The organism is Sulfitobacter sp. S190 (assembly GCF_025141935.1).
In the GTDB taxonomy this organism is placed as follows: domain Bacteria; phylum Pseudomonadota; class Alphaproteobacteria; order Rhodobacterales; family Rhodobacteraceae; genus Sulfitobacter.
On record NZ_CP081120.1, the window covers coordinates 1,568,430 to 1,626,100 of the forward strand.

Annotated in this window: 37 protein-coding genes and 1 tRNA gene (2 of these 38 cut by a window edge); 26 read left to right on the forward strand and 12 right to left on the reverse strand. The window is 59.3% G+C overall.

Annotated features, from left to right (window positions below):
• From K3756_RS08070 to K3756_RS08130, 13 genes are all read left to right on the forward strand, one after another.
• A protein-coding gene (locus tag K3756_RS08070; RefSeq protein ID WP_259992976.1) for a dimethylsulfoniopropionate demethylase crosses the window boundary here: on the forward strand, positions 1 to 682 show its 3' portion. 422 nt of this gene lie to the left of the window's left edge; only the last 682 of its 1,104 coding nucleotides appear in the window; the start codon falls outside the window, past its left edge; the stop codon is at positions 680 to 682.
• A gap of 90 nt (positions 683 to 772) precedes the next feature.
• The gene (acuI, locus tag K3756_RS08075) at positions 773 to 1,756 is read left to right on the forward strand and encodes an acryloyl-CoA reductase (protein ID WP_259992988.1); all 984 of its coding nucleotides are present in this window, start codon (positions 773 to 775) and stop codon (positions 1,754 to 1,756) included.
• A 220-nt stretch (positions 1,757 to 1,976) separates the two neighbouring features.
• Positions 1,977 to 3,650, forward strand: a complete 1,674-nt coding sequence (locus K3756_RS08080; protein WP_259992990.1) for a BCCT family transporter — start codon at positions 1,977 to 1,979, stop codon at positions 3,648 to 3,650.
• Positions 3,651 to 3,821: 171 nt separating this feature from the next.
• Positions 3,822 to 5,246, forward strand: a complete 1,425-nt coding sequence (locus tag K3756_RS08085) for a deoxyribodipyrimidine photo-lyase (RefSeq protein WP_259993000.1) — start codon at positions 3,822 to 3,824, stop codon at positions 5,244 to 5,246.
• Between the two features lie 69 nt (positions 5,247 to 5,315).
• Positions 5,316 to 6,524, forward strand: a complete 1,209-nt coding sequence (locus K3756_RS08090; RefSeq protein WP_259993002.1) for a cyclopropane-fatty-acyl-phospholipid synthase family protein — start codon at positions 5,316 to 5,318, stop codon at positions 6,522 to 6,524.
• A 30-nt stretch (positions 6,525 to 6,554) separates the two neighbouring features.
• Entirely contained in the window at positions 6,555 to 6,995 is a 441-nt protein-coding gene (locus K3756_RS08095; protein WP_259993012.1) for a TrgA family protein, read from the forward strand.
• Positions 6,995 to 8,101 carry an NUDIX domain-containing protein gene (locus K3756_RS08100; RefSeq protein WP_259993024.1) on the forward strand — a complete coding sequence of 369 codons (1,107 nt, stop codon included), beginning with the start codon at positions 6,995 to 6,997 and terminating at the stop codon, positions 8,099 to 8,101. Before K3756_RS08095 ends, K3756_RS08100 begins: the two co-directional genes overlap by 1 nt.
• 44 nt (positions 8,102 to 8,145) lie before the next feature.
• Positions 8,146 to 9,180 (forward strand): cysteine synthase A, encoded by a 1,035-nt coding sequence (locus tag K3756_RS08105; RefSeq protein WP_259993029.1) that lies wholly within the window; start codon positions 8,146 to 8,148, stop codon positions 9,178 to 9,180.
• Entirely contained in the window at positions 9,177 to 11,684 is a 2,508-nt protein-coding gene (locus K3756_RS08110) for a DUF3772 domain-containing protein (RefSeq protein WP_259993031.1), read from the forward strand. The genes K3756_RS08105 and K3756_RS08110 overlap by 4 nt, the downstream gene beginning before the upstream one ends.
• The gene (locus tag K3756_RS08115; RefSeq protein WP_259993033.1) at positions 11,681 to 12,400 is read left to right on the forward strand and encodes an alanyl-tRNA editing protein; all 720 of its coding nucleotides are present in this window, start codon (positions 11,681 to 11,683) and stop codon (positions 12,398 to 12,400) included. Before K3756_RS08110 ends, K3756_RS08115 begins: the two co-directional genes overlap by 4 nt.
• A 46-nt stretch (positions 12,401 to 12,446) precedes the next feature.
• Positions 12,447 to 12,536: transfer RNA gene (locus K3756_RS08120), tRNA-Ser, on the forward strand.
• A 279-nt stretch (positions 12,537 to 12,815) separates the two neighbouring features.
• Positions 12,816 to 16,109, forward strand: coding sequence for an adenylate/guanylate cyclase domain-containing protein (locus K3756_RS08125; RefSeq protein ID WP_259993035.1), 3,294 nt, complete (start codon positions 12,816 to 12,818; stop codon positions 16,107 to 16,109).
• A 74-nt stretch (positions 16,110 to 16,183) separates the two neighbouring features.
• Complete coding sequence (locus tag K3756_RS08130; RefSeq protein WP_259993037.1) at positions 16,184 to 17,410, forward strand: NAD(P)/FAD-dependent oxidoreductase; 1,227 nt, start codon at positions 16,184 to 16,186, stop codon at positions 17,408 to 17,410.
• 34 nt (positions 17,411 to 17,444) lie between these two features.
• On the opposite strand, the gene K3756_RS08135 is transcribed toward K3756_RS08130, so the two are convergent.
• The 4 genes from K3756_RS08135 to K3756_RS08150 form a co-directional block, all read right to left on the reverse strand.
• Entirely contained in the window at positions 17,445 to 17,912 is a 468-nt protein-coding gene (locus K3756_RS08135; protein WP_259993047.1) for a VOC family protein, read from the reverse strand.
• A 36-nt stretch (positions 17,913 to 17,948) separates the two neighbouring features.
• Entirely contained in the window at positions 17,949 to 19,595 is a 1,647-nt protein-coding gene (locus K3756_RS08140) for an FAD-dependent oxidoreductase (RefSeq protein WP_259993055.1), read from the reverse strand.
• A gap of 49 nt (positions 19,596 to 19,644) precedes the next feature.
• Positions 19,645 to 21,498 carry a thiamine pyrophosphate-binding protein gene (locus K3756_RS08145; RefSeq protein ID WP_259993063.1) on the reverse strand — a complete coding sequence of 618 codons (1,854 nt, stop codon included), beginning with the start codon at positions 21,496 to 21,498 and terminating at the stop codon, positions 19,645 to 19,647.
• Positions 21,499 to 21,784: 286 nt separating this feature from the next.
• Entirely contained in the window at positions 21,785 to 24,721 is a 2,937-nt protein-coding gene (locus K3756_RS08150) for an ABC transporter transmembrane domain-containing protein (RefSeq protein WP_311201708.1), read from the reverse strand.
• A 355-nt stretch (positions 24,722 to 25,076) separates the two neighbouring features.
• Here K3756_RS08150 and glgB point away from each other — a divergent pair, with 355 nt between their 5' ends.
• From glgB to K3756_RS08175, 5 genes are read left to right on the forward strand one after another with little or no spacing between them, the layout of a single operon-like run.
• Complete coding sequence (gene glgB, locus K3756_RS08155) at positions 25,077 to 27,266, forward strand: 1,4-alpha-glucan branching protein GlgB (RefSeq protein ID WP_409202428.1); 2,190 nt, start codon at positions 25,077 to 25,079, stop codon at positions 27,264 to 27,266.
• 31 nt (positions 27,267 to 27,297) lie between these two features.
• Positions 27,298 to 28,554, forward strand: a complete 1,257-nt coding sequence (glgC, locus tag K3756_RS08160) for a glucose-1-phosphate adenylyltransferase (protein ID WP_259993073.1) — start codon at positions 27,298 to 27,300, stop codon at positions 28,552 to 28,554.
• Positions 28,551 to 29,981, forward strand: coding sequence for a glycogen synthase GlgA (gene glgA, locus K3756_RS08165; protein WP_259993081.1), 1,431 nt, complete (start codon positions 28,551 to 28,553; stop codon positions 29,979 to 29,981). Before glgC ends, glgA begins: the two co-directional genes overlap by 4 nt.
• On the forward strand, positions 29,978 to 32,062 hold the full coding sequence (gene glgX / locus K3756_RS08170; protein ID WP_259993092.1) for a glycogen debranching protein GlgX: 2,085 nt from the start codon (positions 29,978 to 29,980) through the stop codon (positions 32,060 to 32,062). The genes glgA and glgX overlap by 4 nt, the downstream gene beginning before the upstream one ends.
• Before the next feature lie 29 nt (positions 32,063 to 32,091).
• The gene (locus tag K3756_RS08175; protein ID WP_259993101.1) at positions 32,092 to 33,723 is read left to right on the forward strand and encodes an alpha-D-glucose phosphate-specific phosphoglucomutase; all 1,632 of its coding nucleotides are present in this window, start codon (positions 32,092 to 32,094) and stop codon (positions 33,721 to 33,723) included.
• A 7-nt stretch (positions 33,724 to 33,730) separates the two neighbouring features.
• On the opposite strand, the gene K3756_RS08180 is transcribed toward K3756_RS08175, so the two are convergent.
• Complete coding sequence (locus K3756_RS08180) at positions 33,731 to 35,350, reverse strand: alpha-amylase family glycosyl hydrolase (protein WP_259993110.1); 1,620 nt, start codon at positions 35,348 to 35,350, stop codon at positions 33,731 to 33,733.
• Between the two features lie 292 nt (positions 35,351 to 35,642).
• On the opposite strand from K3756_RS08180, the gene K3756_RS08185 reads away from it, so the two are divergent.
• The 5 genes from K3756_RS08185 to K3756_RS08205 all read left to right on the forward strand — a co-directional run bounded on the left by K3756_RS08185 (position 35,643) and on the right by K3756_RS08205 (position 44,181).
• The gene (locus K3756_RS08185) at positions 35,643 to 36,164 is read left to right on the forward strand and encodes a GNAT family N-acetyltransferase (RefSeq protein ID WP_259993112.1); all 522 of its coding nucleotides are present in this window, start codon (positions 35,643 to 35,645) and stop codon (positions 36,162 to 36,164) included.
• A 539-nt stretch (positions 36,165 to 36,703) separates the two neighbouring features.
• Complete coding sequence (locus K3756_RS08190) at positions 36,704 to 41,116, forward strand: DUF4214 domain-containing protein (protein ID WP_259993114.1); 4,413 nt, start codon at positions 36,704 to 36,706, stop codon at positions 41,114 to 41,116.
• A gap of 204 nt (positions 41,117 to 41,320) precedes the next feature.
• Positions 41,321 to 41,803, forward strand: a complete 483-nt coding sequence (locus K3756_RS08195) for a twin-arginine translocation pathway signal (RefSeq protein ID WP_259993116.1) — start codon at positions 41,321 to 41,323, stop codon at positions 41,801 to 41,803.
• 12 nt (positions 41,804 to 41,815) lie between these two features.
• The gene (locus K3756_RS08200) at positions 41,816 to 42,430 is read left to right on the forward strand and encodes a ferric reductase-like transmembrane domain-containing protein (RefSeq protein WP_259993127.1); all 615 of its coding nucleotides are present in this window, start codon (positions 41,816 to 41,818) and stop codon (positions 42,428 to 42,430) included.
• 65 nt (positions 42,431 to 42,495) lie between these two features.
• On the forward strand, positions 42,496 to 44,181 hold the full coding sequence (locus K3756_RS08205) for an FAD-dependent oxidoreductase (RefSeq protein ID WP_259993139.1): 1,686 nt from the start codon (positions 42,496 to 42,498) through the stop codon (positions 44,179 to 44,181).
• Between the two features lie 60 nt (positions 44,182 to 44,241).
• Here the strand turns inward: K3756_RS08205 and K3756_RS08210 are convergent, their stop codons facing one another.
• The 6 genes from K3756_RS08210 to K3756_RS08235 all read right to left on the reverse strand — a co-directional run bounded on the left by K3756_RS08210 (position 44,242) and on the right by K3756_RS08235 (position 52,733).
• Positions 44,242 to 46,041: an NAD(P)/FAD-dependent oxidoreductase gene (locus K3756_RS08210; RefSeq protein WP_259993141.1), complete on the reverse strand. Its 1,800-nt coding sequence runs from the start codon at positions 46,039 to 46,041 to the stop codon at positions 44,242 to 44,244.
• 205 nt (positions 46,042 to 46,246) lie between these two features.
• The gene (locus tag K3756_RS08215) at positions 46,247 to 47,260 is read right to left on the reverse strand and encodes an ABC transporter ATP-binding protein (RefSeq protein WP_311201707.1); all 1,014 of its coding nucleotides are present in this window, start codon (positions 47,258 to 47,260) and stop codon (positions 46,247 to 46,249) included.
• Positions 47,253 to 48,896: an alpha-amylase family glycosyl hydrolase gene (locus tag K3756_RS08220; RefSeq protein WP_259993151.1), complete on the reverse strand. Its 1,644-nt coding sequence runs from the start codon at positions 48,894 to 48,896 to the stop codon at positions 47,253 to 47,255. The genes K3756_RS08215 and K3756_RS08220 overlap by 8 nt, the downstream gene beginning before the upstream one ends.
• Position 48,897: 1 nt before the next feature.
• Positions 48,898 to 50,115 carry a carbohydrate ABC transporter permease gene (locus K3756_RS08225; protein WP_259993153.1) on the reverse strand — a complete coding sequence of 406 codons (1,218 nt, stop codon included), beginning with the start codon at positions 50,113 to 50,115 and terminating at the stop codon, positions 48,898 to 48,900.
• A 1-nt stretch (position 50,116) separates the two neighbouring features.
• Positions 50,117 to 51,313, reverse strand: coding sequence for a carbohydrate ABC transporter permease (locus K3756_RS08230; RefSeq protein WP_259993155.1), 1,197 nt, complete (start codon positions 51,311 to 51,313; stop codon positions 50,117 to 50,119).
• 73 nt (positions 51,314 to 51,386) lie between these two features.
• Positions 51,387 to 52,733: an ABC transporter substrate-binding protein gene (locus K3756_RS08235; protein ID WP_259993157.1), complete on the reverse strand. Its 1,347-nt coding sequence runs from the start codon at positions 52,731 to 52,733 to the stop codon at positions 51,387 to 51,389.
• Between the two features lie 166 nt (positions 52,734 to 52,899).
• On the opposite strand from K3756_RS08235, the gene K3756_RS08240 reads away from it, so the two are divergent.
• A complete protein-coding gene (locus tag K3756_RS08240; RefSeq protein ID WP_259993167.1) occupies positions 52,900 to 53,931 on the forward strand; it encodes a substrate-binding domain-containing protein in 1,032 nt (343 codons plus the stop codon).
• Entirely contained in the window at positions 53,928 to 55,229 is a 1,302-nt protein-coding gene (locus K3756_RS08245; RefSeq protein ID WP_259993179.1) for a GH1 family beta-glucosidase, read from the forward strand. The genes K3756_RS08240 and K3756_RS08245 overlap by 4 nt, the downstream gene beginning before the upstream one ends.
• A 60-nt stretch (positions 55,230 to 55,289) precedes the next feature.
• Here the strand turns inward: K3756_RS08245 and K3756_RS08250 are convergent, their stop codons facing one another.
• Complete coding sequence (locus tag K3756_RS08250; protein WP_259993181.1) at positions 55,290 to 55,859, reverse strand: DUF882 domain-containing protein; 570 nt, start codon at positions 55,857 to 55,859, stop codon at positions 55,290 to 55,292.
• Positions 55,860 to 56,201: 342 nt separating this feature from the next.
• On the opposite strand from K3756_RS08250, the gene K3756_RS08255 reads away from it, so the two are divergent.
• Positions 56,202 to 57,671, forward strand: the 5' portion of a protein-coding gene (locus tag K3756_RS08255) for a murein L,D-transpeptidase (protein WP_259993190.1). 144 nt of this gene lie beyond the right edge of the window; the window shows 1,470 of its 1,614 coding nt (coding positions 1-1,470); the start codon lies at positions 56,202 to 56,204; its stop codon lies off the right edge, out of view.

Genomic DNA, 57,671 nt, shown 5'->3' on the forward strand with positions numbered 1-57,671 from the left:
GCTGGTGGATGAGCCCGACGTGAGCCCGCTGGCCGTTCAAGGGCCCAAAGCCGATGACCTGATGGCGCGTGTCTTTGGCGATATGGTGCGCGAGACGCGGTTCTTCCGGTTCGGCCTGTTCGATTTTCGGGGCAGGGACATGGTTGTCGCGCGGTCGGGGTATTCCAAGCAGGGCGGTTTCGAGATCTACGTTGACGGTGCGGATCTCGCGATGCCTTTGTGGAATGAATTGATGGAGGCGGGCGAGGATCTGGACGTGCGCGCGGGCTGTCCCAACGGTATCGAGCGGATCGAGAGCGGTTTGTTGAGCTACGGCAACGACATGACCGACGACAACACGCCACATGAATGCGGGTTGGGCCGCTTTTGCGACACCCAGACGGCCATCGGCTGTATCGGCCGGGATGCGCTGTTGCGGGTGGCCAAGGAAGGACCTGTCCAGCAGATCCGCGCCATCGATATCGGTGGCGACCGCGTACCGACGTGCGACCGCGTCTGGCCGGTCATGGCCGGGGACAAGCGGGTCGGGCAGGTGACCTCGGCGGCCTGGTCGCCCGAGCACGAAACGAATGTTGCGATCGGCATGGTGCGGATGACCCATTGGGACGCGGGAACATCGGTGCGTGTCGAGGCCCCCGATGGTCCGCGCGACGCGATCGTGCGCGAGACTTTCTGGGCCTGAAATCACGGAAGTTTCGGGACCGGGGCCAGCCCCGGACCCCGGAGTATTTAAGGCCAAATGAGAAGGCCGGAAATTCAAAAGGAGAATGCGATGTTCAATGCGTTGGTGGTGAATAAGGACGAGGACGGGAAGACGTCGGCGGCGGTGGAGCAGATGTCGGAAGACCGGCTGCCCTCGGGCGACGTGACTGTCGCTGTCGAGTATTCAACCGTGAACTACAAGGACGGGCTTTGTATCGGGCCGGGCGGCGGTCTGGTGCGCAGCTATCCCCATATTCCGGGCATCGATTTCGCCGGAACGGTCGAGCAGTCGGATGACGATCGCTATGCACCCGGTGACAAGGTTGTTCTGACCGGTTGGCGTGTGGGCGAGGCCCATTGGGGCGGATATTCGCAAAAGGCTCGTGTGAAGGCCGATTGGCTGGTGCCGCTTCCCGAAGGGTTGGACACGCGCCAGGCCATGGCGGTTGGCACGGCCGGGTTCACCGCGATGCTGTCCGTGATGGCGCTTGAAGATCACGGGATCAAGTCGGGACCGGTGCTTGTTTGTGGCGCTGCCGGTGGGGTTGGATCGGTCGCGACGGCCATTCTCGCCAATCTGGGACATAAAGTTGCCGCTGTGACAGGCCGGCCCGAAACGGAATCCTATCTCAGATCACTTGGTGCCACGCAGATCGTTGCGCGTGAGGAGATCAACGAGACCACCAAGCGCCCGCTTGAAGGCGAAACCTGGGGGGGATGCGTCGACGCTGTGGGCGGCCCGATGCTGGCACGCGTGCTGGGCCAAATGGAATACGGTGCTTCCGTCGCCGCCGTTGGTCTGGCGGGGGGGGCCCAGTTGCCCGCAACCGTCATCCCGTTCCTGCTGCGCGGCGTAAATCTGCTGGGCATCGACAGCGTGATGCAACCCTACGACAACCGGTTGCGGGCGTGGAAGCGCATTGCGCAGGATCTTCCGATGGAAAAACTGGAAGACATGATCCAGCCAGCGACCCTGTCCGATCTTCCGGGGCTGGGGGCAAATATCTTGCAAGGCAAGGTAAAGGGACGGGTTGTCGTAGACGTCAACGCCTGACGCAAAACCTGCTTTGCACGCACCGGGCGCCCCTGTACAGGAGGCGCCCTTTGCAGTTTGAAGCCCCCTTTTTATGCCATGCCGTCGATCATTGTGATCGGTCGCTTCGCGTCTGTGTTCTCCTGTGTCGTTTTGTGTTCATGGGGTTGCCGCAAGAAAGCGTTTGCTGGTGCGACAAAATGCAGCGTAGCATTGCCGGCATCAACTAGGGAGAAAAACGATGGCACCTAAGCCTCCACTAACGGAATTGCCGATCAAAACGGCGAATACCGGTTTCTACCGTGGGTTCAGCGTGAACGTCACGGTGGTCAGCAAGATTATCATCAGCGTGTTGGTCGTCTGGGCCATCGTCTGGCCTGAATGGGCGGGCGCCGTTCTGGGCGCGTGGAATTCCGCAATCCTGGCGAATTTTGCCGCCTGGTATATCTGGACAGTCGCCTTTTTCATCATTGTCTGCCTGGGACTTGCGCTATGGCCAACGGCAGGGAAGCTCAATCTCGGGCTGGAAGGTGAAAAGCCCGAATTTACGAATTTTTCCTGGTTTTCTATGATGTTCGGGGCCGGTATCGGGGTTGGCATGCTGACCTGGGCGGTTGCCGAGCCTGTCGCGCACTTTCAAAACAACCCATCGGTTATCCAAGGCGTCACAACTGCGCTGGAGAGTGACAACGTGCGTACGGCTTACGTGTGGTCGTTTCTGCATTGGGGTCTTGGCGCCTGGGCGTGTTACGCGGTTGCGGGGCTCTCGCTGGCGTTCTTCAGCTACCGTCGCGGTTTGCCGCTGACCATCCGGTCGTCGCTGACACCGCTTTTCGGCAAGAGCCTGTCGGGAACGCTGGGCCATGTCATCGATATCGTTGCTGTTGTGGCAACCATCCTTGGTGTTGCACAGACGCTCGGATTCGGGGTGGAACAGTTTGTAGCGGGGCTGACGCGGATCGGCATCGGCGGTTTGGCCGACGTTGACGGGTCGGCAACAACGACCGGCATCATCGTGGCTTTGCTTGTCATCATGGGGGCCTCGACGCTTTCGGCACTTTCGGGTGTCGGCAAGGGGATCAAATGGCTGTCGAACATCAACATGGTCCTGTCGATCGTACTTCTGGGCTTTTTCATCATCTTCGGTGCGACGTTCTTTGGGGCGACGGCATTCTTCGTCGGGATCTGGGACTACCTGATCGCATTGCCGCAGCTGAGCTTCCAGGTGTTCCGCTCTGACGGCGTGGACGGGTCCGAGTCTTTCCTTCTGGCACAGTGGCAGGGCTGGTGGCCTGTTTTCTACTGGGCTTGGTGGATCGCCTTTGCTCCGTTCGTGGGTCTGTTCCTCGCGCGTATTTCACGTGGTCGGACAATCCGCGAATTTGTCCTGGGCGCGATGATTGTTCCGTCGCTGATGTGCTTTGTCTGGTTTGCATGGGCCGGTGGCACCGCAATCGATCTGGAGCTGAACGGCGGGGCAGATGGCGTCATTCTGAATGCGGCCAATGGTGACAAGATCTTCGCCATGACCGAGTTTATGTTGGCACCCATCGCACAGGCGCTGGCATGGGGCATGGCGCTGTTGATCGTTGTCTTGCTGATGACGTTCCTGGTGACATCGGCAGACTCCGCCGTGCTCATCGTCAATACGATCAATGCCGCGGGTGATGAAGGGCCCAAGGCGCGCCCGCATATCCTGTTCTGGGGGGCGGCGCTGGCACTGGTTGTCGGTGGATTGCTCATTTCCGGCGGGACGAGCGCGATCCAGACTGCGATGGTCATCGGCGCGTTGCCGTTCTCGATCGTGATGGTCATGATGTGCTTCGCGCTTATCAAGGCGATCTGGAACGATGGACGTCGTGAAGCGGCAGGCGTCCCGACGCTTGCCGATCCCGATCAGGTGCCGGCAGAGTAACGCAGGCCTGCATAATACGAGCGACGAAACCCCGGCCCTTGTGGCCGGGGTTTTGCGTTTGCGTGCGGGGCCGACGGCGCTGTCGCCCAAGGACTACAGATTTGCCGGACGGCAGGCTTGACCGGGCGGCGCACGCTCTATCTTGGCAGGTAACGTCAAACAGGGTTTTCTATGTCCGACACGTCCCCGATCATTGTCTGGTTTCGCCGTGATTTCCGGCTCAGTGACCATCCCGCGCTTCATGCGGCGGCCCAAACCGGACGGCCGGTAATTCCGGTTTTCATTCTGGATGAGCTATATGCCTCTCTAGGGGCCGCACCAAAGTTCCGCATGGGGCTGGCGATCGAACATTTCGCGAAAACGCTCGATGACAAGGGCAGCAAGCTGATCCTTCGACGGTCCGATAAGGCACTGGACGCACTTCAGCAGCTCGTACGCGAGACGGGAGCGGGATCCGTGTTCTGGACACGCCAGTATGACCCCGCGGCGGTGACACGCGATACCGAGGTCAAGGATGTGCTGAAGGAAGAAGGCGTCGATGCGCGTTCGTTCGGCGGTCATTTGATGTTCGAGCCATGGACGGTCGAGACGAAAACGGGTGGGTATTACAAGGTCTACACGCCCTTCTGGAACACGGTCAAAGGGCGCGGCGTCGATGCGCCCTTGTCCGCGCCGTCAAAGCTGGAGCAACCAGCGGAGTGGCCCGAGAGTGACGATCTGGAAAGCTGGGGAATGGCCGCGGCCATGGCGCGCGGTGCCGATGTGGTGCGACCTTTCGTGCAGTTGGGCGAGGGAGCCGCGCAATCCCGCCTTGGCGCGTTTCTTGCCCATAAGGTTGCGGATTACGGCAAGACGAGGGATTTGCCCGGCGTTGATGGCACGTCGAACCTGAGCGAGAACCTCGCGTTGGGAGAAATCAGCCCGCATCAATGCTGGCACGCCGGTCAACGCGCTCTGGAAGAGGGTAAGGCAGGGGCCGAAACCTTCCTCAAAGAGCTTGTCTGGCGCGAATTTGCCTACCACCTGATGCACCACACGCCCCGCATACTGGACGCAAACTGGCGCGAGGACTGGGCGCAGTTCCCTTGGAACGAGGATGAGCGGCGAGCCGAGGTGAAGGCCTGGAAACAGGGGCGTACGGGGATCCGGTTTGTCGATGCCGCCCTGCGCGAGATGTATGTCTCCGGGCGGATGCACAACCGGGGGCGCATGATCGTCGCCAGCTATCTGACCAAGCATCTGATGTGTCACTGGCGGATCGGCCAGAAGTGGTTCGAAGAGTGCCTGATCGACTGGGATCCGGCATCAAACGCGATGGGCTGGCAATGGTCTGCGGGATCCGGCCCCGACGCGACGCCTTACTTCCGCGTCTTCAATCCTGTGACACAGCTCGACAAATTCGACAAAGACCGCGATTATGTTAGCCGATGGATTGCGGAAGAATATGCCAATCCGCACAAGGACGCGCTGGCTTATTTTGATGCAATACCTCAGCGATGGAACATGGCGGCAGATGACGACTATCCCGAACCGATTGTAACGGCCGAGGACGGGCGCAAGGCCGCGCTTGCAGCGTATGAAAACCGGGATTTTTAGGTTTTCTTGATCCGCGAAGCGTTGCATAACGTAATATAACAAAAAGAAAAATGCGAACGGGGAGTGCGCATGACCTTAACTTCGACCGACGGGCAGACCGGCTTGCCACGCTATTTTGCGCGTGTGTTCGGCATGGCCCGAGACCTGCGCCACGGGCGTATCGATTTTGTATTGCCGGATGGCCGCAGGTTTCGCGCCGAAGGGGCATCGCCCGGACCCGTTGCCGAGCTGGACATCCACAACGATGATCTGTTTGCCCGACTGATCCGCGAAGGCGATCTTGGCTTCTGCGACGCCTATCTCGATGGGTGGTGGAGCACACCGGATCTTCAGGCCTTCATGGATTTTATACATCACGATAACGAAGAGCTCTATGATGGGTTTCCGGGCCTCGGGCTGGTGCGCAAGTTCGAACAGGTCCGTTTCTGGCTGCAGCGCAATTCAAAGGCGCAGGCGCGCAAGAACATCTCTTATCACTATGATCTTGGGAATGATTTTTACGGCATGTGGCTGGACGACACGATGACGTATTCGAGCGCCATCTTCAACGACCCGCAGCAGAGCATGGAAGCGGCGCAAACCGAAAAATACAAATCCATGGTCGACCAGATGGGGGTCGGACCGGGCGACCACGTGCTGGAAATCGGCTGCGGATGGGGGGGCTTTGCCGAATATGCCGCCAAAGAACGCGGCTTGCAGGTCACCTGCCTTACCATCAGCGAAGAGCAGTTCAAGTACGCGGTGGACCGCATTGAAAAAGCAGGACTTTCCGACAAGGTAACATTCAAGCTTCAGGACTACCGCGACGAAACCGGCATATACGATGGCATCGCAAGCATCGAAATGTTCGAAGCTGTGGGTGAAAAATACTGGCCTGCCTATTTTGAAACGGTCCGCGAACGGCTCAAGCCCGGCAAGTCGGCCACCCTGCAGATCATCACCGTCGCGGATCGGCGCTGGAAGGTCTACAAGCGCGGCGTTGATTTCATTCAGAAATACATCTTTCCCGGGGGCATGCTGCCCAGCCCGTCGGCCTTGCGCCAACAGGTCGAAAAAGCGGGACTTGCCGTGGAAAAGTCCATCGAATTTGGCAAAAGCTACGATATCACGCTGCGCCGGTGGCACGAGACGTTCAACGCAAAATGGGACCAGATCAGCGCGCTCGGCTTTGACGAACGGTTCCGGCGTATGTGGAATTTTTACCTCACGTCGTGCGCGTCGACTTTTGAGAGTGGAAATTGCGACGTGACACAGATTACGGTGCGCAAGCCGGGCTAGACGCGCCCGACCATTCGCAGGAGCCCGATCATGCCCACAGCTGCAAAACTGGTGGCTGCCGTCTTATTGGCAGTGCTGGCCTATATCCTGTCCGAACTGGTGCGCCCCCTGATGCCCGAAGGGACGGCCTTCGGGAATTTCAACTACGTCAACATGGCCATCGGCGCCCTGACAGGATGGTTCATCATGGGACGTCGCAGTGGCCGGGGGCTGGTCCATGGGATAAATAACGGCCTTACGGGAACCGCGGTGATGATGCTTTGGGCCCTTGGATGGCACGCCGCTTACGAAATGTTCCGCCAGGCGATGCGCAACCGGTTCGATGGGCCCATGGAAGCACTTACCGAGATTTTTCTGATCGCGTCTGACAACGCAGTCACGATTGCGACGGTTTCGGTTCTGGGCACCGCGGTGATCGGTGCCGTGATCGCGGGCGTTCTGACTGACTTCGCGGCAAAGACCTGGCGCTGATGAGCGATCTGTTTTTCTACGGCACGCTGCGGCATGTTCCTTTGCTCGAAACGGTATTGGGGCGCGACGCTTCCGATCTGTCACTCGCCCACGCGGATTTGCCGGGTTACGCCGTTTGCGCAGTAAAGGAAGGCCCGTTCCCGACCATCGTCCCGCGGCACGGAGAGACCGCCCAAGGCGTGCTTGTGAAGGGGTTGCAGGCGCAGGATATCGCGCGGCTGAATTATTACGAGGGTGGTTTCGACTATGATCTCGTGAAAGTTACGCTCGCCGATGGACACGAAGCGCAAGTCTACATGCCACCGCCGGATGTTTGGACGGCGATGGAGCCTTGGGATTTGGCGGAATGGGAGAGCCATTGGGCCGCCCTGAGCGTCGAGGCGGCGCAAGAGGTGATGGGGCATCTTGGCACGCTCTCGCGCGCACAGGTCGCCGAGAAATTTGGCATGATCCGGACGCGGGCATGGGGCCGCGTTCTGGCCCGGTCGCCAAGGACCTCTCAAGGTGTCTTTGACGGGCGGATCGAACTCGCCGAGGCGCGCCGCGCCTATACCGGTTACTTCGCGGTCGATGAACTTGTGATGCGGCACGAGTTGTTTGGCGGCGGCATGTCGGACGCGTTGGACCGGTCCGTTTTTCTTGCCTCCGATGTCGCGATCGTTCTGCCCTACGACCCCAATCGTGACGCGGTCTTGCTGGTAGAGCAGGTGCGTCTTGGCCCGATTGGCCGTAAGGATCCTACGGTGTGGCAACTCGAACCCATCGCGGGGCGCATTGATCCCGGAGAGCAGCCCGAGGCCGCCGCACGCCGGGAAGCGTCCGAGGAGGCCGGGCTGGATCTGCACCGCCTCGAACTGGTAAGCGAGAGCTATCCGACCCCGGGAACGTCGACGGAATTCTACCACATTTTCGTCGGTCTCACCGACCTGCCGGACAGCGCCGCGGGTTTGGGAGGTCTGGAAACAGAAGCCGAAGATATTCGCGCACGTATCGTCGGGTTCGACACTTTTTTGCAGATGGCCGAGACACGCGCCCTGGCCAATACGCCGCTTCATATGCTGGCCTATTGGTTGGCCCACCATCGGAAGCGGTTGAGGTCTGGATAACGCACGGTTAGACGTGGAGATGACCAAACTTTGGAGGCTCCGCCATGCATGTCGCGCGCGATCTGGAAACTGCCGTTGGAAACACCCCGCTGATCCGCTTGCGCGGCGCGAGCGAGGCGACGGGATGCGAGATTTACGGCAAAGCGGAATTCATGAACCCCGGCCAATCCGTCAAGGACCGCGCGGCCCTGTTCATCATCCGTGACGCCATCGCACGGGGCGAGTTAAAGCCCGGCGGAACGATTGTCGAAGGGACAGCCGGCAATACAGGCATCGGACTTGCGCTCGTCGGCGCTTCCATGGGGTTCAAGACCGTGATCGTGATCCCCGAAACGCAATCCGAAGAAAAGAAAGACATGCTGCGTCTGGCCGGTGCCGAACTGGTGCAGGTGCCCGCCGCGCCCTATCGCAACCCCAACAATTTCGTACGCTACTCTGAAAGGTTGGCACATGAGCTGGCGAAGACGTCGGACAAGGGTGTGATCTGGGCCAATCAGTTTGACAACGTCGCAAATCGTCAGGCTCACATCGAAACCACCGGACCCGAGGTTTGGGACCAGACCGATGGCAAGGTAGACGGTTTTGTCTGTGCAGTCGGCTCCGGCGGCACGCTGGCCGGAATGGCCATGGCGCTGCAGGATAAGGGGGTGAAAATCGGTCTGGCCGATCCCGATGGTGCCGCGCTTCACAGCTATTACACCACCGGAGAGCTGGCCAGCGAGGGATCGTCGATTGCCGAGGGCATCGGTCAGGTCCGCATCACCAAGAACCTTGAAGGGCTTAAACCGGACTTCAGCTATAACGTGCCGGATGCGGAGGCTCTGCCGCTGGTGTTTGACATGCTTGAACACGAAGGTTTGTGTCTTGGGGCGTCATCGGGCGTGAATGTGGCAGGCGCCATGCGCATGGCCCGCGATATGGGGCCGGGTAAGACAATCGTTACGATCCTGTGCGATTACGGCACGCGCTATCAGTCGAAACTGTTCAATCCTGCCTTCCTGCGGGAAAAGGGGCTGCCAACGCCCGCTTGGCTCGAGCAGGAGCCCCACGACATTCCGACCGTATTCGAGGAGGTATGACACCAACAGCCATCCGCCGCATTCTGCAAGGTGTTGCGTTTGTCGTCTGGTATGTTTGTTGGACCACCGCCGCGCTTGCACAGCAATTGCCGGGTGTCGACATGCCCGAATGGCGCGATGTGGCCGCCGTGGCCGAAGCTGCGCTGGACGAAGATACCGCCACGGACGCCGAGCTTGAGCGCCTGCGCAGCCAGATTGTCGAATTTCGCGAGGAGTTTGCCGAAGCCCGCGGGATGAACGCGGAGCGGATCAGGTCCCTGCGGGAACAGCTCGAGCTGCTTGGCGCACCTGTCGACGGCCCGGCTGCCGATGCCAGCGCTGCCTTGGACGCGGTGACGGGAACAAGCCCGCCCGCTGAAGAAAATCCGCAGGCCGACGCGGCCCCCGAAGCCCCCGAACTGGCGGAGAAACGCAATGAGCTTGAGGCCCAGCTGACGATGCTGACCGCGCCTGTGCAGGTCGCAGAAGCGGCCTATACCCGTGCTGACGGCTTGATTGGTGAAATCGACACGACCTTGCGCAACCGTCAGGCCGAAGCGTTGCTCGAAGTGGTCGAAACACCTGTGAACCCTGTGCTTTGGGCGCCCGCAATTGAAGAATTGCGTGGCGCTTTTGACAAGCTTTGGCGCAGCGGTAGCGAGATGGATGCAGAGCAGCGTCTGATCGAATTGCGCCGCAACGCGCCCCTCATCCTGCTGGTCACCCTTGCCGGTCTCATCCTGATTTTTCGGGGCCGTAGGTGGGCCACCTCCATTGTGCAGCGGCTGCGCCGCAAGGGCACGCGCGGGCTGGGCATCTGGCGGTTTCTGGTTTCGCTGTTGCGCATTGTGCTGCCGCTCCTCGGGTTGTCGTTGCTGAGCTATGCTGCCCTGCGAACCGGCTATTTCGGGCGGCGTGGTGATGAATTGCTGCAGGTTCTTCCGATCATCGGTGGGGTCATGCTCGGCTTTCGCTGGGTCGGCGAAAGACTGTTTTCGCGGGATGATGACGAGGCCCTGCTTGACCTGAGCCAAGCCGATCGCGCGCAGGCGCGTTTCCTTGTCAGCATGTTGACCGTGCTTCTGATCATCGAGGCCGTGCTGTTGATCGTCCTCGAACTCGACGATGCGAGCACCGCCACGAAAACGGTCGTCAGCTTTCCTTTCACCGTGCTGGTGGGATACGCGATCTACCGCATCGGACGGCTTTTGCGGCACTACGGCAATGAGACCGTCGCGGACGAAGACAGCGAAATATCCCGCGCCAGTACGCTCGGCCGCCTCATCCGTAGCCTCGGGACGATCAGCATTCTGATCGGCGTCGCGTCGCCGCTCTTGCAGCTGGCGGGGTATAAAAACGCCGCCGACGCGTTGCTGGAGCCGTGGGCGGTGACACTCGTGGTCCTTGGTCTCGTGCTGGCGCTTCAGCGCTTCAGCGCGGATGTCTATGGCGCGGTGACAGGGCGCGGCGAAGACGCCCGCGAGGCGTTGATGCCGATTTTTTTCGGCATGGCATTGTTGCTGATTGCCGCGCCTTTGCTGGCGCTGGTGTGGGGGGCGCGTGTCTCGGACCTGACGGAAGTCTGGGCCGCGTTCCAACGGGGCTTTGCGATAGGCAATTCGCGTATTTCGCCGACCGACTTCCTCGCCTTCGTCATCATCTTTACCGTCGGCTATCTCGCCACGCGGCTGGCACAGGGAGCCCTGAAAACCAATGTCTTGCCGAAAACGAGGATCGACAAGGGCGGGCAGAACGCAATCGTATCCGGGCTGGGCTATGTCGGTATCTTCCTTGCCGCGCTCGCTGCGATCACGGGCGCGGGGCTTGATCTCAGTTCACTGGCCATTGTGGCAGGTGCTTTGTCGGTCGGCATCGGTTTTGGTCTGCAAACGATTGTTTCGAACTTTGTGTCAGGGATTATTCTTCTGATCGAGCGTCCGATTTCCGAAGGGGACTGGATCGAAGTGGGCGATCAGATGGGGTACGTGCGCGATATCTCTGTACGCTCTACTCGGATCGAGACGTTCGATGGAACGGATGTCATCGTGCCCAACGCGGATCTTGTCAGCGGCACGGTGACAAACTTCACCCGGGGCAACACCTTGGGGCGTGTGATCGTGCCGGTGGGTGTGGCTTATGGCACCGATACCAAGAAGGTGCAGAAGATCCTGCTGGAAATCGCGGAAAACCAGCCGATGACTGTCGCCAATCCGCCACCCGCTGCGTTGTTCCTGAGTTTTGGCGCAGATGCGTTGGAGTTCGAGATACGCATGTTCCTGCGCGACGTGAACTGGATGATGGCCGTGAAAAGTGACGTGAACCACGAAATTGCCCAACGGTTTGCCGAGGAGGGGATCGAGATTCCGTTCGCTCAACGCGACGTATGGTTGCGGAACCCCGAGGTGCTGCATGCCGCCCCACAAACGCCGAATTCCACAACGCCGGACGACGGCGAGGCGGACGCCGCGGAGGGCGCCGCTCCCGCTGCGCTCAAGGGCGAAGGTGAAGGCGAGGGCGACACATGACGCGCAAGTTGTTCCGTGACGACCCCTATCTTCGCGATGCCGAGGCAAGAGTGCTTCGTCACACGCCCGAGGGAGGGGTCGTTCTTGATGCGAGCGTCTTCTATCCGAAGGGCGGCGGGCAGCCGGGGGATAGCGGCGTATTGCGCTGGCAGGGACAGGTGATGCCCGTGGCGACGACCGTCGTGGGAGAGGGCGATGACATCGTACTTGTTCCCGCAGAACCCGTTGCGCTGCCGCCGGTTGGCGCACAGGTGCTGCAATCGCTCGATTGGGATCGCAGGCACAGGCATATGCGCGTCCACACGGCCTTGCACCTCATGTCGGTTGTCGTGCCGTTCGGCGTCACAGGTGGGGCGATATCGGCCACGCACGGGCGTCTGGATTTTGACATGCCGGAGGCGCCGCAGGACCGCGAAGCGCTCGAGACTGCGTTGAACCACTATGTCGAGCAGGACGCACGCGTCAGCGATGGCTGGATCAGCCAGGCGGAACTGGATGCAGCCCCCCAGTTGGTCACGACCATGGCCGTGCAACCGCCCCGGACGGGCGGCGACATCCGCCTTGTGCGCATCGGTGAAGAGGACGACTGGATCGACCTGCAACCTTGCGGCGGCACACATGTCGCCCGTACGGGCGAGATAGGCGCCCTGCGTCTGGGCAAGATCGAGAAAAAGGGCAAGATGAACCGCCGCATTTATCTGCATCTGGACAGCTGATTTCGGGTTGCAAAGGGTGCTTTACCCTTGCTAAAGACCCGCCTACGGACAGGTGGCCGAGTGGTCGAAGGCGCACGCCTGGAAAGTGTGTAGGCGGGAGACCGTCTCCAGGGTTCGAATCCCTGTCTGTCCGCCACAGCCTAATTCATAATTTATATCGTTATCCTGCGGTGCAGTTTGTGCGCCTGTCGGGGCGGCTTCTAATGATGGGGCCCCGGCACACGGCGCGGCGCACAGCGGAATGATCACCTTCTAAAGCTAATTCGTTCGGTATTTTGCGTACCACAGGGCGGGAAGGTCAGCGTGCCCGAATTATGAGCAAATGGTACGCGCGGGCGCTTTCGGGGCGAATACACAGCTTTCTGATGATGGGTCGGGCCGACTTATGGTACACTCGCGGCAGGGAGAATTGGCCATGAGTATTGATGTGTGGCTGAGAAGTCTGGGTCTGGGGCACCATACAAAGGCATTTCACGACAATGCCATCGACGTCGATATCCTGGGTGATCTGACGGAGCGCGATCTGGGCGATCTGGGCATTCCGCTGGGAGATCGCAAGCGGATCATGCGCGCTATTGGCACGCCACCGGCAACACAGCCGCCCGAGCAGGCCGAGCGCAGACACCTGACGGTGATGTTTGTCGATCTTGTCGGGTCGACACGCATCGCCAGTGAGGTGGACCCTGAAGAGGTGCGCGATCTGATCCGCGCCTTCCAGAACGCCGTTGCCGGTGAGGTGCTGCGGTTCGAAGGCTACGTGGCCAAGTTCATGGGCGACGGCGTGTTGTGCTATTTCGGCTTTCCCTCGGCAGGGGAGGACGACGCAGAACGCGCGGTGCGGGCAGGGCGCGCGATTGTCAAAGCAACCTCACAGATCGGCACAGCGTCGGGCGCCCCGGCGTTGGTGCGCATCGGCATTGCGACCGGCGTCGTCGTCGTGGGCGAAATGGTCGGAGACGCCGAAGCCCGCGAACGCGATGTCGTCGGGCAGACCCCCAACCTTGCCGCGCGCCTTCAATCGATCGCCGAGCCGGGCCAGATCGTTGTTGCGGACGAAACCCGACAGCTCGTCCAGCACGTGTTCGAGTTGGGCGAAGTGGCATTGCCCGACCTGAAGGGCATAGCGCCCGGTTTGCGCGCATTCGAAGTCGTGGGGAATATCGAAGCAAAAGCGCCGTTCGGCGACAATGTGACCGCACGCAAGGCTCCGATCTTTGGCAGGGACGACGAGCTCGGGCATCTGCGAAGGCAGTGGGACGCCGCAGGGCAGGGAGATGCAAAAGCCCTTTTGCTGACCGGCGAACCCGGTATCGGCAAATCACGCTTGGTGCATGCCCTGTATGATCACGTCGGCGAAACGGGGCACGCGCGCGTCGCTCTGTTTTGCTCACCGCATCACAGGCAGACAGCGCTTTATCCGATAATCTCCCGGATTGAAAAAGATGCGGGGCTCACGCCTGAACTTCCCGATACCCTTGCCTTTGAAAAGCTCAAGGCCCTGCTTCCGGGGACATTCGAAAAGAGCGCCAACAACGGACGCATTTTTGCAAATCTTCTAGGGCGCGATTTTGACGCGCACTTGGGTCCTTTGGAAATTGCACCACAGCAAATGCGCAAAAGAACGATTGAATTGCTCAGCGATTATCTAATGCGACGCGCCCGCGATGCGCCGGGTCTGGTCGTGGTCGATGACATCCAGTGGATCGATGAAACCACGTTCGAGGTTCTGAAAGCGTGTATTTCATCGCCCGCGTCGCACAAGATGCTGTTTCTTTTTTCCGGCAGGTCCGGCGTGAGGCCGGTCATTTTCGATGACTTGATCAGCGAGCACATCGCGCTTGCGCGACTGGATGGTGGTTGCGCACGTGATATCATTTGTACGCTCGCCCGCGGGAAATCGGTTCCGGAGCAATTGATAGAAGAGATACTGCGCAAGACCGATGGCGTGCCCCTGTTTGTTCAGGAACTGACAAAAATGATCCTGGATTCAGATGCCGTTCTCGAGAGCGATAGCGCGTTCAGGCTGACCGCTCCGATCGGGAGCTTGTCGATACCATCGAGCCTGCACGATTCGCTTATGGCGCGACTGGATCGTCTGAAACACGCCAAGAAGACGGCCCAGATTGCCGCCTGCATCGGACGGGTCTTTGATTTTGACACCTTGTCGGACTTGGCGCCGTTAGAGCGGTCAGAGGTGCGGGACGCTCTGGAGGAATTGGTCGAAGCAGAGTTGGTCGAAAGCCCCGATAGTGCCACTGGTCACTACAGTTTCTGTCATGCGCTTGTGTGTGATGCGGCTTATGAAAGTCTGCTCAAGTCCCAACGCAAAACGATACACGCGAGCCTCGCCCGGGTGCTGCAGGAAAACGGGGCTGCCCCAGAAACTCTCGCCCGCCATCACGAAGCGGCAGGCCAGGCCGCGATGGCGGCGCAGTCCCTGCTGGCCGCGGGGCGCAGCGCACTGCGTATCAGTGCGGCGGCGGAAGCGATCGACCGGTTTCGCAAAGGGCTTGATCTGTTGGCCGGAGAGCCGTCGACCAATGACACCAAGCTGCTGCAGATGCGCCTGTGGGGCCTGTTGGGTACCGGTTATATGCTGAGCAGAAGCTGGGGCGCACCTGAGGTGGATCAGGCGTTTTCAGAAGCCCTGAAGCTGGTCGATCAGACTGACAATGCGAGTGAACGGATTTGGGTGCTCTGGGGCGCGTGGGTCTATGAACAGGTCCGCGGGCAGATCGGCACATGCCAAAGCAAGGCGCGGCGCGCGATGGAAATTGCCCTTGAAGGGCAAGATGATGACGCGATGCTGGTGGCCCACGTCATGGCTGTTCAGGCCGCCTTCTACGAAGGCCGTTGGCGCGATGCGATTGACCACGGGGCCCAGATCGAAGCGCTTTATGACCCCAAACGCCATGCCGCTTTGCGTGATACATATTCGCTGGACCTGCTGGTCGTGTGGTACGTGCACGGCAGTCAGGCCCATTGGATGTTGGGCGATCTTGCCCGCGCAAACGCGCTGCGCGAGAAGGCACGCAAATTTTCCGTAGAAATCGATCACACGTACTCGCGCGTCTGGGTGACGGTCTGGGCCGCCAACCTTGATCTGTTGAACGGGGAGGTTGGCGAAGTCCTGACCCATGTCCCCAAAGCGGTTGAGCTGAGCGATACTCAGGGGTTCGAATACATCACACGGCTGGGACAGCTTCTGCTGTCGGCTGCCGATGGGGATGGTGCGCGCGCGCAACAAGCGCTTGACCGCTCGATTCACGGGTTCAAGGAAACGGGCGCGGGAATTACCATTCCCTACTTTTTGACCCTCAAGGCGCAGGCCTTGCTGGCGGCGAAACAGCCAGACGCGGCCTATACGACCTGCAAAGAGGCGCTTGCGCTGATCGACCGTCACGGCGAAGCTTGGGTGGCGCCGCTCGCGTTTCGCATACTGGGCGACATTCTGCGGGACCCGTCCATCGGTGACATCGCGGAATCCGCCAATGCCTACAGCAAAGCGGCCGACGTCGCGCGGGCCAGCGGTGCAATTATCTGGCAGGTGCAAGCGGAATTGGGTAGGCTTGCTCTGGACCAACAGCCGCATGACCGCAAAATCGGGCAAGCGCATTTGGATGACTACCGTGATTTGCTCGAAGGGCTCAATTTGGTGGGCCCAAGTACGACGATCAAATCACTCATTACCGAGTTGCAGCGTTTTTAAACCACATTTGATTAAGAAACCTGTCGCAGGCATCGCATTTGATGCCGCGCAGATTTGCACTTGAGGAGAATTCTATGACCTTTGATGCCATTATTGTGGGCGGTCGGTGCGCAGGCGCTTCTTTGGCCATGCTTTTGGGGCGTAGGGGGCTGAAAGTACTCCTGCTCGACGCGGCAGAACTTCCGAGCGACAAGACAACGTCGACCCATTTTATCTGGCAATCGGGAACGGGCTGTCTGAAGCGATGGGGGCTGATTAAAAAGCTCGAGGCCACCAATTGTGCGCCCCACCAAAGTTATCTGCTGGATCTTGGAGGGCTGGAATTGCGCGGCGCTGTGCGCGCCAACGAAGACGGGATGTCGCAGAGCTATGCCCCACGCAGACATGTGATTGACCGGCTTTTGCTGGAAGAAGCACGGGCCGCAGGCGTCGAAATACAGGACGGTTGCAAGGTACTGGATATGTTGCGCGACGGTGATCGCGTCGCCGGTGTTTCATACCGCGACAGGCAAGGCGGTGTTGCCGAAGCGCGCGCACATATCGTGGTGGGCGCGGACGGGATCAATTCCACCATCGCGGAACTGGTCGGCGCCGAAACCTACAATTACCGTACCAAGAGCCAACAGATTTTCTTTTCCTACTTCAAGGGGGTCGACATCGAGGATGTCGAGTTCTACTCGCGTCCGGGCCGCATGGGATTTGCTTGGGAAACCAATGATTGGGAAGTTGTCGCCGGATTTTGCTGTCGCGGCGAAGACGCCAAGGCGATGGCCGATGACGTCGCCGCGAATTACTGGCGCGAACTGGCCACCATGTCGCCGAGCTTCCACCAACGCCTGAAATCCGCAGAGCAGACGGCGCCGGTCCGAATGGGGGGGACACCTTCGCTGATGCGCACGGCGGGAGGCAAAGGATGGGCGCTGGTCGGTGATGCGGGGCTGAACATGGATCCCGTCTCGGCGGCGGGCATTTCGAACGCCTTTATACAGGCCGAAATGCTGGCCGATGCGATCAGCACAGGATTGGATCAAGACGCGCTGGATCAGGAGATCACGTCGTTCGCGCAAGCGCGGGACGAAAAGTTCGGACCCTATTTCGAGTTCACGGCCGACCTTGCCCAGCTCAACCCGGACGTTCCGGATGAGGTGATGCAATTGTTCATGGCTCTTCCCGGGCAACAGGCCGATATCGATGCCTATTTCGGCGTGTTTGCCCAGACGGTGCCGGTGACCGAATTCTTTGATCCCGCGAACCTCCAGCGGATCATAGCCGGGTCTGCGGTGCCTTCCCAGACGGCCTAACGGTCGCGCTCAAGGGGTATGGTTGGTGGGCCGCTTAGCTGCCGGACGGCGGCGGAGGGGCTGCCATCATAGATTCCGTAAGCTGGATGATTACGTCTTCGGGACCACGGAAATAGACGGTCTGCGATTCAAACCCCTGCGCGGTCACCACATCGCTCAGAAAGGTGTAGCCGCCGGATTTCAGTTGCGACACCTTCGCAGAGATGTCCTCGACCAGAAAACCGAAGTGTCTCAATCCCTTGCGGTTCAGCTCTGCCACGCCCGGATTGGCGATTGGTCCGGGGTTGAGGAACTTCAGGATTGCGATGCGCGTGGCCGTGCCCTGACAAACTGCGGGCAGATAGTGGACCTTGCAGTTTTTCATCTGTGCCAATTCGTCTGCCCAAGCACCTTCAATCGTGCGGCGTTCCCCGATCTCGCAATCGAAATAAGTGCGCAGGAAATCGGCGACACCATCCTGATCATCGGCGACCCAAGCGATATGGTTCATCATTGGCTGCATTCTATTCTTCCTCTTATGTGTCCGGCGGTGGATCGTTCAGTCCTGATTTTCCCAGCTCGGCGGCAGCAGCCCCAAATGATGCTGGAGCATGTCTTCGGCGGTGGCCAGCGCCCCTTCTGCCCAGCCTTGATCGTGTGAATACGCCTCGCCGCAGATATAGACAGGGATGTCTTTGACTGGCTGTACGATGTTGCGGCTCACCTCATGGCTGCGCACGCCGACATGCCAGAAATTTGCACCACCGCCGTAGGGATCATCGCCCCAGTCCTTGTACGAAGCGGCGTAGGGCGCGGGGATGTCAGCCTCGGTTGATACGCCGTGCATCTGCATAATTTGCCGGTGGACTTCCTCCACCATCCGTTTTGGCGCGGGAAAATCGCTCCATGCGGGCAGGCCACCGCCCGGGGGCTGGCCCCCTTGGCCTTTAAAGACTTCTTCCTGACTGCGCAGACCTGCCCAATAGGACAGCGCAAGGCCATCGTCGTAGATCAGGACAACGGCATTGCCGGTGTCTTCGTCGGTGTCCCAGTAATAGAGCTGCCGCACTGGCAGGTCGGTCACAGACTCGCCCTTCGTGATCTTTTTCATCACCGGCTGGCCATTGCCATCCGGGACTGCAACAGGCGGCAGGTCCTCCCACCACGCATAGCTGTAGCACAGGGCAAGTTTGAACAGCGGGATGGGGGTGACGGATTCCATCAACGCGCGCACGCTGCGGTTTTCCGGGTCCATCACCGCGCCGGTGGGAGCCAGGATTTCCAGCGCCCGCCGTGGCATGGCCAGCACGAGATTGCGCGCCTTGCGGGTTGTGATGCTTCCCCCGCTTTCCACTTTGAATTCAACGCCGGTGGTACCGTCCTGCATCTTGGTCGTGTCAAAACTGATAAGCCGGTGGTCCGTGCTGATCGTGCCGCCCGCCTTTTCAAAATGCTCCGCGCATCTCAGCGGTACTTCCTGATACCCCTCGGCTAGCCGCGAGTAGGTGACGGATCTGCCAAAATCGCTGAGGTTCCAAGGCAGGCCGTCCGCGGCATTCCATGTATAGAGAATGCTGTCGTAGCCGCTTGAATCGACTGCAAAGCTATAGGCTTCGTGGCTTATCATGCGCTGCATGCAATAGCGCAGGGGAAGATCGCCCAATGCGTTGCCTTCGAACGCGTCATCCTTGGTGATATCGAGCCAATTGACCTTTGCCAGATCGACATCCTTGCCGGTCATCGCCCGCAGCAGACGTTCTGCGGCCAATGCCGTAAAGCCGCCCGACAGGGCCGTCTTGCTGCTTTCGTCTTCCAGCAAGTTGTAGGGCAGTTTCGACGCGTCGCTAAGATCTTGCATGCGCAGCCGTGTGTTGCGCAGATACGCTATGTTTTGCGGCTCGCTTACGGGAAAAGGGACCGGCGTAAGCCCGAAAAGACCGACCAGCCCGATGACGTGTTTATGCTCGGAAGTGTAGCGCATGCCGCCCACTTCGACCCGCGTATTTGGCACGCCGGGTGGCTGTAGCGACAACAAGCGCCCGCCGATCCTGTTCGATTGCTCGAAAACTTCCACCCGCAAGTCACCCGGGGGCAGGGGGGACGTGTCAGCGCGCGGGGAGCCCATCAGACGCATCGCGCTATAGACACCGCTCACGCCGGCGCCAACAATTGCGATATCCAGTTCAGTGTCTTGCACTTCGGTCATATCAGGTGTCCTTGCTTAAGCGTTGTGATGCACGAATGCCTTGGTCCGACTAGCTGCAGTCGGCCTGCACCAGCGGATGGGGCCAGCCATATTTCGGCATCGGTTTTGGGTCGATATGCAGGACGAGGACTTGCGGTTGCCCGGTGGCGCGTGCCCTCTCGAGCGCGGAGGCCAATTCCCGCTTCATGTCATCGGGTCCCTGATCGCAGGTGACTTCGACTGCACAGGCACCCAGACCTTCGGAATATTTGACCAGATCGGGCTTACCCAAGGCATAGTAGTCATCCCAATCGGCTTCGGGCGGAAACAGAACTGCCATCCCTTGACTGACCATGGCGAGATCGTTGTCATTCAGCACAATCCAGACGGCCCCAATCTTGTTTTGCGCGGCCGTGGAAATTTCGGATCCATGCATCATGAAGGCACCATCCCCCACGATGGCCACGCAATCCTTTGCTGGTGCACCGGACTTGCCGCCAACGACCGCGCCCACGGCAAAGCCCATGGGGCCCATCCCGAGCGCGATGTGGAACTGGTTCGGCGGGTCGATCACCAAGTTATTAAGCGACCAGCCCACGCAGTTGCCGGCATCGATGAAGATATGACCATCTTGGACCAGCTCGTTGACGATCCGCATCGCGGCGGCGGGATGCAGGGGGGTTGCGTCGCCGGCGCGGTCTTCGGGGAACTCGAAGGGGGACGATTGTTTGAGGCTGGCGATCATCTGTCGCCGGGTTTCTGCGTCCGGTGACGGAGAGGCGCCTTCACCTTGCGCCAAAAGTTGATCGATGGCCGCGCCCGCATCGCCAACGACGCCGAGCGTTATCGGAAAGGACCTGCCGATAACCGCTTGGTCCAGATCGATCTGGATGCAGTGGTGGGACGGGATCAGATCCTTGTCGTAATGATTGGTTGCGGCAGGCGACGTGGCCAATTCGCCCAGGCTCGATCCGATGACACATAATGCGTCAAAATGATCGGCGTCTGACGCAGTTTTCATGTAAAGCGCAGGCCATGCACAGGGTGTCATGCCGTAGTTGCGCAGCGACATCGGGTGACTTTCGGGAAAGATGCCTTTGCCATCGGGGGTGGTCATCACGGGAATTGCAAAGCGTTCGGAGAAATCTTGCAGAGCGTGCAACCGCGTGGCATCACGCAACGCCATCCGCGCTCCGTTTCCCAAGAAGATCAGGGGCTTCTTGGCATGCACCAACGCCTCGAACGCCTGCTCCATTTGGGCGGGATCCGCGCCGCGTGCTTCGGTGCGGTAATTCTCTGGCGCTGCGGGGAACGGTATTCCTCCCGCTGCCGGTGGCTGCATCACGCACGTTCCCGCAACGTTGTTGGGAATGCTGATATGAGCGGCGCGTCGGGGGCGGGCCATCGCGTTTCTGAGCGCCTGTTCGATGAGCGTCCGGAAGCTGGAGGCAGACGGGATCAGCGCGCTGGACTGGACCGCGTTCTTGAAAACGGCGTTCACGTCGAGATGGGCATCGACACCTTCCTGCAGATAGCCCTGCCCGAAGTACTGCTCAGGCACTTCGCCGGTGATTGTCAGCACCGCGGAGTTACCGGCCTCGGCGTTCATTGATCCGGTAAGCGCGTTCACGGCAGAGGGGCCCGCGGTCGTCAGAACCACGCCCAGCTTTCCGGTCACCCGGTAATAGCCATCAGCCATGTAGGCCGCGCCAGTTTCATGGCGGCAAATGATAAAATCAAATCTGTCGCGCTGCTGCTTGAGCTGATCCGCGATGAAGATGACCGCACCGCCGGGAATGCCGAAGATGCGGTCCACACCTTCGAGCTTGAGGTACTCCAACAGCAGTTGAGCGACGGTCATGTTCTGCAGATGGTTTTCCAGATATTCCGCACGAACACTGCGCTTCACGGACTCGTCTTGCATAGATTCTCCATCAAATAAAATTTTCGGAAAAATCGTTAAGCGCCGGTCACACATATGTCGGGCATAACAATTGCCACTGCGGTACGACGGACTGAATACGTCTTTTAATATACCTGACCCTACCATACCCGGATGCATCAGGCACTGACTATTTCACCTTCCTCGTGCGGAGAGGGGCTGTCGTGCCGAAATGGCTGCCGTTCTGGGCGGTCATCGGGGGCGTGGTGCTGCGCGCCTCCTGCCACCCGTTCCGCATAGGAAACAGGGCGATTTCGCAACTATCTGGTTATTTCCCGACGTAGCCGGCGATGACCTGCAAAATCTTGAAGGTTGTTGCCGCGTCATTTTCCAATACGGAGAGAAACGCTTCGCCGCCGATCCGCAGGCTTTTCAGATCGGTCGCGGCCCGCATGTCGAGCGCGCGGGGTACGTTTCGGATCAAGCCCAATTCACCCACCAACGTGCCCGGACCGATCTGTGACACAAGCGTGTCGTCCCCGTCGTCCTGCGGCATCAACAGATCGGCAGTCCCGTCTGTTATGAGGTAGGCGCCGCTCGATGGGTCATCGTCCTTTCGAAAGACATACTCGCCCGCACTGGCGCGATGCCAGCGCGCGGCGAACGCCAGCATGCCAAGCTGTTTTCGGCTCAGGGTGCCAAAAACGTCTGATGCTTCGAGCGTGCGGATTTTTTCGGATTGGTCCGCAGACATGGGCGTGTCTGCTTCGGGGGTCGTCGCCGTGGTTTCACGCGATATGCGGCCTTTGTCCATCTCGAGGTACATATCAAAACCGTCAATACCCTCGAAAGACGGCGCGAGGGATATGAGGGTGGTATCGGGAAGCAGCCGGTGCAGATTGCGGTACATCCGCACGCGCGATGCGATATCGTGGCTTTGCATGGCGGTCTCTAGGACCAGAATGTCCGGGCGTTTGATTGCGGCTCTGCTCAGGGCCAGCGGCTCGGCGACGCGCGCGGGCAGGTTTGCGCCCCCCAGACCAACGGGCGTGTCCAACATGAGCAGCAGAATGTCACGGTCCAGTCCAGCCCCTCTGAGCGTGTCGATCACGACCCGCTGCACTTCCTCGCCCTTGCGTCCGGCGGATGGTGCGACTTTGCCGAAGATCGCGTTTTCGAGGATGGAGAAACCTGCGACCGGACCCGTCGCAGTTATCGGGACAAACAGATCGGGCATCGCCGCCAGAAGCGCCTTGCCGTGCTGTTTTCGCAACTCGAGCACCTTGCCTGTGATTTCGTCGGGAAAGGTAATGCCGATTGCTTCGGCAGAGACAGAAAAAGGAACGATGAGCAGCTGCGCTGTCTGAAGATCGCTCAGAGCTTTCTTTTGTCTATCGACCGAAATCAGGCTGACCGCAATTTCGTAGTCGTTCGGGTCCAGCCCCATGCGCCGGAAGAGGGGATGGTTGACGCCATCGATTCCAAAGATCTGCCGGATCATTTTGACGATATCGATGGAAAGCTGAAGCAGGCTTTCTTCGAGTTTCAGGTCCTTCAAGAGCCGCAAAAACTCTGATTTTTCCGCAAGTCCCGCCGCAGTCAATTGCCCGCGCGGGGTCGCAAACAGCAGATTGTCGAGCACCGTCAGCGCAGGGTTGTACTTTTCGGTGTCGAGCGGCCAGATTTGCGTTTCAAGCCCTGCGGATATGACGGCGCGGGCAATGTCCGGTCTTATCTCAACGATAGCCTGCGCAAGCTTCGCGTGCTTCGGATCGTCGAGCCGCAGGCCGATCGCACGGTGAATGAGCGCATCGGCACTGCCCATGCCAGCGATCAGTTGGAGCCACCAATCGTTCAGCTCATCCCTGTCCTTCAGGTCTGCTGCGGTGTAATGCAACCAATCCTGTGTCGTCGTATCGGCGGTGTTGCCTGCGCGAAGGCTTTCGAGAGCGCTCTCCGTCTGGTGGGCTGTCCCCAATGGCTTCGGGCGCATTGGCATCAGCAAATTATGCTCGAAACTGCCGGAAAACAGGACCGGTTTCGAGCTCGCGTGGCCGATACGGGCGCAAATCGTCGATTGATGCAGCTGCGCCAGATCGTGACCCGCGACCACCACAGACCCCTTAGCAGGCAGGATCTCACGGGTGAGCAGTTCAGATAGCGCGCGCCGGTCTTCATCGCCCTTCGCGGTGATCGCGATCCGCTTGCCAGCCGGAATGGTGACCGAAATATCGTCGAGCACGGTATGACCGTCCTCGTCGCGCACGGTCACGTCGGTCAAGACGACGTCGCCTGACAAGCGTGGTATGTCATCATTGCTGCTGTCGAACAGCTTGTCGTCTATCATGCCCGCGGGCGCAAATCGCTGCACCAGCATCGCCCATCTGAGCGACATGTCCTGATGCTGGTTGTAGTAGGCCAACAACTCTTTCCACGGGGAGCTGAGATCTTTGTAGGCGGCCAGCGCGGCGACCAGCGCGCCGAGTGTGATATCGCCCTTGATGGTAAGATACCCTCCGATCGCGTAGAAGAAAAACGGTGTAATCTGTCCTATGAAGTTGTTGAGAAACTTCATGAAAAACTTCTTCTGGAAGATTTCGAACCGGATGGCGAAAAGCACGCTGAGCCTTTCGGATGTCTGGGCCATCCTGTAGCGCCAGCCACCGTGAACACGTAGCGTTGCAGCACCACCTGCGTTCTCGCCGATATCGGCGGCCAGCGCACGCACCTCGACGATGCGCTTTTTGTTCAGCAGATTGATCTGGCGTTGAAGTTTAGGAATAAGCCAGGCCTGCAAGGGGATCATCGCGCAGGCCGCAATTCCGAATGCGACGCTTTGGGCGAACAGAAATCCAAGGATGGTCAGCATTTGCCCGGCTTGCAGGACAGGTTGCGCAATCGCATCGCCCATCAGCCCGCCCATCGGCTCCGCCTCGGACGTGACCATCGAAACCAACTCGCCCTGACTGGTGCGCTCGAAATAAGGGGCGGGGAACCGAAGGAGCCGTGCGATCAGCGTATAGCGCAGTCGGCGCAAAAGACGTTCGGACAAGACGCCTTTCATTGTGTTGATCCGCATCTTCATCAGGCCATGTGCCAATACGGCCAGCAGAAACAGACCGCAAAGTATGAACAAGAACGCCGTCTGCGACAGTCCAACGCCGAATATGACGACCGTGCCGCTTTCCGCACCAATGGCGTCATTGATGATCCTCTTCGGCAGCTCCAGCGTTGCGTACAAAAGCGGGAAGAGCGTCAGGGTCACAAGAAGCAAGACCAGCTGATCGCGTTTGGAATGCTTCCAGATAAATGAAAAAAGCGTCCGTTCTATCGTCCCGGTCCTGCAATGGATGAAACCAAGGTCTTCAGCCCACGACAGTGCAGGAACGGGGCTTTTAAAGCAATTTTAATGTCTGGTGCGTCCGTCCGTCGCCTGAGCCAATACGTGATGTGTGCCTGCGTGTTGGCCGTACCGTTCCACGCGGCTTGTCCGCGTGATCGCTGCGGGCCGTGTGATCCGCGTCGGTTGACGTTATCGGTTGCCTCGTGTTTCTATCGGGGGCTGCTGCGCTATGTTTTTCACTAACGCGCGTTTGCCTGAAAGCATCGGAGTATGCAGATTGGTTCAGAAAGCTACTTTCGACAGGCCGGATTTCCTGACGGACGATGTTCTGTCATCTTTGAACACTGCCACACACAGCGCGCCTTTCGAAGTTTTGGGGTCACGCATCAGCAACAACCGAAGATGGATCACGAGCTTTCAGCCGGATGCGTGCAAGGTTACGGCGACTGTTGCGGGCAAGACGACCGAATTGCCGCGGATTGAGGGCGATGTGTTCTCGGGCCGGGTTTCGGGCAAGGGCTATACGCTGACCATGCACTATCCGAATGGATCAGAGCACACGACCGAGGATCCGTTTGCCTTTGATCCCGTTTTATCCGATCTGGATAAATACCTGTTTGGCGAGGGAACCCATAAAGAGCTTTGGCGCGCGTTGGGTGCGCATGTCATGACGCACCAAGGGGTGCGCGGCGTTCATTTCGCGGTTTGGGCGCCAAATGCCCGGCGGGTCAGTGTGATCGGTGACTTCAATGCCTGGGACGGTCGACGCCATCCGATGCGCCCTGCCGGAAGCACCGGTATCTGGGAAATTTTCCTGCCGCGCCTCGATGACGGCACGATTTATAAATACCAGATCGTCGGGGCTGACGGTGAGACGCGGGACAAGGCCGATCCAGTTGGCTTTGGCTCCCAGCATCCGCCCGAGCAGGCTTCGGTCGTGCGCCAGCTTGCCGGATACGGCTGGAGCGATGAGGCCTGGATGGATGCGCGTGCGCAACGGGCGGACCGCGCTCAGCCGATTTCGATTTACGAGGTGCATCTGGGGTCCTGGCGGCGGCGCTACGATGATCATGGCCGGCCTTTGTCCTACAGCGAACTGGCGCGCGATCTGGTCAACTATGTCAAATACATGGGCTTTACCCATATCGAATTGCTGCCCGTGTCCGAATTCCCCTTTGACGGCTCATGGGGGTATCAACCGGTCGGCCTGTACGCACCGACCATCCGGTTCGGCCCGCCCAACGAATTTCGCGATTTCATTGATGCGGCCCACGCCGCCGGTATCGGTGTGCTGCTTGACTGGGTACCGGGGCATTTCCCGACAGATGCCCACGGTCTGATCCAGTTCGACGGAACCGCGCTTTATGAACATGCCGATCCGCGCGAGGGGTTTCATCAGGACTGGAACACGCTGATACCGAATTATGGCCGCACCGAGGTGAAGAATTATTTCATCGCGAACGCGCTCTACTGGCTGGAGGAATACCACCTTGACGGGCTGCGCGTCGATGCGGTGGCCTCGATGCTGTACCGCGATTATTCGCGCAACGAAGGTGAATGGGTTCCCAACAAGGATGGCGGGCGCGAAAACTACGAAGCGATTGCTTTCCTTCAGGAAATGAATATCGCGGCCTACGGCGCTGATCCGACCGTGATGACCATTGCCGAAGAAAGCACATCGTTTCCTGGCGTATCGCAGCCGGCCCATGCGGGGGGACTGGGTTTTGGCTACAAGTGGAATATGGGGTGGATGAACGACACGCTGCGCTACATGGAAAAAGACCCCATCTACCGCCAGCACGATCATTATCTGATGACCTTCCCCATCGACTGGGCATTCACCGAAAACTTCATTCTTCCGATCAGCCATGACGAAGTGGTGCATGGAAAAGGATCGATGCTTACCAAAATGCCGGGCACCGATTGGGAAAAATACGCCAACTTGCGCGCTTATTACGCCTTCATGTGGACGCAACCGGGCAAGAAACTATTGTTTATGGGGTGCGAATTTGCGCAACCGGAGGAATGGAACCACGACGCCGAACTGAACTGGGGCGCAGCAGAGCAGCCTGCGCACAAGGGCATCCAGCAGTTGGTGCGCGATCTGAACGGGATGTACCGCGACACACCGGCGCTGCACGCGAAGGATTGCGAAAACGGCGGCTTTGAGTGGCTGTGCAACGATCCGGCGCAATCGGTGATGGGATACCTGCGGAAGGGCGGCACGGACGATAGGGACGTTTTGATCGTGTGTAACTTTACGCCCGTTGAGCGCAGCAATTTCCGTGTCGGGATCCCCGATAACGGGCATTGGCGCGAAGTGCTGAACACGGATGCAGCCGTTTACGGCGGCGGCAACCGGGGCAATCTGGGAGGGTGCGACGCACAGGACATCGCGGCGGACGGGCAGCCGTACTCGGTCGCGCTGACGCTGCCGCCCTTGGCGGTCGTGGTTTTGCAGCGCTAAGGTCAATTGAATTCAACGGGGGGAAGACGACATGCCGACAAAACGTATCACACAGAGGTCGATGGCATTCGTTCTGGCAGGCGGACGCGGAAGCCGCCTCAAGGAGCTGACGGACCGAAGGGTCAAGCCGGCGGTGCCGTTCGGGGGCAAGGCGCGGATCATTGATTTTGCGCTGTCCAACGCCGTCAATTCCGGCATCCGCAAAATAGCCGTCGCGACCCAGTACAAGGCGCACAGCCTGATCCGGCACACCCAGCGAGGGTGGAATTTCTTTCGCGCCGAGCGCAACGAGTTTCTCGATGTGCTGCCTGCGTCGCAGCGTGGTGGCAACGAAAGCTGGTACAAGGGCACGGCAGACGCGGTCACCCAGAACATCGACATCGTCGACAGCTACAACGTCGATTACGTCATCATCCTTGCCGGTGATCACATCTATAAGATGGATTACGAAGTGATGCTGCGCCAGCACGTGGACACCGGCGCGGATGTGACAGTGGGCTGCCTAACGGTCCCGCGGGCGGAGGCAACCGCATTTGGCGTGATGGACACCGACAGCGCGGGGCGCATCACCAGTTTCCTTGAAAAGCCCGCAGATCCGCCCGGCACGCCGGAAGACCCCGACAAGGCGCTCGCCTCGATGGGGATTTATGTTTTCAACTGGGACTACTTGCGCGATCTGCTGCTGAAAGACGCCGAAAACCCGGAGTCTACCAATGACTTCGGCAATGATTTGATCCCCAGTATCGTGCAGAACGGTAAAGCGATGGCACACCGCTTTGACGAAAGCTGTGTGCGCGACGGCGATGCGCCTGCCTATTGGAAGGATGTCGGCACGGTTGATGCTTTCTGGGAAGCGCATATCGATTTGACCAATTTCACGCCGGAACTCGATCTTTGGGACAACGAATGGCCGATCTGGACCTATAACGAGGCAGTGCCCCCTGCGAAATTCATTCACGACGAACGCGACAGGCGCGGCATGGCGATTTCTTCAATGGTTGCCGGGGGCTGCATCATCTCGGGCACCGAGGTGCGCAATTCGGTTCTGTTTACAAATGTGCGTACAAATTCCTATGCGGTGCTGGACCATGCCGTGATCCTGCCCAATGCGGTCGTCCATCGCTCGGCGCGGCTGCGGCAGGTGGTCGTGGACACAGGTGTGGTCATTCCTGAAGGATTGGTTGTCGGCGAGGACTCTGCAGAGGATGCGAAGTGGTTTCGCGTGACGGACCGCGGGATTACCCTGATCACGCAGGAAATGCTGGATAAGAGAGCCGCTGCCCTATGACAAAGGCGCTGTTTGTCGTCTCTGAATGCGCCCCTTTGGTAAAGACCGGCGGGCTTGCGGATGTGGCGGGCGCGCTGCCCCGTGCGCTGGCGCACATAGGTGTCGGCGTGCGTGTCCTGTTGCCCGGTTATCGCAGTGTGATGCAACAGATCGGCAAGACGCAAAAGGTTGCGCAATTCGACGATCTTTTGGGAGGGCCGGCGAGATTGCGCGCCTGCACGGTTGCCGGGCTCGATCTGCTTATACTCGATGCGCCGCATCTTTTTGACAGGGACGGGGCCATCTATGGCGACCCGAGCGGCGCCGACTGGCCGGATAACGCAGAACGGTTTGCGGCGCTGTGCAAGGCCGCGGCGATGATCGCCAAAGGCGGCGTTGATGGCTGGGTGCCCGGTATTGTGCACGGCCACGACTGGCAGGCGGGACTGACACCCGAATACATGCACGCGCTTGGCGTGACCACGCCCTTCGTCTTTACGATCCATAATATTGCGTTTCATGGCAATACGGATGCGGTCAAGTTGCAGGCGCTTGGGCTCGATCCCGCCCGGTTTACGTCGGAGCATTTCGAGTTCTGGGGGCAGATTTCGGCGATCAAGGCCGGGCTGGTTGGCGCGGCGAAGATCAATACGGTGTCCCAGACCTATGCCGAAGAACTGCTCACGCCAGAGTTCGGAATCGGGATGGACGGTATCCTGCGCGCCAGACAGGCGGACCTTTCCGGTATCGTCAACGGTATTGACCTCGACGTCTGGAATCCGGCAACGGACCCCAATATCACGACCTATACCACCGTCAGGGGCAAGAGCGCGAACAAGAAGGCCTTGCGCAAGACCTTCGGGCTTGGCCCGGCAGACGGCCCGCTGTGCGTGTTGGTGTCCCGCCTGACCGAGCAGAAAGGCATCGACCTTTTGCTGGACGCGCTGCCGGCGCTGCTAAATCGGGGCGGGCAGCTGGCGCTTTTGGGCTCGGGCGATCCCAAGCTTGAGGTTGCCTTGCTCGAAACAGCCGATGCGCACGCGAACCTTTCGGTAAAGATCGGGTATGACGAAGCGCTTTCGCACCAGATGATGGCGGGTGGTGATGCGATCCTTGTCCCGTCGCGCTTTGAGCCATGCGGATTGACGCAGCTTTACGGATTGCGCTACGGCACGCTGCCGCTTGTGGCTTTGACGGGCGGGCTGGCCGATACCGTCATCAATGCCTCGCCCGCTGCGCTGGCCCGGGGTGTGGCGACAGGCGTGCAGTTTTTCCCGGTCTCTGCACAGGCCTTGGCAAATGGTTTCGTCCGGCTTACGGACCTGTTTCACGATAAAAAGACTTGGACCACCATGCAGCGCAACGCGATGAAACAGCCGGTCGGATGGGAAACGTCCGCCGCCGCCTACAAGGCGCTTTATGATGCCGCTTTAGAGGCGCGTCAGTGAACTTCGGCCCATTCGAGACCCGACCCGGTCGCCCCAGTCCCCTGGGGGCCACGCTTGATGAGGGCGGTGTGAATTTCGCGGTATTCTCGCGTCATGCGACCAAGGTTATGCTGTGCCTTTTTGACGAAGACGGTCACGAGAACCAGATCATCACCTTGCCCGAACGCGAGGGCCATGTGTGGCACGGGTATTTCCCCGGTATGAAAGCGGGCCAGCAATACGGTGTCCGCATGGATGGGCCTTACGCCCCGCTGGAGGGGCATCGCTTCAACCCCTACAAGCTGCTGATTGACCCCTACGCTAAGCATCTGACCGGCCACCCGAAATGGCATGACGCATTGTTCGGATACAAGAGCGGTCACAAGGACAAAGACCTCAGCTTTGACAAGACCGATAGCGCGCCGTACATGCCCCGCTGTGTCGTTGTGGACCCGTCATTCAACTGGGATAACGCCCCAGAACCGCGCCATCCGCTCGAAAGCTCGGTCATTTACGAAGCCCATGTCAAAGGATTGACGGCAGGACGGCGCGACATTGCCAACCACGGCACCTATCTCGCGATGGCATCCGACCCGATCCTCGAGCATTTGAACACGTTGGGCGTGACCACCGTAGAGCTGCTCCCCGTTCAGGCGTTTCTCAACGAGAAGTTTCTTCTGGACCGTGGGCTTACGAACTACTGGGGGTACATGACCTACGGGTTCTTTGCCCCCGATCCACGCTATATGCAAAATGCAGATATTGCCGAATTCCAGCAGATGGTGCGGCGTTTCCATTCGGCGGGGATCGAGGTGATCCTCGATGTTGTGTACAACCACACCGCCGAAGGCTCCGAGCTTGGTCCGACTTTGATGTTCCGCGGTCTTGATAACGCCAGCTACTACCGGCTGGCCGACAATCCGCGCTACTACATCGACGATGCAGGGTGCGGCAACACGCTGGATTTCGAGAACCCTTTTGTGATCCGGTTGGTGATGGACAGCTTGCGGTACTGGGTCGAAGTGATGCACGTCGATGGTTTCCGGTTCGATCTGTGCTCGGCGCTCGGACGTACGGCGCGCGGGTTCGAGCGCGACGGTCCGTTTTTCCGGGCCATCGGACAGGATCCCGTGCTCAATCAGGTCAAACTGATCGCCGAGCCTTGGGACATCGGACCGGGAGGATACCAGCTGGGTGCCTATCCGTCCCCCTTTGCGGAGTGGAATGACAAATACCGAGACAATGTGCGTGAGTTCTGGCGCGGGGATGCGGGCAAGGTGCGCGACCTTGCCGAGCGTCTGGTAGGCTCTGCTCCATATTTCGACCATGACGGCCGGGCAGCGACGTCATCGCTGAATTTCCTGACGGCACATGATGGGTTCACCCTTCACGACACTGTCAGCTATAGCCGCAAGCACAACCTCGCCAACGGCGAAGACGACCGTGACGGACATTCCAACAACCACTCCGACAACATGGGTGTCGAGGGTCCGACAGAGGACCCAGCGATCAAGGCAGCGCGATTGCGCCGCAAGCGCAACATGATCGCGACATTGATGCTGTCGCAGGGCACTCCGATGCTGCTTGCCGGTGACGAGCTGAGCAATTCGCAAGGCGGCAACAACAACGCCTATTGTCAGGACAACGAAATCGGCTGGGTCAATTGGCCCGATAGCGAAGATCCGTTTTTCGAGTTTTGCAGGCAGGCGATCGATTTTCGCAGAATGCACCCTTTGCTGCGGCAGACGCGATTTTTGCATTCGCGGCAGCGGTTGATTGACGGGGAACCCGATCTGTTCTGGCGCCGCGCGGATGGTGAAGCGATGCAGCAGGATGACTGGGACAACCCCGCCATGGACACGCTCGTGGCGGAGATGCGGATGGCGTCGGGCGCGCCGGAATACGTCAAACGCGAAGGTGCGCTATTGGTCGTGCTCAACCGCGGGGAGGCGGTTGACGTGAGCCCACCGGATCTGCCGCAGGGCGATAGATGGGTGCGCCGTTTCGACACCAGTCAGGAAAACGCGATTGAAGTCACCGCAGGGATGTCCGTCGCAGCGAACAGCGTCGTCGTCTTTTCGCAAGAAGCTGCGGATGCGTGATCGCAAGGAATAATTTGGGAGGAAGTAAGATGCCGATGCAGAATGTGCGGACCACTCCAATCGAAGGTCAAAAACCGGGTACGAGCGGACTTCGAAAGAAAACGGGTGTATTCCGGCGACCCCACTTCCTTGAGAATTACGTCCAGTCCATTTTTGACGGGATCGGTGGCATCGACGGCAAAACGCTGGTTATCGGTGGCGATGGCCGCTTTTTCAACGATGCGGCGATCCAGATCATCCTGCGTATGGCCTGTGCCAACAGCGCGGCAAAGTGCATCGTGGGGCAGGGCGGGCTTTTGTCTACGCCCGCCGCATCCCATCTGATCCGGCTGCGCGAGGCTGACGGCGGCCTCATTCTGTCGGCCAGTCACAATCCCGGCGGTCCCGACGCCGATTTCGGCTTGAAATACAACGGCCCCAACGGTGGCCCGGCAAGCGAAGCTGTCACGGACAAGATCTTCGAGCGGACGAAAACACTCGCGCTTTACAAGATTGCTGCGGCCGAGGATATCGATCTTGAACAGCTTGGCACGCACAGGCTTGAAAACATGACGATAGAAATTGTCGATCCTGTCTCCGACTATGCCGACCTGATGCAGACGATCGTCGATTTTCCAAAGATCAGGGCGCTGTTTGCGGGCGGGTTCACGATGTGTTTCGACGCGATGCATGCCGTCACCGGTCCCTACGCACACGCCATACTGGAGGACATGCTGGGCGCGCCACAGGGCACGGTCATCAACGGTCAGCCCAGTTCCGATTTTGGGAAGGGGCATCCTGATCCCAACCCGATCTGGGCCAAGACCCTGATGGATAAAATGTACGGTCCTGCCGCGCCCGATTTCGGCGCGGCATCCGACGGCGACGGCGACCGCAATATGATCGTGGGGCGCGGGGCCTATGTAACGCCCTCCGACAGCCTCGCGCTATTGACGGCACATGCACATCTTGCCCCAGGCTATGCGGACGGGCTCTTGGGTGTGGCACGTTCGATGCCGACATCGCGGGCCGTGGACCGCGTGGCCGAAAGCCTCGGCATTGCCTGCTACGAGACCCCGACAGGCTGGAAATTCTTCGGCAATCTTCTGGACGCAGGTAAGGTTACCTTATGCGGTGAGGAAAGCGCCGGCACCGGCTCGGACCACGTGCGCGAAAAAGACGGGCTTTGGGCCGTACTGCTGTGGCTCAACATTCTGGCCGAGACAGGGAAATCCGTATCCGAGCTGATGGCTGATCTCTGGTCGGACCACGGGCGCTGCTATTATTCGCGTCTCGACTACGAAGATGTGGAAACCGATCGGGCGACTGCCATGATGGACGGGCTGCGCGCGAAGCTGGACGGTCTTGTCGGTACGGAGATCGCCGGTCTGCAGGTCGAGGCCGCAGATGAATTCGCGTATCTCGATCCGGTCGACGGCTCGCGCTCCACTGGTCAAGGGCTGCGTATTGTATTTGGCCATGGCGGGCGTGCCGTTTTTCGGCTGTCTGGCACCGGCACGCAGGGGGCGACGATCCGCATTTACCTCGAACAGCTGCAAACGGAGGCCGAACGATTGAATGACGCACCCGAGACGGCGCTGGCCAGCGTGCGCGAGGCAGCGCTGGCCGTATCCGATCTGGTCGGCATGACGGGACGCGACGCGCCGGACGTCATCACCTGAGCGTACATTATCCCAAAAGCGGTACTTGTCCTGTTTCATGCGCGAGATAGGCGAAACCGTTGCCTTGCAGCACAAGGGCGTCACCGTCGATTGACGCAGAGCTTCCTTTGGCGATCTCGGCATTTCCCTTCATCGGTACTTTGTGAACTTCCGTCGACAGATTGAACACGCAGGTGAGCGATTGCTCATCACTGGCGCGGGTGAACGCCAGCAAAGGCTCGGGCAGGGAGATAAAGCGGGTGGAGCCCTGTGTCAGCGCAGCAGAGGCTTTACGGTAAGCGATCATGTCTTTGTAGTAGGCAAGGATGCTATCGCTCCCTTGCTGCTGATCCACTGCGTTTGCGGCCTGCGGCTCTTTGACCGGCAGCCACGGTTTGCCGTCGGAAAACCCGGCATGCGGTGCGTCTTTTTCCCAAACCATTGGCGTGCGGCACCCATCGCGGCCTTTCACGGCCGGCCAATACCGAATGGCGGGGGGATCCGTCAGTTCTTCAAAGACGAGGTCGGTTTCTGTCTGGCCCAACTCTTCGCCCTGATAGATCCCGATAGTACCTTCGAACGACATCAGCATTGCGCATGCGAGCCGTGCGATAGCGTCCTCTGATACAGCATGCTCGGCCCACCGGCTGACCTGTCGCGGCACGTCGTGGTTGCTGAAGGACCAGTAGGGGTGGCCATCGGGCGCGCCTGTTTGGAAGCCTTCGATGCAGTTGCGGAAGTGTTCGGCGTTGAAATCGGGGCCCAGCATCGCAAAGCTGTAGGCCATATGCAGCCGTGACGTCCCTTGCGTGTATTCGCCCATGATCTCGATCGAGCGGCGGCCCATTTCACCGACTTCGCCAACCATCATGATATCGTCGTACTGATCCGTCAGCGCGCGCAGCCGTTGCAGGAACTGCAGGTTTTCGGGCCGCGTCTTGTTGTAGATATTATCCTGCATTCCATAGAGATCCGTGGCCATGACCTGCGGCGCGGCTTGCGCCGGCGGGTTGGAGCGCAGCTTCTGGTCGTGGAAATAGTAGTTCACGGTGTCGAGCCGGAACCCGTCCAACCCCCGATCCAGCCAGAACTTGCAGGTCTCCAGTATCGCATCGACAACGTCCGGATTATGGAAATTCAGGTCCGGCTGTGACGCCAGAAAGTTGTGGAGGTAATACTGCCCGCGCTGGGGATCAAATTCCCAGGCGGGTCCCCCGAAATGGCTGTGCCAATTTGTCGGGGGCGATCCGTCGGGTTGCGGGTCGGCCCAGACATACCAATCGGCCTTGTCGTTGTCGCGGCTGATGCGGGACTGCTTGAACCAGTCGTGCTGATCGGAGGTGTGGGACAGGACCTGATCGGTGATGACCTTAAGCCCACGCGCATGTGCCCCTTCGATCAGCGCGTCAAAGGCCTCCAGACCCCCGAAAAGCGGATCGACTGACAGATAATCCGAAACGTCGTATCCCATATCGGCCTGCGGAGAGGTGAAGATGGGCGAAAGCCAGATGCAGTCCGCGCCCAACCCCGCTATATGGTCAAGGCGTTGCGTGATGCCAGCAAGATCTCCGACACCGTTGCCTGTCGTGTCTTGATAGGACCGCGGATAGACCTGATAGATTACCGCGCTGCGCCACCATTCCTGCATTTTAAGCACTCCGACTTTGATAGTTTTTCCATGTTTGAACCTAGTGTTGAAAGGAACGGATTAACAACGGAATGTCGTAGGCAATTGCTCTATTCTCGGGTGAGCGCAACAGTGTGACCGGTTTGCCGCCATCGCGGGTTTCGCGGGCTAGTCACACGTCCGAACGGGACTTGCCTGTGCCTGGCGCTTGCCATCGATCGGGAAATGGCGCGGGTGGTTTGCGGCAGGCTTTTTCAGCAAGCGAAGCGTGTTACGGTCGTTCTATCGACCGCAATTATGGTAGAGACCCGTCATGCCAGATTTAACCAACGCGCCGACGTTGACGACCGAACGACTGCTCTTGCGCGGACCTTGCCAGGCGGACCTGCCCGTATTCACAAGGTTCATGACCAGCGCACCTTCCTTGCAAGCTCAGGGGGAGACGGTCACTGCGGAACAGGCTTGGTTCGGCTTCATGATCGGTATCGGCCATTGGCACTGGCACGGCTTCGGCTTCTTTACAGTGACAGTGCGATCCAGCGGGCACCCGGTCGGGCGTGTCGGATTGATCCGGCATTCGGACTGGCCCGATACCGAACTTGCGTGGCACCTTTTCGAAGGGGCCGAAGGAAATGGCTATGCCACGGAAGCCGCGCAGGCGGTCATGGGGTGGGCACGCGACGCGCTGGGTTTGCATCGGCTTTATAGCTATATCGACACCGCAAACTCGCGTTCGAAGGCGGTGGCAACCCGGCTCGGCGCGACGACGGATGGCACCCGTGCACCCCACGAGCCGGAGGCAGAGGTGTGGGTTCACAAGCTGCAAATCGCGTGAAAAACGGGGTCCGGTTCGACGGACCAACGAACGTGATGACAGTGTGATCCGAGCGCCAAAATTTCGGATAAATTTTGTTCTCTGGTCGGGTCGCCGCGTGCACTTTGGGCGACCGACTATGTAAAAAGATACAACCGAGGGCAGAAATATTTCGGTGGCGGAAGGCGTGATCAGGGCTGTTTTTTGCGGCAAATTCGAGCGCTCGTGGCCGGCGGTTTGGGCAGAATTTGACGACAGCGCTATGCGGGCAAATCGGCGCGATCGCGACAGCTGAATAATCGAAAAATCTAATAATCATTGGCTTTTTATTGCCGATTCCCGCTGCTTAACGGTGAGCGGAATTCCGATTATTCGACATCCGGAGAATCAATTATCAATAAAATCAGTGTCTTAAACTATGGCGTGATTTCGCTGTCCGCTAGGCCGATCATCGCCGGCGTAAAGGAAGAATTTCAAAAACTTTTAGAACTTTTTTCGGGAACCTTTAGCGAGCGGGCTGGCTTTGGTTGTATATTTTTACTCGCAAAAGGTGTCCCTCCATGAAGCTGCTGATAATCAACGCCAACACCGGCGACCGGATCAACGAATTCGGAAACGGCACAACGTTGTCGAAATCCGATCTTGGCCAATTTACCATTCAGGCCGGCCCCAACGTAGATTCTGGACAAGACGTCGGCAGCGTTGTGTTCACGATCAATGGCGAACAGACGATCGTCGAAGGCCCTGACTTCGTGCTGACGCAGATGGCGGATGGCATGATGGCTTTCGAACCGGTCCAGTTGGCAAACGGTTCAGCGACAATCTCAGCGGTCGCCTATTCCGGCCCGAACGGAACCGGATCTGTTCTTGATGGTCGCAGCGCGTCCGTGGACATCATCGGCACGACGCCCGCGAACGGCGAAGGCGGTGAAAACCTGTCACCCGAGGAGCGTTCGGAATTCAACACCGAAGCCGAAGCAGAGGCCGAGGCTGAAACCGAGATCGAAAGCGAAGCGGAAGACGGCATCGCGGGCGGCGCCGTAGCGACAAGCGCGGCAGCATCGGTGTTCGGATCGAACGCCGTTGCATCGACGCTGACATCCGCCTCCATCTCGCTTGACGTGGTTGGCGCGACCGAGGAAATCCAGAACGGTGCGACGACGAGCGAAGGTCCATCCGGTGCGGGTACACGCCCCATTGGCGGTGACGAGCCTCTGAGTGGCGGAGACCAGAACGCAGAAGTATCGATCTTCAGTGCCGAAGCAGAAGCGGAAGCCGAAGTCGAAGCGGAAGCCGAAGTCGAAGTCGAAAACGGATCGGTCAGCGCAGCTGCAGGTCTTTCTGCTGCTGCTGCGGCCGTCGGCTCCGATGCATTCCTGAACGCCGATGGCACGGCCGGTCTGACCGGCAACGAAACAGCTACATCGATCAGCGGATCGACAGGCACATCGTCCTCCGTCTCGGACACCAACGGGATCGTATCTGCCCCGAACCAGGCCCCAGACGCTGCCGATGAAGGCACACCAAACCCTGCCACAGGTACACCGCCCGCGGATGAAAACGAAGGCGACGGTGTGGCCGCCGTACAGGGCGACCGCGTGTCTGACGGCAGTGTGCAGTCCGACACCGAAGCCGAAATTGAGATCGAGAGCGAAGTGGAGGCAGAGGTCGAAGCCGAAGCAGGTGCCGCAGCCGCAGCCGTTGCCGCGATCACGGGTGTTGCCGCCGCTGGCAACTTTGTCGCGGTCGACAGTGATACATCCATTGGCACAGCTGCCATCACCAGCGTGGTGGATCAGGAAACGCCTGACATCTTCGACGGCTTCCAGAACAGCTTTACCGATATTGTGCCCGCGAGCGAAGTGCCGCCACAGGACGTCACGAACAGCAATTTCGCGAACGGCGCCGAGACGCCTGCCGGTACCCTGACACCGGGTGACACATCCGTTGCGACACCGGAGCGTGAAGGAGGTGCCTTTGGTACGGGTCTGTTCGAGGCCGAAGCCGAGGCGGAGGCCGAGGTCGAGGTTGAGGTGGAGATCGAAAACGGTGCGGCGGCCGTCGCAACAGGCGCAACAAGCGGCGGTGGCTCCAACGCGTATGGTGCAACAGCCAACGCCAGCACATCGACGTCCGGTGTCGTGGCTGCGGATGGCAATTCTGCGGGCCTGACGCGGGCCAATGACGTGGTCGAAAAGTCGACCTTCCGTTCTGACAACAACGATACTCTGGCCGAAGAGATCGCCGCGGGCCGCGGCGGTGACAGCGAAAACCGTGACGAGCCATCGGCAACAGCCGAGGCCGAAGCGGAGGCATCTGTCGAAGCCGAGGTCAATCTGGACACACCATCGCTTCAGCTGACGTCCGACGGCAGTGCCATCGGCAACGCATCCTCGGCGTCCGGCGTCGCTCTGGGCGGTATTCTGACGACACGCGCCGAAGAAGTATCCTCCGGTGTGACGAGCGTCGCGGAGCGTGCTGATGAGGCCGAGGAAGCGACACGTGCCCGTGAGCAAGTGCCGGGATCCAACGACAGCCTGTCCATTGCGTCGACATCAAACTTCGAGACCGAAGCAGAGGCCGAAGCCGAAGTGGAAGCAGAGGCCGAAGTGGGCTTCAACTCCGCGGGTGCGGGTGCGGGTGCGGCGGCTGTGTCGGCGCTAAATTCCTTCACCGGTCGCACGGCTGATGCCGCGACTGCCACGTCGACCTCCGTATCTGTGAAAGACAATGGCGAGCAAGTCTTTGACGACGCAAACCGCCCAGGTCCCGAAGCCATCGACAACATCGGCAGCTTCTCACCGCAGCCCGTTGACCAGACGGCGCTGATCCTCGAGGTGGAAGTGGAAACCGAAGCCGAAGCCGAGGTCGGCTATAACGCCGGTGCCGCCGCGGGTGCCGCGGGTGCCGCGGGCTTTGACGGTATTTCCGCCGTCATCGACATGGACGCCACGACCAACGCGGCCGCGACTGCGGCGGCGGCGGGTGCCTACACATCGGTCACGATCACGGTTCCCGAAGACGGCATGGCCGGTTGGGTGACTGCCTCTGCGCGCGCATGGGACCCTGATGGCCGTGGCGTGTCGGCAGCGGTTGCTGTTGCGGGCCTGTCCGATGTGGCAGGTTTCGACAACGAATCCGAGACCGAAGCCGAAGGCCTGTTCGAAGTGTTTGTCGAGGTATCGGTCTATACAGAAGCCTATGATCCAGCGGACATCTCATATCTGTTCGATATCTCGGCAGCCAGCATGGATATGGCTGGTGGTTCCGAGTCCGAACCGGATGGCATCGACTCGCGTCTGGAGAGCGAAACCGAAGTCGAAGCCGAGGCGGAAGCCGAAGCGGGCTACGGCGTCGCGGCGGCGGCTGCGGGTGCAGCGGTTGCGGGTTTTGCCGCAACGGTTGTGTCAGACACGAAAACCGCAACGGGTGATTTTGCCGACGTCGACTCTGTCTTTGGTGAAGTCATCACGGGTGACATGGCCAACAACCAGATCAACGGCACAGACAAGATCGACGTGCTGCGCGGTGAAGGTGGCGATGACATCCTGTCGGGTGGGGGCCTTGGTGACCGTCTTGACGGTGGCGACGGCAACGACCTGCTGAGCGGTCAGGACGGGGGCGACAGCCTTCTGGGTGGCCGTGGTATGGACACGCTCGTCGGTGGTACGGGTTCCGACTTTATCTCGGGCGGTGCAGGTGTCGACACGGCGACCTTCATCAACGCCGCATCGGGTGTTCAGGCCAACCTCAGCTCGCGCTTCGACAGCATGGGTGATGCCGAGGGCGATCTGTTCGTCAGCGTCGAGAACCTTGCAGGGTCGCGTTTTGATGACGTGCTGATCGGTGACGGCACGGGCAATGGCCTGTCGGGCAACGACGGTGACGATATCCTCTACGGTGACGGTTTTGTCGCCACTGCGGCACTGGACGAGGCCAACTCGGTTCTGCGCCTTTACGAGACCGTCTTCGATCGTTTGCCGTATGATGCAGGCTACACCACATGGGCGTCGCGTGTGTTCGAGGGTGATCTGACACTCGAAGAAGTCGCCGACCGCTTTATCGGATCGACCGAATTCACAACACGCTTCGGGGCACTGGACGACGAAGGCTTCGTGCAGCAACTGTTCAACAACGCGCTGAACCGTGATGCAAACCCGCAGGGTTTGCAGGCATGGACAGATGCGCTGGCTGATGGCGCGACACGGGCAGAAGTCGCCGTTGATTTTGCCGCCTCGGAAGAGCTGCAGAATGCGACCGACGGTCTTGCCAATTCCTTTGCCGAGCGTATCAGCCAGCAGAGCTGGAGCGATGAGGTCTTCCGAATCTACCAGACCGCATTCGACCGTGATCCGGATGTCACCGGGTTCCGTGCGTGGACAGATGCCCTGTCCGAAGGTCGTACGCTGGAAGATGTGGCGCAATCCTTTGCGGAAAGCGACGAGTTCACGTCTCTCTATGGTGGCCTGAACAACGCTGATTTCGTGTCGGAGCTCTATTCCAACGCATTGGGTCGTGAAGCGGAGCAATCCGAGATCGACGCATGGGTCGGCCGCATCGAAGCGGGCAGCAACCGGTCCGACGTGCTTCTGGGCTTTGCACAGAGCCAGGAACTGACAGCGTCGTCGGAAGACAACCTGGAAGACTGGGTGCGCAGCACCGGCACGCACGACCGTCTGGACGGTGGTGCAGGTGATGACCAACTGATCGGTGGCATCCTGTCGGACGTCTTTGTGTTCGACGCAGCAGACGCTGGCAACGATACGGTTCGTGATTTCGAAGCGTGGGATGTGCTGGAGTTCAACGGCTTTGGGTATGACGACGCCGATGATGCGATTGCCGAGATGGCGCAGGTTGGCAACGACGTTCAGTTTGCGGATGGCGATGTGCGGATCACGCTGCTGGACTTCCAGATTGCTGATCTGACGGATGACATGATCAGCATCGGCGCCACCGAGGAAATGATGTCGTAAGAGCTCTGACATTTAACGAGTACGAAACGCCGGGGCAGTGCCCCGGCGTTTTTTTTGCCTGTAAATTCATCATGCGGACCGGTCCGGCCCCGAAATCGCAGGCTACGGCGCGGAACTTCGCCAATATCAACTTGGCGAACTGGCACGCGGGCAGATCGTGCCTACATCAAAGCGTAATATTCACGACTTTACGGAGGATTTCGCATGGCTTCATTCGCGCCAAATCGCCGGCAGTTGATCACATCGGCGGCTGCTGCGGCGGCCTCGTCAGTGATCGGGCTGCCCGCCCGCGCCGCTGGAATTGCACCAACACAGAGCATGCGTGGCGGCTCCAACAACTATCGTCCTGACGCCCCCATTGTTGAGCGCATCGGCAACGGTGGTTTCTGGATGTCCGGCACAGTGAGACTGGCGGGGGATGGGACACCGCTCGCGGGACAGCGCATTCAGATCTGGGCACATACCACCGAAGGGCACGAACGAGATTGGGCCAGTCACGGAGCCACACTGACTGACGAAAACGGCGTTTTCCGGCTCGAAATGCCACAGATCGTACCGGCGTTTGGTCAAGCGCACGGCCATCTGGCCTATGACAGCGGTGATTTCGAAACCGTATTTCTGAGACCGGTGATGAAGAACCGGAATGACACGCGGCTTGAGGCCCATTTTGTCCTTCAACCTCTCTGACGGAAAATCCATGTGGTTGTAACGGCAATCGCCCGCTGGAGCGCAGTGATCACTGTCGTTGCTGTGCCCGTGATCCTCGCCGCACAAAGTCCGCTGCTGGCGTACCGCGACCAGATCTATATCGGCGCGGGCTTCGCGGGGATCTTCGGAATGGCGCTTCTGCTCCTGCAGCCTCTGCTCGCGGTGTCCGCATTGCCACCGCTGAAAGCACAAAGCGCGCGTACATTGCACCGATGGAGCGGTGTTGCGCTTTTGAGCTGCACAATACTGCACATCCTCGGCCTGTTCATAACATCCCCGCCTGACGTTGTTGATGCTCTGCTGCTGCGGTCACCGACACCATTTTCTGTTTGGGGTGTGATCGCGATGTGGGCCATTTTCGTCAGTGGTTTTCTGGCTTTCTTCAGACTTCGCCTGCGTCACAGGGTCTGGCGTGGTGCGCACTTGGGACTGGCAATAACTATCGTCGCGGCGACGATCATGCACGCGGCGCTGATCGATGGTACAATGGAGCCGGTGACCAAGATCGGTTTCTGTATCGCCTTGGGGGCGGTGACCGTTTGGGTTGTCGTGATCAAGCGGGGGCGGGTCGTCCGCCAAAAATGGGCAAATTCAAGGACGGAGTGACTTGCACACCGTGCGGATGCGCTATCTTGAGTGGCAAGCGAAAGACACATGCCGGGGGATATGAGATGGCCGAAGACGAGACCGTGATTGAGGCTGCACGCGAGGCAGCAAGTTCCAGTGACCCCTATGCCCGCGAGGCCCAAACCTTTCCCGTTCTAACGGAAGATCAGGTTGCTCGCATCAAAGGCTACGGCCGGATCGATACGCTGCCAAAAGGTGCCGCGCTGTTCAAACGGGGGGAGCGCGGTGTCGATTTCTTCCTGATCCTCGAAGGCAATGTCGAAATCATTGACAAAACACCTGACGGGGAAGAAAGCGTCATCACTACGCACGGCAGACACCAGTTCACGGGTGAGTTGGACCTGTTCAACAAACGGAAAATTCTGGTCGACGGGCGTACAGGCGCCGACAGTACGCTGCTCCGGCTCAACCGCGACGAATTTCGGCGTATGTCGAGCACCGAACAGGATATCGGCGAGATCATCATGCGGGCATTTATCCTGCGCCGCACTGCCTTTATCGTCCATTCAGAGGCTGGCGTGACCATCGTCGGGCCCAAGAATGACCGCGATGTCATTCGCATCACGCGCTTTTTGTCGCGCAACGGCTATCCGCTTTCGCTTGAAGAACCCGGCACCGTCGAAGGGGACAGGATCGTGGAGCAGCAAGGTGGTGCGCTGCCTATCGTCTGCACACCGGACGGCTGCGCCTTCCACAACCCTTCAACCCCTGATCTCGCCGATGCCTTGGGTCTTACCGAGGAGCTGGAGGCCGATCATGTCTATGATCTTGCGGTAGTGGGAGCAGGCCCGTCGGGGCTTTCGGCGTGCGTCTACGGCGCGTCCGAAGCACTGGACACGATCGTGATCGAGGCAGAGGCACCGGGCGGGCAAGCGGGCACAAGCTCCAAGATCGAAAACTATCTCGGATTTCCCACGGGAATTTCGGGGCAGGCATTGGCGGGGCGGGCATGGATACAGGGTCAGAAATTCGGCGCGACCTTTGCGATCGCGCGCGGCGCGACGGCGATCGAGGAAGATACCAGCAAAATTTTCAAGATCGAGGTCGAGGGTGGGCAGTCGGTCAGCGCGCGTGCCGTCATTCTGGCCTGTGGCGCGACGTACCGCACGCCGTCAATCGACGGATACGAGGCGTTCGAGGGGCAGGGCATCCATTACGCGGCAACAGCCCTCGAAGCGCAGTTTTGCGCAGGCAGCGAAGCGATTGTAATCGGCGGCGGTAATTCAGCGGGGCAGGCGGCGGTGTTCTTGTCGTCACACGCGTCGCACGTGCATGTCCTTGTGCGCGGCAGCGGGCTGGCCGACAGCATGTCGGACTACCTTGTTCAGCGTATCGATCGCTCGGAGCGTATTACCTTGCATACACATACCGAGCTGTGCGCGGTACATGGCGACCGGATGCTGGAGCAGGTGACATTGGTCAACAACCAGACGGGCGACATGGAGAAACGTGATGTGCCCAACGTTTTTGTCATGATCGGTGCTGTCCCGAACACCGGTTGGATGGGTGATTGTGTCGATCTCGACGAAAAGGGCTTTGTCAAAACCGGAAAGGCGGCGCAGAGCGACAGCGGATCGCCCTTTGCTACATCTGCGCCGGGTGTCTTTGCCGTAGGTGATGTGCGCTCCGGATCGGTCAAACGGGTCGCGTCCGGCGTCGGTGAGGGATCGGTGTGTATCAGCGACGTGCACCAGTATCTGGCCGAGGTATTTCCTGACAGACACGGCTGATTGACGCCCTACCGAGGTGCGGCTGCCCCGCGTGGCAATATGCAGCGCAGCCGTTCCTTGTCAGGCGGTGTGATGCACGTCCTGCAACCCGTATACAGGGGTATCAAGACCTTCCTGCCGCGCCTTGATCTGTAGCGCGAGATAGAGCGAGTAGTGGCGCGATTGGTGAAGATTGCCACCGTGGAACCATAGGTTCTGCTGTTGTGTCGGCTTCCACATATTGCGCTGCTCGCCTTCCCACGGGCCCGGATCCTTTGTGGTCTCAGAACCCAGCCCCCACACTTTGCCGACCTTGTCCGCCACGCTCTGGCTGATCAGATCGGCAGCCCAGCCATTCATCGATCCGTATCCGGTGGCCAACACAACCAGATCGGCATCAAGCTCGGTTCCGTCTTCGAGAATGACGCCGGTCTCGCTGTATGCGCGCATTTGCCCCTGCACCAGTTTGACTTGACCATCGATGATGAGCTGGCTGGCGCCCACGTCGATGTAGTAGCCAGAGCCGCGGCGCAGGTATTTCATGAACAAGCCACTGTCGTCGTCGCCGAAATCCAGCTGAAACCCGGCCTTTTCGAGGCCTTGATAAAACGCGGTATCCCGCTCGCGCATCTGCTGGTACAGCGGGATCTGGAATTCGTGCAGGATACGGTAGGGAAGGGAGGCAAAGATCATGTCCGCCTTTTCCGTCGTCATTCCCGCATCGACGGCTTCCTGACTGTAAAGTGCGCCTAGACCGATCTCCATCAGCGTGTCGGACCGCACGATATGGGTCGAAGAGCGCTGTAACATCGTGACATCGGCACCGTGTTCCCAAAGCGCAGCACAGATATCGTGGGCCGAATTATTTGATCCGATCACCACACATTTCTTGCCCTCCCACGCATCGGGTCCGTCGTGCTGCGACGAATGCTGTATCGTACCCTGAAACTTGTTCTGGTCGGGAAACTCGGGGATGTTTGCCTTGCCGGACATGCCGGTCGCAAGAACCAGCTGTGTAGGGTGCAACGTGACCTCTCCCCCGTCGCGATTGACTTTGACCGTCCAGGTGCCGCTGTCGGCGTCAAAGCGGGCGGACGTCACCTCTGACCGCGTCCAGTAGTTCAGCTCCATCACCTTCGTGTACATCTCCAGCCAGTCGCCGATTTTGTCCTTTGGGGCGAAAACGGGCCAATTGTCGGGAAATTTGATATAAGGCAGGTGGTCGTACCAAACCGGATCGTGCAGGCACAACGACTTGTAGCGCTTGCGCCAGCTATCCCCGGGACGGTCGTTCTTTTCGATAATGATCGTCGGGACACCCAACTGCCGCAGCCGCGCGCCAAGTGCGATGCCCCCCTGACCTCCGCCGATGATGACGGTATAGGGCTGTCGTTCATAGCCGAGCGTCGCAGCTTCGTGTTCGCGTTCTTCCTGCCATGTCTTGCGGTCCTTTTCGGCACCGTGTTCTGCTCCCATGGGGCGCCCGTGCCCTTGCGGCTCTTCGTGGCCCTTGAGTTCCTGAAGCGCGGTCAGCAGCGTCCAGATTTTCCCGTCCTTCAAACGGATCAAACCCCATCCGCGCCCCTGAGCCGTCTCGAAGGTAATCCATGCCGTCGTGACGCCCGCGTCTTCGGTCGCCGGTTCACCCGCCTGAACCTCGAATTTCGCGGGCTTGGCGTGGGTCAGCTGGCTTTGCAGCATTGCCTCGATCTCCTCACGCCCCTCGACCGTCTTGATGTTCCAAGTCATCGCAACCAGATCGCGCCAATAGCTGTCCTCCAAAAACATCTCGGCGGCCTTGTGCGCATCGCCCGCGGCGAGCACTTGTGAAAAATCATCAAGAAAATTCTGGGTCTCGGTGGTCAGGGTCGTATCGAGCATGCGGTGTCCTCCCTCGGATGCTGTGCCCGAAAGAGTACCCGCAATACGCGATTTTCGAAGACAGCTGGCAGCAGGCCGCCACCCGTCGGCAACATCTTGCCGTTGGGTCAGCTTTTCTGCGCGCGCACTCGAGTGGCAAAGCGTCAAAAGCAAAAAGGGCGACCCGAACGGGACCGCCCTTTGCAGTGCCTGACGCTTTCGTGGATCAATCGACCAGTCGCAGCCCAGATTGGGCATCGAACCGGTGCGCGCTGTCACCTTTCGGGGAGAAATGTATCGTCTCACCGATCTTCTGCGTCGGTTTGTGCGGCATCTTTGCTGTAAAGCGCGTGCCTTTGGATGTGAGCATGTGAACAAGCACATATTCCCCCATCTGCTCGACCAGATCGAGCGTTCCGCTCACCATCGGGTTTTCGGTGACTTCGACCATGTGTTCCGGACGAATGCCAGTCACATGCGACGCGGGCCCCGATGCCAGATCATCTCCGTCAAAGAAGTTCATCTGCGGGCTGCCGATAAAGCCTGCGACGAACTGGTTGATCGGCTCGTTATAAAGGGTCATCGGCGCGCCAACCTGTTCGACACGGCCGGCACGCAGCACGACAATCTTGTCCGCCAATGTCATCGCTTCCACCTGGTCGTGGGTGACGTAGATCATCGTCGTGTCGGGCATCGATTCCTTGAGCTTGGCGATCTCGATCCGCGTGCGGACGCGCAGTTCCGCGTCGAGGTTCGACAGCGGTTCGTCAAAGAGGAACACGGACGGTTCGCGTACGATGGCCCGGCCAATAGCAACCCGCTGGCGCTGACCGCCAGAGAGCGCCTTGGGCAGGCGGTCGAGATATTCTTCCAGCTGCAGGATGCGGGCCGCGTTCGTGACCTTCTCCTTAACGATGTCATTGGGTGTCTTTGCGATACGCAAGCTGAACGCCATATTCTCGAACACCGACATATGCGGATAAAGCGCGTAGGACTGGAACACCATGGCGATTCCGCGCTTGGAAGACGGCATCGCGTTCATGAGCTGATCGCCGATATAAAGCTCCCCCGAAGAGATGCTCTCCAGACCTGCAATCATGCGAAGCAAAGTCGACTTGCCGCAGCCCGAAGGGCCGACGAAAACGGTGAACTCCCCTTTTTCGATTTCCAGCGATACATCGTGCATCACATGGGTCGAACCGTAAAGTTTGTTGATGTCACGCAGCGAGAGATTAGACATGGGCTTCCTCGTTCAGGCTGACGATCCAGGCCGATTTTGGCGGCAGCATCGTGGTGTCGTTGGCTGGGGCGGCGGGCCATTCGTAGGTTGATTTCAGGACATTGGCCCCGTCGGGCAGGCTGACTTCCTGCGCGGCGTCACTGAAATTGAAGATACAGCGCACGCGGCTGTCGGCTGACGCGCGGTCGATGGTCAACAGATCGCCATCCGCGTGAAAACCGGTGCCGTCCCCGTCATAAAGCGCGCGCGTATTCCGGCGCAGGTCGATGAAATCGCGGTAGAATTTCAGCAAACTGTCGTCCTGTGCTTCTTGCACGTTTACGTTGGCGGCAGCGTGCTCTGCACTGATCGGCAACCACGGATCGCCCACGGTAAAGCCCGCGTTCGCCGCATCAGACCAGACCATCGGCGTACGGCATCCGTCGCGGCCCTTGAATTCGGGCCAGAAGGTAATGCCATACGGATCCTGCAGCGCCTCGAAGGGAACGTCGGCTTCGCGCAGGCCAAGCTCTTCGCCCTGATACACGCAGGCCGACCCCGGCAAAGACAAAAGGAAAGCGGCCTGCATCCGCTGTTCCTGCGCGGCGAGTGTCCCCGACGCCAGTCTGGAGGCATGACGCTGGACATCGTGATTGCTGAGCGCCCAGCATTGCCAGCCGTCGGGGGCTTTTTGTTTGAACAGGCTCAGCACTTGTGCCGTCTTGTCAGCGCGCAGCTTTTCGGGGCTCAGGAAGTCGAAGGCGTAGCACATGTGCACGCGCTTATCGCCCTTGGTGTATTGCGCCACGAGCTCGAGGCCGATTTGCGCATCGCCCACTTCGCCAACCGCTGCGCGATCGTCGTATTGGTCCATCAGTGCCCGCAGCCGCTCTAGGAATGCGATATTCTCGGGCTGGTTCTTGTCATAAAGGTGCTCTTGGTGATTGTAGGGGTTCACCTCGGGCGCAATGGACGCATTGCGCTGTTCGACGGGCAGGGCGGGGTTGTCGCGCAGTTGACGGTCGTGGAAGTAGAAGTTGATGGTATCCAGCCGGAAGCCGTCAACACCCCGGTCGAGCCAGAACCGGGCAACATCCAGCAACCGGTCCTGCACATCCACATTGTGGAAGTTCAGATCCGGCTGCGACGTCAGGAAGTTGTGCAGATAGTACTGGCGGCGCTTCGGCTCCCACTCCCAGGCGGAGCCGCCGAAGATCGACAACCAGTTGTTGGGCGGCGTTCCGTCGGGCTTTGGATCGGCCCAGACATAGGCATCCGCCATATCGTTGGTGCAATCCTGCCGGCTGGCCTGGAACCAAGGATGCTGATCCGATGTGTGCGACAGAACCAGATCGATCATGATCTTCAGGCCCAACTCGTGCGCCCGTGCAATCATCGCATCGAAATCCGCCAGATTGCCGAACAGCGGATCAATGTCGCAATAGTCCGACACGTCGTATCCGAAGTCCTTCATCGGAGATTTGAAGAAGGGTGAAATCCAGATGGCATCCACCCCGAGCGAGGCAATGTGGTCAAGCCGTTGGGTGATGCCGCGCAGATCGCCCAGGCCGTCGCCGTCACTGTCCTGGAACGAGCGTGGATAGATCTGGTAGATCACCCCGCCGCGCCACCATTTTTTGTCTTCAAGCGCTGTCATGTCAGCCCCCTTTAACCGATCCCGCCAACAGACCACGTACGAAGTAGCGCTGGAGCGAGATGAATACGATGAGTGGTACAACCATCGAGATGAAGGCAGACGCGTTGAGCCGCTCCAACTCGGACTTGTAGGTACCGATTTGTTTCTGGATTTCGATAGGCAGCACAAGGTCACTGGACGGACCAAGGATCAGAGCCACCAGCAGATCGTTCCAGACCCACAGGAACTGGAAAATCCCGTAGGACGCGAGGGCCGGCATCGACAGGGGCAACACCAGCTTTGTGAAAATCTGCAAATGAGTGGCGCCGTCCAGCCGTGCGCTTTCGATCAGCTCGCCGGGCAGGTTGGCAATGTAGTTGCGCAGCAGGTAGATCGCCAGTGGCAGGCCAAACGCCGTGTGGGCAAGCCAAAGCCCGCTGAAACTCTTGCCCGAGACATCACAGTCCTGCCCCTCGCATAAGCCGAGCGCGGCCTGTAGGTCACCGGCCCAATCAGCCACGGAGGTGAACATCGACAACACCGGAATGAAGGCCAACTGCAACGGCACGACCAGAAGTGCGATCACGACCGCCAGCAGGACATCTCTGCCCGGGAACCGCAACCAGCTGAAGGCATAGGCCGCGAAGGCCGCGATCATCACAGGTATGACCGTTGCAGGGATCGTGACGATAAAGCTGTTGATCAGCGAATTGGTGATCCTGCCATCGGCAAAGGCCCGTTTATAGTTTTGCAGCCCAAAGGTCGGCGGATGGTTGATCCGAACGCCGATCGTCTTGCCGCCGCGGGTGTATTCCTCGTCAAAGACCCATTCGTAATCGCCATTGGCCTGCAGGGTGAAATTACCATCGCGGATATCGATTGTTTCACCGGGTTGTGCGGCATCTGGGTTTGTCGCACTTGCGCCGAAGCGCACGACTTCGCCGCGGATCGGGGGTTGCGCGATGTCACCGTCTTCGGCGGCATCCGCGGCTTCTTCGGCGTTGCGGTCATCGATGATGTTGCCACGGATAACCCATACATCGCCTTCCTGGACCAGGGCATCGCTGCCTTTGGTCTTGAAGCTGTAGCCGATTTCGTTCGACACGATAGAGCGCCAGAAACCGGTTTCATTGGCATGCTTGGTCGACCGTGCCGATGTCAGAAGCAGGCCTGCGAAAGGCACCACCCAGATCATCACGATGACCAGCAAGATGGCAGTCAGGAGTGCTTTGCGTCCCATGTTACGCCTCCTCTTTGCGCTGGCGGTAGAGGTTGAAGAGCATGATCGGCACGATGACCAGCATCAGAATGACGGCGATGGCTGCAGCCAGTTCCGGTTCACGCTGCGAATTGCGCGTCTGCTCCATGTATGTGGCAAGCAGCAGCTTGTCCGGCTTGTTGGCGGTTAGCGCGAAGGGGATATCGAAGACCTTCAACACAAGGATCGTGAGCGTGGTCCATACCACCACAACCGTTGAGTAGATTTGCGGAAGCGTGATCTTGAAGAACGTCTGCGTGGGCGTGGCACCATCCATTTCGGCAGCTTCAAGCGTTTCTTGCGGAACCGAGCGCAGAGCGGCGGAGAAGATGACCATGGCAAAACCCGTCTGGATCCAGACCAGAATGCCCATCATGAAAAAGTTGCCCCAGAACTGCATCTCGTACCAGAACCGAGGCTCCGTGCCGAACGGCTTCAGCAGCGCGTTGAGCAGACCGATCTGGTGTGTCTCGGTGCCACCGTCGGCGTAGATGTTGCGCCAGATCACGGCGGCGCCGACAAAGGAGATCGCCATTGGCACAAAGATCAGTGATTTGGCAAATGTGCCCCAGCGCACGTTATCGGCCAGCACCGCGATCAACATCCCGAAAAAGATGCAAAGCGTCGGCACGACGGTCAGCCACAGGATCGAGTTGCGGATGGCGAGCCAGAAGTTTTCGGACTGGAAGATGAACAGGTAGTTGGAGAACCCTACGAACCCGCTCTCGCTCATCGGTTGGCCTGCGGCGTTCAGCACCTGATTTCCGGCCGCATCGAGCAGAGGCGTGTCGTTTGTCAGGCTTAACCGGAATGTCTCGATCGCGGGATAGATCAGGAACAGCGTCAAGAGCGCCAGCGCGGGAATGATGAACAGCCAGGGTTGCACCGCGTCCTGAACGGCCAAACCGCGTGGATCGCTGCCCGCTGACAACCAGCCGTTCATCCATGATGAGAGCCAGAAGTACATAAAGCTCAGCAGAAGCGCGATCACGATGGCGCGCAGGGCGTAAACAACCTTGGTGACCAGATCGCTGTCAAAGGGCAGGGCCCAGACGGCAAAATCGGTCAGATATGATGTCACGGCAAACAATGCCGCACCGGTCGCTGGCAGCAGGATGATCATGGTGATCACGATCATGGCCAGTTTCGACAGGATTTCGGATGTTGGGACTTTGATCATGGCGCACCTCACCTGTGAGGACACGCGCGAAAAATCTCGCGCGTGTCGTTGTTATCGTAACAAAGGGAACTGGTTACTTGATCGCGTCCCAAGCCGACTGGATGTTGTCGGCTGTGGTTGCGGTGTCCTGGCCTTGGGTAAAGGCAGTCATCTCGGTCCAGAATGCACCGGCGCCGATGGCACCTGGCATCAGGTCGGATGCGTCAAAGCGGAACGTGTCGGCACCGGCAAGGATTTCACCCATTTTGCGCAGGCTGTCATTGGCGTATGCGCTGGTGTCCACCCCCTTGTGAGGTGTCAGGAAGCCGGTCTGTGCCATCCAGATTTCGTGCGCCACCGGCTGCTTGAGGAACTCGAAGAACGCGTGGGTTGCATCGCTTTCGTTCGTCATGGCCCAAAGTGTGCCGCCACCAAGAACGGGCTTGCCCAGATCCGGGTTGGACGCGAAGGGCGGGAAGTAGAAGAAGTCTGCTTCGCCTTCGGATACTTCTTCACCCTTGTCTGGGAAGAACGCAGGGATGAAGGACGCCTGACGGTGCATGAAGCACTGAGGAGGTGTGGTGAAGAGACCCTTGGGGCTGTCACCAAAGAAAGTGGAGGCCACACTGTCGGCACCACCCGCTACGTAGGCGTCGTTTTTGGCGATGGAGCCAAACACGTCCATGGCTGCTTTGACTTCGTCGCTGTTGAAGGCCAGATCGTTCGTCACCCACTTGTCGTAGTTCTCGGGCGACGTGGTGCGCAGCATGATGTCTTCCATCCAGTCGGTCGCTGTCCAACCGGTCGCACCGCCGGATTCGATGCCGAGGCACCATGGTGTGCCGCCGTCCGCGACAATCTGGTCGGACAGGGCGATCAGCTCTTCCATGGTTTCAGGCACTTCGTAACCGGCATCCTCAAATGTTTCCGGCTTGTACCAGACAAGCGATTTCACATCCGCCTTATAGGCAAAGGCATAGAACTGCTCTTGGCCGTTCTCGTCTGCATACGTACCCAGATCGGCCCAGGATTGACCCGCACCGTAGTTTTCGGCCATCCAGCCCGCGATGTCCTGCTTTAGGGGCACCAAGCCACCTTCGGCGGCCAGATCAGCGGCCAGACCCGGTTGTGGGAATACCGCGATGTTCGGCGCGGAGCCTGCACGAACGTCGGTGACGATCAGCTGTTCGAATTCGCCCGAACCGGCGTATTCAACGGTCGCACCTGTGGACGTCTCGAAGCAGTCGATGACGTTGTTAACCAGCTCTTCGTCGGTACCTTCCCAAGGGCCCGCGATGGTCACTGTCTGACCCGCAAAATCGCCCAGACCCAGTTCGCCAGCCGCGCAGCGTGCATCCGCATGGCCGTCCGCAAAGGCCGCGATTCCCGTGCCAAGCGTCAGAACACTTGCCGTAGACAATAGTTTCAGTGATGTTTTCATGGTTGTTCCTCCCAGAATGCAATCCAAAGCGCTTTGGATTTCCTCGCCAACGTGACAATTTTCCAAGGAGCCTGTCAACTGAATTTACGGGTTAATGGGGAATATCTCTTGAAACACGCGGCGCGATGGCCCTAGGGTTTGCCAAAGCGGTTTGGAAATCGATCAAGTGAACCTTAAAGACCTCGCCAGCCATCTGGGTTTGTCACCCACCACGGTCAGCCGCGCGCTGAACGGCTATCCCGAGGTGTCCGAAGCCACCCGCAAACGGGTGTCGGAAGCCGCAAGTGCCTTCAACTATGCACCAAGCCACACGGCGCGGGGGCTCGCGACGGGAAAGGCGGGGGCCATTGGCCACATCATTCCGCTGGGCCATCACCGCATGATCAATCCGCACTTTTCGGACTTTATCGCAGGTGCGGGGCAGGGCTACGCACGCCGCGGTTTGGATATTGTCATGACCATCGCCGACAAGGACGATGAACTGGCAGCATTTTCGCGTTTGGCCACGGCCCGCCGCGTTGACGGATTCGTCCTGCAAGGGCCGCTGGTCGAAGATCCGCGTATCGCGCTTCTGAACGATATGGGTATGCCGTTTGTTGTGCACGGTCGGACGGGCGGCGATGCGGTGCAGGACAAGAGTTACAGCTGGGTCGACGTCGACAACGAAGACGCTTTCCAGAGAGCAACACAACATCTTATTGATCTGGGCCACCGACGTATCGCTTTGGTCAATGGTCTGGAGTTCATGAACTTTGCCATGCTCCGCCGGAAAGGTTTTGAAACCGCGATGGCGCGGGCCGGTCTGGAGGTCGATGACGACCTGTGTTTTGCCGATGACATGTCCGAAGCCTATGGCTATGACGCGGCGCAGAAACTGCTGGCAATGAATGCGCCGCCGACAGCGATATTGACGTCGTCCAAGCTGATCGCGTCAGGTGTGCAACGTGCTTGTTTCGAGGCGGACAAGGTTTTGGGGCAGGATATCTCACTGCTGACGTTTGATGACGCTTTCGGTTTTTTCGGAACCGGTGCGGCCATTCCGACCGTAACATGCGTCCGCTCCTCTTTGTTTGAAGCGGGCGTGGCGGTGGCAGAAATGATCGCAGATCAGATTGACGCGCCGAACAGTTCGCCGCGGCAGGTCCTGTGGCAGGCGGAGATGATCATCGGACGCTCGACAGGAGCCGCACCAAAATGAAGATACCGCAGGATTTTGTGCTTGGCGTCGCCACGGCGGCCTACCAGATCGAGGGCACGCGCTTCGGCGATGTGGGGCCGTCCCACTGGGACAGTTTTGCCGCGCAGGGCGGTACGATCGGGCGGCAAAACGGCGACGTTGCCTGCGCGCATTACGAAAAATGGCTCGAAGATCTTGACCTGATCGCACATGGCAATTTCGACGCGTACCGGTTTTCCGTGGCCTGGCCGAGGATCCAGCGTGATGGCCGCGAAGCCCCGCGCGCCGAAGGGCTCGATTTCTACGATCAACTTGTGGACGGCGCTCTGGCCCGCGGGATCGAGCCGCATTGCACGCTTTACCACTGGGATCTGCCGCAGGCTTTGGCGGACAAAGGGGGGTGGGAAAATCAGGATACCGCAAAGTACTTTGCGGATTACTGTGCGCATGTCTCCGATCGTTTGGGCGATCGGCTGGCGAGTGTGGCGACAGTGAACGAGCCTTGGTGTGTCGCGTGGCTATCGCATTTTCTGGGCCACCACGCGCCGGGCAAACGCGATCTCTCTGCCGCGGCCAAAGCCATGCACAATATTCTTTACGCTCACGGTCTCGGGGCCGCCGCGCTGCGTGATCTGGGGCGCAAGGACATCGGCATCGTTCTGAACATGGAATACGCCGCACCTGCGACAGACCGGGAGGCGGACCGCCATGCAGCGGCGATTTTTGACGGCATATATAACCGCTGGTTCATAGAGGCGCTGACAAAGGGCGCATATCCATCAGATATCCTCGAGCATCTTGAACCGCACATGCCCGTGGGCTGGCAAGACCAGATGCAGACCATCGCGCAGCCGCTCGACTGGATGGGCCTGAATTATTACACGAGAAGCATTCATGCCGATGACGGAACCGGCATTTTTCCGTTTGGACAGACGCAAATTGGGCCACTGCCGAAAACATCCATGGGCTGGGAAGTTTATCCCGAAGGCCTGCAGTATTTTCTCGAACGGATGCATCGCGACTATACTGGTAATCTGCCGCTATATGTGACGGAAAACGGCATGGCGCTGCACGACAAGGTGGCGGATGGCGGTGTCGACGATGCGCAGAGGGTCGGATATTTTCGCGATCACCTCGCTGCAGCGCTGGCCGCGCGGGACGCAGGCGTGCCATTGAAAGGGTACTTTGCGTGGTCCTTGCTCGACAATTTTGAATGGGCGTTCGGCTATTCCGAACGATTTGGTCTGGTTCATGTCGATTACGACACGCAGACCCGTACGCCGAAAGAGTCTTTCCGGTTCTTCCAGAACTTGCGCTAGCACTGCCAAACAAAAAAGCGCCCTGGCAGGGCGCTTGTTTTTATCGATTGTCGGGAGGGTCTAGCGGCCCCAGGTGCGAACCGTGCCGCAATCCATGTGCACGAAGTTGGAACCCGAGTAGCGACCGACGCCACCCCCACGGCAGACCGCGGCTGCCTTGGCCACCTGACTGACCGAGCGCGAACCGAGCCGCAAGTCGGCGGCCTGCCCACGCATGTGCAGAGAATTCTTAGCGACACCGCGCGAGCGGCTGCGCAACATCGCGTTTGTCTTGGGGCTGCGATAGCCGGACAACAGCATGTACGGTTCGTCCGCATCGAGCAGATTATGCGCCGCGGCCATAATGTCGACCGTACGCAGGTCCATGTTTTTCACATCGTTGGTCCGCCAGTCGCGCATGAAGAAATTCACCTCGCGGACGGCGTCCTTGATGTAGTTTCCTTCGATCCAGTAGATCATGTCGATCCGCTCGCCCGTGCGACCGGAATACATCTTGATGCGGCGAATGTCGCCGGCACCGCGCAGGAAGCCTGCTGCATTTGCGAAAGTAGGTGCTGCTGTGACTGCAGTTGCTGCGAACGCGCCAAGGACGCCGCGTCGGGTCATCCCCGAAGTGCTAGAGCCTGTCATATGTCTGTCCCGTTTCTGCCCAATGTGGTGAGCGTGCCTGAGTCTTCTGCCAGTTGTGCCCGCGATGTTACGCGGACGGTTTGCGTCTCCCCAGATGCGCGATTTTTATTGCATAGCGGAAAAGGTGAACCAACCCTTGAATCAATTTGGTTCCAAATACCGGCAATTTTAGGCAATTTCTTGCGCATTTTTTCCACAGCCATGGAACCCGCGCGGCAGGGTGATGGTTTAACCGCATCATTTCAGTTGGAAATCGCGCCTGATACCAAAACGTGAGTGGACTTCCCCGATGCCGCAGGGGAAACATTCAAGAGCCGTATGTTCTAGTTGCCGGAGCCAAACATGTTCAACTTATCGACCTCGCGCTCAACGTCTCGCGCGTTCGTCTTGGCGCTCGCGCTCGGAATTGCGGGTTTCGGGGTCTCCGGCGCCGCCCACGCGCAGGTGACTGCTTTCAAACAGGCCGTCGCGGAGACAGGCGCGGAAGATGACGCGATCGCGTCTTTCTACAGAACGCAGAATTTCGAGGGCATCTGGACAGGCGATACCGAAGAACACCGGGCGAGGCGCGCCGCATTGCTGCAGGCGCTGCGGATGGCCGGGCATCACGGGCTTCCGGTGGCCCGCTACGATGTGGCAAAGCTCGAACGGCAAATGGCGTCCGCACGCAGCCCGCGGGATCGAGGAGTTGTCGAGGTCGCGCTGACCAAGGCGTTCTTGCAATATGCCCGCGATGTGCAAAGCGGCGCCTTGACGCCGGGGCGTGTGGTCAGCGCCATCAAACGTGAAGTCACCTATGCCGATCCGGTGGCCTTGATCAGCGGGCTCAAGACATCCGAGCCGACCGCTTACCTGCGCGATCTGGCCCCGCGCACCATCGAATACAGCGCATTGATGAAGCAAAAGCTGATCCTGCAAGAGGTCGCACAACGCGGCGGCTGGGGGCCGACGGTCAACGCGGAAAAGATCGCCCTTGGTGCAACCGGGGCAGACGTTTTGGCTTTGCGCAACCGGTTGATGGCGATGGGATACCTGCGCCGATCCAATGCCCGCAGCTTTGACGCCGAAATGAAAACTGCGGTGGAGGCGTTTCAGCGGGCCCACGGTCTGGAAATTGATGGCGTAGCAGGCGGCGAGACGCTCAGGCAAATCAACATCGGTCCCGAAGCGCGGCTGAAATCGGTCATTGTCGCGATGGAGCGGGAGCGTTGGTTGAACCGCGATCGCGGCCAGCGCCATATTCTTGTGAATATTCCTGATTTTACCGCCAAGGTCGTTGACGACGGGCGCGTCACCTTCGAGACCCGCTCGGTGGTGGGGGCAAATCGCGAGGACAGGCCCACGCCCGAATTCTCTGACATGATGAGCCATATGGTCATCAATCCAAGCTGGTATGTGCCACGTTCGATCGTGGTGAACGAATATCTGCCCGCGTTGCGCCGCAACCCGAATGCTGTCCGCCATATCCAGATCACCGATAGGCGGGGCCGCGTTGTTAGCCGCAACCAGAACTTTTCGCGGTTCACGGCCCGCAATTTTCCATATTCGATGCGTCAGCCGCCCAGTAAATCGAATGCTTTGGGGCTGGTGAAATTCATGTTCCCGAACAAGTACAATATCTACTTGCATGACACGCCCGCCAAATCGCTGTTCAGCCGCGATGTCAGAGCTTTCAGCCACGGCTGCATCCGGCTCAATGACCCGTTTGATTTCGCCTATGCGCTGCTGGCCAAGCAGGAGGCTGATCCCAAGGCGTTCTTTCAGGGCAAGTTGCGCACCGGATCGGAAAGCCGTGTAAATCTGAAGGCGCCG

What these genes read in the sequence shown, in the direction of transcription:
- acuI (WP_259992988.1), top strand. Translation starts at nt 773, where the DNA reads ATGTTCAATGCGTTGGTGGTGAATAAGGACGAGGACGGGAAGACGTCG.
- K3756_RS08080 (WP_259992990.1), top strand. Translation starts at nt 1,977, where the DNA reads ATGGCACCTAAGCCTCCACTAACGGAATTGCCGATCAAAACGGCGAAT.
- K3756_RS08085 (WP_259993000.1), top strand. Translation starts at nt 3,822, where the DNA reads ATGTCCGACACGTCCCCGATCATTGTCTGGTTTCGCCGTGATTTCCGG.
- K3756_RS08090 (WP_259993002.1), top strand. Translation starts at nt 5,316, where the DNA reads ATGACCTTAACTTCGACCGACGGGCAGACCGGCTTGCCACGCTATTTT.
- K3756_RS08095 (WP_259993012.1), top strand. Translation starts at nt 6,555, where the DNA reads ATGCCCACAGCTGCAAAACTGGTGGCTGCCGTCTTATTGGCAGTGCTG.
- K3756_RS08100 (WP_259993024.1), top strand. Translation starts at nt 6,995, where the DNA reads ATGAGCGATCTGTTTTTCTACGGCACGCTGCGGCATGTTCCTTTGCTC.
- K3756_RS08105 (WP_259993029.1), top strand. Translation starts at nt 8,146, where the DNA reads ATGCATGTCGCGCGCGATCTGGAAACTGCCGTTGGAAACACCCCGCTG.
- K3756_RS08110 (WP_259993031.1), top strand. Translation starts at nt 9,177, where the DNA reads ATGACACCAACAGCCATCCGCCGCATTCTGCAAGGTGTTGCGTTTGTC.
- K3756_RS08115 (WP_259993033.1), top strand. Translation starts at nt 11,681, where the DNA reads ATGACGCGCAAGTTGTTCCGTGACGACCCCTATCTTCGCGATGCCGAG.
- K3756_RS08125 (WP_259993035.1), top strand. Translation starts at nt 12,816, where the DNA reads ATGAGTATTGATGTGTGGCTGAGAAGTCTGGGTCTGGGGCACCATACA.
- K3756_RS08130 (WP_259993037.1), top strand. Translation starts at nt 16,184, where the DNA reads ATGACCTTTGATGCCATTATTGTGGGCGGTCGGTGCGCAGGCGCTTCT.
- K3756_RS08135 (WP_259993047.1), bottom strand. Translation starts at nt 17,912, where the DNA reads ATGCAGCCAATGATGAACCATATCGCTTGGGTCGCCGATGATCAGGAT.
- K3756_RS08140 (WP_259993055.1), bottom strand. Translation starts at nt 19,595, where the DNA reads ATGACCGAAGTGCAAGACACTGAACTGGATATCGCAATTGTTGGCGCC.
- K3756_RS08145 (WP_259993063.1), bottom strand. Translation starts at nt 21,498, where the DNA reads ATGCAAGACGAGTCCGTGAAGCGCAGTGTTCGTGCGGAATATCTGGAA.
- glgC (WP_259993073.1), top strand. Translation starts at nt 27,298, where the DNA reads ATGCCGACAAAACGTATCACACAGAGGTCGATGGCATTCGTTCTGGCA.
- glgA (WP_259993081.1), top strand. Translation starts at nt 28,551, where the DNA reads ATGACAAAGGCGCTGTTTGTCGTCTCTGAATGCGCCCCTTTGGTAAAG.
- K3756_RS08175 (WP_259993101.1), top strand. Translation starts at nt 32,092, where the DNA reads ATGCCGATGCAGAATGTGCGGACCACTCCAATCGAAGGTCAAAAACCG.
- K3756_RS08180 (WP_259993110.1), bottom strand. Translation starts at nt 35,350, where the DNA reads ATGCAGGAATGGTGGCGCAGCGCGGTAATCTATCAGGTCTATCCGCGG.
- K3756_RS08185 (WP_259993112.1), top strand. Translation starts at nt 35,643, where the DNA reads ATGCCAGATTTAACCAACGCGCCGACGTTGACGACCGAACGACTGCTC.
- K3756_RS08190 (WP_259993114.1), top strand. Translation starts at nt 36,704, where the DNA reads ATGAAGCTGCTGATAATCAACGCCAACACCGGCGACCGGATCAACGAA.
- K3756_RS08195 (WP_259993116.1), top strand. Translation starts at nt 41,321, where the DNA reads ATGGCTTCATTCGCGCCAAATCGCCGGCAGTTGATCACATCGGCGGCT.
- K3756_RS08205 (WP_259993139.1), top strand. Translation starts at nt 42,496, where the DNA reads ATGGCCGAAGACGAGACCGTGATTGAGGCTGCACGCGAGGCAGCAAGT.
- K3756_RS08210 (WP_259993141.1), bottom strand. Translation starts at nt 46,041, where the DNA reads ATGCTCGATACGACCCTGACCACCGAGACCCAGAATTTTCTTGATGAT.
- K3756_RS08215 (WP_311201707.1), bottom strand. Translation starts at nt 47,260, where the DNA reads ATGTCTAATCTCTCGCTGCGTGACATCAACAAACTTTACGGTTCGACC.
- K3756_RS08220 (WP_259993151.1), bottom strand. Translation starts at nt 48,896, where the DNA reads ATGACAGCGCTTGAAGACAAAAAATGGTGGCGCGGCGGGGTGATCTAC.
- K3756_RS08225 (WP_259993153.1), bottom strand. Translation starts at nt 50,115, where the DNA reads ATGGGACGCAAAGCACTCCTGACTGCCATCTTGCTGGTCATCGTGATG.
- K3756_RS08230 (WP_259993155.1), bottom strand. Translation starts at nt 51,313, where the DNA reads ATGATCAAAGTCCCAACATCCGAAATCCTGTCGAAACTGGCCATGATC.
- K3756_RS08235 (WP_259993157.1), bottom strand. Translation starts at nt 52,733, where the DNA reads ATGAAAACATCACTGAAACTATTGTCTACGGCAAGTGTTCTGACGCTT.
- K3756_RS08245 (WP_259993179.1), top strand. Translation starts at nt 53,928, where the DNA reads ATGAAGATACCGCAGGATTTTGTGCTTGGCGTCGCCACGGCGGCCTAC.
- K3756_RS08250 (WP_259993181.1), bottom strand. Translation starts at nt 55,859, where the DNA reads ATGACAGGCTCTAGCACTTCGGGGATGACCCGACGCGGCGTCCTTGGC.